The organism is Tissierella simiarum, from assembly GCF_018917865.1.
GTDB classification, from domain to species: domain Bacteria; phylum Bacillota; class Clostridia; order Tissierellales; family Tissierellaceae; genus Tissierella_C; species Tissierella_C simiarum.
In genome coordinates this window covers 57,672-115,342 of the sequence record NZ_JAHLPM010000006.1, presented here as the reverse complement: position 1 = coordinate 115,342, position 57,671 = coordinate 57,672, and the positions used below count along the sequence as shown (strand labels likewise).

Here is a 57,671-nt window from a genome sequence, read left to right as displayed (position 1 = left end):
TTATATAGGAGGACTATTATGAAATACGAGATTATAATATTTGATGCAGATGAGACTTTATTTGATTTTAAAAAGTCTGAAAAAGATGCTCTTAAAAATACTATGCTTGAATTTAATATAGAATATGATGAAAATTATCATTTGAAAATATATAAGGATATAAATACAGCTATATGGAAAGAGTTTGAGAGTGGACTCATTACTCAGAAAAAATTAAAGGTTGAAAGATTTAGAAGATTATCTGATAGGTTAAATGCTGGATTTGATGAAAATAAATTTGCGAAATCATATATGAAGCATCTATCCTATTCATCATTCTTATATGATGATAGTATACGCCTTATAGAAAGTCTTCACAAAGATCATCAACTTATTATAATTACTAATGGTCTTACGGATGTTCAGGATAATAGAATAAGAAAATCTATTATATCAAAATATTTTGAGAATATAGTGATATCCGAGGAGGTCGGAGTATCAAAACCAAATCCTAAAATATTTGAACATGCTTTAAACAATATAAAGCATAATGACAAGAGCAAAGTATTAATAGTAGGAGATAGCTTAACATCTGATATACAAGGTGGAATAAATTTTGGTATAGACACATGTTGGTTTAATTCTAATAAGATTATAAATAATACTGAAATAAAACCCACTTATGAGATCTTTAGTCTGATGGAACTTAAGGATGTACTTGAAAAATAGATATAGATTAATAAAGAGGCTTCCTTAAAATGATTTAAAAATCGTTTTGGCTACAGCCTCTTTTCTATAGAATTGATCTAATAAAATTTTTACATTATATTTATTTTAGTCCTCCATAAGTATAGTTTCCATGCCATAATAGATCTAAAAAATATATTATTTAAATAAATTAATTTATTTAAATCTATAATTTTAACTATAATATTCTCTATCCCTTTATATAGGGCTTTGCATATAAATTTTTATGTGCATTAAATTTCTTAGCTTGAGTTTTCCAACCTTTATCCGCTATTAATGTATATAACCATGTAGGTATTAAATTACTTGACATCATATTAGTAGCTTCCAGAGGAATACTTTTGTTATTAGCTATAGCATCTAGAGCTATATCTAGAGCTTTTACTATATTTCTAGTCATACCTCCTAAATCCTTAATAGGCATACCATTTATTGCAGGTCCACCTCCCATAGCAAATCCACCGAGCCACTGAAAATCAGCTTTATGTGCAAAATTCTTACATATCTTAAGGGCAGTGTCATTATGAAAAGATTCAGGAAACCCACTATTTACAATAGAAATCATACTTTGATTTTTAACATTTTCCCTTTCCTCTCTATTTTGACCTATAAGCTCAAAAGCCCTAATTAACGGTGATGGCAGACTATCTACATATAAAGGAGAAGAAATTATAAGTATATCAGTATCATTAATATTATAAAAAAGTTCTTTTACATCATTTTTTAGTGTAGAAAGTATATGAAGTTTGTTACATCGATATCCATTTTTACATAAGCCTTCTAATAAATAGTTTCCTAATGATTCAGAGGTACTTTTCTTTAATTTAGGGCTTCCTATCAATAGCAAAGCCTTTTTTTCATTTAACATGTTCTTACCTCCATAATATTTAACTTTTCTTTTAATTGATATTTAATATCCTTTCCTGAAATATTCTTTATGGTTCCTCCACTAAAAGAATTGTACCAATTTAAGCTATTTCTTTTAATAAGACTATTAAATATTTCTTCCATCTCATTATCTTCATGTGACATTATGCCTAATACAATTACATTTGGATAGCTTTTATACCGTTCTTTATGATGTACTTCTCCATTAATTTTTTTAAAAAAGGGAAGAAGTAAAGGAATGGTCCTATCTAAAGCTTTCTTTAACTCAGATGAATATCCACCATATACAACAGGAGTAAGATAAATTACTATATCTCTGTTAATAATAGTTTCTGTAAGTATCCGTCCATAATCATCTATCACACAGATTCCAGGAGATTTTACCCAACAACCAAAACAGCCTATGCATTCTCCTATTTCCTTTTCATGAAGTAATATAGATTCTACTTCATGACCTTGTTCAATGAGTATCTCCTCAGCAAGTTTATTTATTGTTGTCATGCTTTTATCTCCTTTTAATGCACCATTAAGTATCAATGCCTTCATTTCTAACTACCTCCCACTTTTATTTAAATCATCTAAAAACTTTTCGTACCAACCAACCATGAATTTTAAATGATCTATTCCAAAATAAAGTGTTGACATCTCAAAATATCCTGCTTCACACTTAATTTCAGTTTCAAGTTTTTCAAGTTCTTCTAACTTTTTATTAACATCTTCAATAAGTTGTTCTATAAGCTTTGAAGCTTTTTCTTTGGGAAGTTTTTCATAAAAAAATATTTTGACAAGAATATCTTCATAGGATCTCATAAAGTCTATAGGCTCTTCCAGCCATTTAATAAATATATCCTCTCCAGTTTCATTAATAGTATATATCTTCTTATATTTCCCATTTTCTATGACCTTCTTGGAACTTATTAATCCATCATTTTCTAATTTATTCAATGCAGGATAAATACTTCCAAAGCTTGCATTCATAAAGTTTGAAGTACTTTGAGCCATTATCTGCTTTATATCATACCCTGTTAATTCTTTATAGGTTAAAAAACCTAGGATTATAAACTTTATCACTTTTATCATTCCTCTCTAGTCTTTAGCGACTGTGTATCTATATAATATATATCGCATTGATATATATTATATAGATATGTAAAAGAAAAGCAAGAGTAATATTAGATTTCTAGAACTTTTAGATAGAATTTTATATTTAAATAAAAGAACATCCATCTTTAAAGATAGATGCCTAGTCTAAAACTTTCACTATATTTATATTTTCATCATACTTAGTACTTAATTTTTTATTTAATTAAGTAAAAAATATGAAAAAGAGCTGTGGAAACAGCTGTGGAAACAGCTCTTTGATTAATTAATATATAGAACAATTCATCAATAAAATATGTCTACTATATTAGTATAAGTGAACCTTTAAAATATTTAAGATTATATTCACTGATAATTACCATTTCGAGAGCTTAAAATAACTAAAAATTATTTTTATACATTATATTAACTGGTTTAATAATTTTAATATTTATTCAAAATATGTTAAGAAAATCTTTATGTCAGTAGTCGTTGCTTCCCTTGTCGTATAATCGAAGCTTACACTTATATTAACCTTGTCTATTTCAAAAGATATAACACCAACACTTCCATCTGGATTCTCAAATTCTTTAAAATCTTCTCCTTTCCCTTCGAACGCCTTTTTTACATCTTCTACTTGCATCCCTTTTAAGTTAACACCATCTACTAGAATATTGTCTGTATTATAGCTTGCACTACTTGATGGATCTTTATATTTTATCTCGTATTCATTAACGATACATTCTTCAAGAGGAATAATATCTTTTGTATTATTTAAAAAGCCTACCATGCCCACTATGTCATTGTCCTTACTTACATAAGCTGCTACATCATAAGTCATAGCTGGCATTGTCCCTCCTGCAATATCTTGTTTTAAGTTTCTATCTAATGTTACTTTATACCCTGCATCAATAAAGGTTTGTAATGTTGCTTCTCCAAGTAAAATCTCAGTACCATCTACACTCATATGTAATGGCTCAAATCGAGGTTTTTTTTCACCACATCCCGTAATTGAACCTACTAAAAGTATACTTAATAAAATCATTGCTATTTTTTTTGTTTTAGACATGTAATTATCTCCTTTTCTGAAATGAAGTTGTAAACTTTAATGTTTAGATATCTAGCTGCTCAAAATGTTTCCAGATATAATCATACTGGGTCATAACAGAAAAATCAAGAATATAAAAATAGACCTCTAATCTAAAGAGGTCTTCACACATTTATAGAAAAAATAAAAATTTTTACTTATTTTTTATGATAGGGTTTCCTATATTAAATTGGTTCGCAAAATAAATAGAATATATTTAATATAAGTATAAATCAGTAATTTTCTGTATATCTTATTTATTATATTAAACTTTTTTTCATCTCTAGCAAGTAGTTTTTTCTAATAATGAAGAAATATATAATTTGAACGATTAACATAATTCCTATCACCTGCAATGCTGGGACAGTTATTTCGATGCCCAAACTATATTTTAATGCACTTATAGCAAATGCAAAGTGCACTACAGCAACTATATAAGGAAGCAAAAATAGTACCCCTATTTCAATGTTTAGTATCTTTTTTATTTCTTTAAAAGTTAAGCCTATTTTATTTAACTGTTTGTATTTAGTTTTATCCTCTATAATATCCATATAGCACTTGTTATACAAGAAGCTTCCCGTTGTTACAAAGAATATAAGCCCGATAAATATTGTACTGAACAAAAGTACCCCATAAGCTATTTTTGTACTTTCTAGTATATATGCTTTCAAGAAATTATTATACAACTTATTATTTTCGTCAATACTTTCAAAGTTATTATAAAAATTTTCGCATATATCTAATGTATCCTTATAATCCTCTACATTTAATGCTCCAAAATAGTACTTAACACCATCTATCCTTTCATATACCTCATCTTTAACTACATATACATCTCTATAATTAACTACATTTACATCTCTATAAATTGCCGGAAGTATTCCTTTATCACTCTCTTTTGTAACCTCCAGTTTTATGTTGTTCAGTCTAATATTTTTTCTTTTATCTGCAGAGAAAGATGAATACTTTATAGTTTCACGCTCATTAAAGGGAATAGTATTTAAAGCCAGTGTTGATGCTAATTTTTTATAGGAAGTTTCGTTAATTATAACTACTTCATCTATGTCCCCATTAGGAATAACAAACTTTATTTCGTCATTAGCTTTAGTGTAAGATATCCCTTGAGCTCTCAGTGAATTTTCAATAAAATCAGCTTTTAAATCAACTTCATCTTTATTCTCATAAGTATTAGAAAAGAAAAACGCTTGTGGAAATTCTCTGCTTATTTGGTATTCCTTATCTCTCCAATAAGCATATACTGATCCTATTGCTGAAAGGGCAACCGTTGAAGTTATTGTTATTAGGAAAAACATTCTGGTATTATCTTTTATCCTGTATAATAAATTTGAAACCCAAAGCATTGTAGTTTTTTTCATATATAAGTTTCTATTTCTCTTTAGTAATTTGATTACAAACACGCTCAATTGAGAAAATAATAAATAAGTGGCAACAACAACCATTGTAGTTACAGGTATTATTCTATGAGTTATTGTTTTTATACTGCTTGTAACTGATAGAAAGTATCCTACAGCTAAAAGCACTATACATATGATAGCAAGAATAATAGAGGCTTTTGGTTCAGGTCTTGGTCTTTTAGTTCCCTTTATTAAATTTAAAACTTTATCTTCTTTTATAATAAATGTGCAAAAAGTTGAAATTACTATTCCAATTATTACAAAAGCACTAAAAGTAATAATCATGGCTTTAACAGGGAAATAAAACTTTAGTGCATTATATCCTAAAAGCTTTCCGCTGGCAGCTAAAAGTATCTTAGAGAAAATTAATCCCAGCAATATGCCTGCAACTGCTGCTACTGAACTAATAAGCATATTTTCAATACGTATCATCTTTTGTACTAGCTTTTTTGAAGCACCTATAATGTAAAGTATTCCAAATTCTTTATACCTACTTTTAAGAAAAACACTTATGGAATAAAATACAAAGAAACATAAAAATAGATATGCAATTACCGTTGTCACATAAAATGAATTTTTTATGTGCTGAGGAAATAAACTTACCTTAAAATCGGGGTGAAATATGAGCATAGTAAAAGAGAATAATAAGGCTGCCGATATGGTGCTGCTTAAAAAGTATGCAAAATATGCTTTTGCATTTCTCTGCACATTTTTAGTTGCAAACTCTCTAAGATTCATTAGTTACTACCTCCCAACAGTGCAAGCACATCAATAATTTCCTGATAAAACTGCTGTCTGCTGTCCCCTCTATAAATCTCATTATATATAGCTCCATCTTTTATAAATAAAATTCTGCTGCAATAGCTGGCAGATAGAGGGTCATGGGTTACCATAATTGTAGTTACTTTTTCCTTTTCATTTATTTTTTCAAACAATTCCATTACTGTTTTAGCTGCTTTAGAATCCAAGTTGCCAGTAGGTTCATCTGCTAATAATAAAGTAGGATTATGAATTAATGCTCGTGCGATTGCTGTTCTTTGAGCTTCTCCCCCAGATATTTCAAATGTTCTCTTATTTAGCAAATCCTCTATTCCAAGTATCTTGGATATTCTGTTAAGCTCATCATCCTGTTTTTTAACCGGTATACCATCTAGTGTAAGTGGAAGTACTATATTTTCTCCCACAGTTAAGGTATCAAGCAGATTGAAATCTTGAAATACAAAGCCTAGTTCTCTCCTTCTAAATAAGGCAAGTTCATCCCCCTGCAGCCTTAAAGGATTTTTATTTTTTATTGTTATTTCTCCTGAGGTTGGTTTATCTACTGTTGAAACCATATTTAACAGTGTTGTCTTACCGCTTCCTGATGGCCCCATAATCCCTACAAATTCACCATCTTCTATAGAAAAACTTATATTATTTAATGCACTGAATAATACCTTATTTCCATATACTTTACTTAAATTACTTACCTCCAAAATTCCCATTCTATTCACTCCTATTATGTTAAAGTTATAATCCTAGTTAATACTAATATTCCTAGTAAAATCCCTACTGCTATTCTATATAACGCAAACCCCTTCAGTGGTTTCTTTTTCAGAAAGTCCACAAACTTTTTCATAACTATTAAAGCTACTAAAAAAGCTACAATAAATCCAGAAATTAATGCAATCCATAGAGTTGGTGTCATTATGGAGTAGTCAAATTCAAATAAGTCCTTTCCGGAAGAACCTATCATTGCTGGAATAGCTATGAAGAATGAAAACTCTGCCGCTATGGGTGTAGATAGGCCTGCAATCCATCCACCCATGATTGTAGAAGCACTTCTTGACATTCCCGGCCATAAAGCCAAAAGCTGTAACAAACCCACCTTAATTGCTTGTCCTGGTGTCATATTATCTATGTCTTCTACCTTACGAGCCTTATTTCTATATATCTTCTCAAGTATTATTAATAATACTCCTCCAACTATAAAACCAACTATAACAGCTTCAGGTATGAACTTTGATTTTATTTTATCGTAAAACATCAATCCCACAATAGCCATAGGAATAGACGCCACAATAACATTTATTCCAAATCTAAAACCTGTTTCTCCTTTTTTTCCCTGGGTAAATATAAAGCTAAAGAATTCAACTATACTCTCCTCAATCTTTTTCCAATACAAAACAACTACTGCCATTATGGCTCCAAGCTGAATTACAACTTCAAACATCTTAGCAAATTCTCCGTCGAAGCCAATTGCCCATCCTACTAATATCATGTGACCTGTAGAAGATACCGGTATAAATTCAGTTAAACCCTCTACTATAGCAATTATAATAGCCTTTAATATAAAAATTATATCCATTAGATATCACTCTCCTTTAAAACTGATAGCAATAGTTTATAATAATAATGCATATACTGCTATCTACGAAGCTTACGGGAATGTGACATGCATGTAAGATTTTATGCTTAAAAAAGGCAAATAAATAGTTACCTATCCATTTGCCTTTTTAAATTTAATTGTAACCATTGTCCCCTCATCAACAGTAGATTGTATTTCTACTTCGTGTCCCAAATTTTTGGACACCTCCTTAGTTATATATAATCCCATACCGGTAGACTCTCCATATTTACGTCCATTTTCTCCTGTAAAGAAAGGATCAAATACCCTTTTTATATCTTTCACAGGAATTCCTATTCCTTTATCAATAATATTCAGTCTAATCTCTTTTTCATTTTCAGACGCATTTATAATTAATTCTTTTCCTTTACCCTTAGAATATTTTACTCCATTAATAATGAGCTGCCCTAACACAAACTTTAACCACTTAGCATCACTATAAACTTCAATACTCTCATCTATCTCAATTCTTGGTATTATTCTATTCCTTATAAAAATCTTCTTTTCTTCATTTACAATATCCCGAGTCAGTTGCTTTAAAGAAATTCTTTCTACTAAAAAATCCTTTTGGAAAGAATTTAGTCTAGCGAAATGTAACACCATTCTTAATCCTTCCTTTAACTTATTGACCTCATCTTGCATGTTATCATATTTCTCTTCTCCTTCAAATTCTTGAAGTATCAGCTGTATTGCTGAAAGAGGGGTCTTCATTTGATGCACCCACTGATTTATAAACCTTAAATGTTCCTTATGAAGTTTATCTCCTTTTTGAATTTGAGCTTCATATAAGCTGTGCAAATCTTTTAATACCTGTGAAATACTCTGACTTAAATCTGAAGTACCAAAATCTAAAAAAACATTATTTAAATCAGTGACCCCACCCTCTAGCAACCGGTATAATTGTCTGTTTTGATAATATCTAAAAGCTAGAAAGCACAGCAAAATAAAGGTATTAAACATAAATATATAAATAATCTCACTAAATCCTATAAATCCATTAAGATTAGAGTATATTATTGTAAGAGCTAAACTTAAAAAATATATAGTTATATACTCTTTGTTATGCTTCAAAAACAATTTCATACTTACTCCTCACTACCAAGTTTTATTTAATCTATAACCTGACCCTCTTATTGTTTCTATTCCCTTGTCTATTCCTAGAGCCTGCAGTCTTTTGCGTACTCTGCTAATATTAACACTTAAAGTATTCTCCTCTACGAACTCCAAATCATCCCATATCTTTTCTAAAAGCAAATCTCTTCCCACAACTTTAGGATATTTACTCATAAGACATTCCAGCAATATACCTTCTCTTTTAGTTATAATTAATTTCTCATTTTTAAATTCTACTTCTGATCTTTCTGGATAAAACTTAAGACCTTCAACTTCAACGATTCTTTCCTCTGATTTGGCTGCGTAGTCACCGAAGGCTCTTCTTATTTGACTCTTTATCTTAGCAATAACAACATCATAATAAAAAGGTTTAGTTATATAATCATCTGCTCCGCTTTCTAAAGCCATCACTTGATCCATTCCACTGTCCCTTGCTGATATAAATATTATAGGAATTTTTGATTGTTGTCTTATTTTTCTGCACCAATAAAACCCATCAAACTTAGGCAAATTAACATCTAGTAATACTAAGTTTGGATTGAATTCATTAAAGCCAATCATTATATCATCGAAGTTATTTGCTGTTCTAGCCTCAAAACCATACTTATCTATATGTTCTTGTAATAAAGTACTTATTAATAAATCATCTTCTACAATATATATTTTGTATTTCATTTTAATATCCTCCTAATTTATATCGTAATCAGGATACATTATTAACTTAATTATACTACTCACCTTTGAATATTTAAACTGGGTAAGCTCGATCACCTGAATATCATATTCTTTTCTATCTACATGTTGCCTTTATCTTTTATCTAATAATTGGATTAAGAACTTACATTAGGTTTAGTTTCCCTTATCCAATAAAAACGTAATCACCTGCAGATGGTCATGGATATGCATGGCGAAGATGAGCTACATTGGCCCTCTATACAAAAATCTCTATTATTTATGGTACATTCATCATACATAATCCAAACACTATATAAGATAACATATAACATATAAATAGTCCTCACCTCTATTTATGATACCATCTAACATATAATACTAACCTTAATAAAAGATATTATAATTAAATCAACTTAATTTGTACTTAAAGAACTGAATAGAATTATTCTTTCATCTTTATATTTACCTTATCACATAGAGTATAACAAATAAAAAATCTCATTTACTCTATCTTTTTATATAAACTTTATAGATTCTTTATAATTAGATGTTAGATTATGTATAGAATCTAAAAGGAGGAAGAAAAATGACTTTAGAAAGCAGTAAAAAAGGATTTACAGGATTTCAGATTAAATTTTTAGCTCTTATATTTATGTTGCTTGACCATATACATTATTTCTTTGAATTTACAGGAAAAGTACCTGTTATATTTTCATGGATCGGTAGATTAGCAGGAGGATTGTTTCTATTTACAATGATAGAAGGATATACTCATACTTCTAATAAAAAGAAATATTTTACAAGAATTTATTTAATGTCTGCATCTATGGGACTTATAAAGTATATAATTCAAATCTCACCTCAGCTTCAAAGAGGAGATGGATTTTATCCTGAAAATAGTATATTCTCAACTTTTGTAATTTTAATTATTATATTTAAGGGAATAGATTATATAAGAGAGAAAAAATTATTTAAAGGTATTGGGCTAATCTTATTACCATTTATAACAAGCTATAGCTTCAATCTTTTACCAAAGGCAATAATGCCATACGCTTATATTTTAGCATCTACTTTAATCCCTTCTCCATTTCTAGTTGAAGGTGGATTATACGTGATTATTACTGGCGTTATATTATATTCATTTCGTGAAAATAGAAAATTACAAGGTACAATCTACGGAATATTTGTATTAGCTTGGATGGTAGGTCTTCCTTTAATTTATATTAGACCTATTAGCTTAAAACTCATGTTTACAGATTATTACGAGTGGATGAGTGTATTTGCATTGATTTTTATGTTTTTATACAATGGAGAAAAGGGTAAATCTATGAAGAGATTATTCTATATATTTTATCCTGCACACATCTATATACTATACATTCTATCCTTCTTATTATATAAATTTAAATATTAGACCTTGGAGGTAAATATGGAAACAATTCTAATTATCGATGACGAGCCAGATCTTGTTATGATAATAAAAGATGTATTAGAAAATAATAATTACAATGTGTTAACTGCATATAATGGTTTTGATGGAATTGAGTTATCTAAGAAAAAGCCAGACTTAATAATCTTAGATATTATGATGCCTGATATAGATGGATTTAATGTATGTAATGCAATTCGTGATAATGTAAGTTGTCCTATATTATTTCTTTCAGCAAAAGATTCAGAAGCCGATAAGATAAAGGGTTTAGCTATTGGCGGAGATGATTATATTACAAAACCTTTTAGTTTAAAAGAGTTAGTTATGAGAGTTAAAGCTCATTTGAGACGAGAAAAAAGAATTCTAGCTAAGGATGATAAAGAGTTTTTACAGTTTAAAAATTTAAAAATAGATCTTAAGGGAATGACCGTCACAGTTAACGGTAAAGACTTAAACCTTACTAAAAAGGAGTTTGAGATAGTCGAACTCCTAGCTCTTTATCCAGGACAAGTTTTTTCAAAAGAACAAATATATGAAAAGATATGGGGATTTGATGGAATGGGATACAACTCTACTATTACGGAGCATATTAAGAAAATCAGGTCTAAGATTTCAGATATTGATGATAATAACCAATATATAGCTACAGTTTGGGGTGTTGGCTATAAATGGGATTTAAAATGATGCAAGGCAAAAGTTTAAAATATCAATTTATATTAGCTTTCATAAAGATAATTACCTTAAGTTTTATTCTATCTGTGCTAAGCTTTGTAATATGGTTTAAAACTTTTGAATATATTCAATACCCAGCTAACTATTACGAAAATCAATTGCCCAATATTATATATAAAATTAATGAAAAATATGAAGCTGTTTTGGATAAAAGTTTTGAAGATGAAATGAATAAAATTGTACCAAGTAAAGGAATCTCATATCAAGTTTTAGATAGTAATGGAAACTTAATATACGGAAATATTAAAAATTCCTTATTTAAAAATGAAAGGGAATTATATGAGAACTTAAACTCCGTTATAAACTTGAGAAATAATAATTTTGCTAGAGTCGTACCCGTTTTCAATAAAGATAATCATATTAAAGGTGCAATCATACTAAAATACCAACTTAGAACTACTCAAAAAATAAATAATTCCTTAATATTTAAATTATATAATTTAATCATCTTTATACCTTTTGTATATATCGTAATCTTTACAATATTATATTCTAGAAAACTGACTAGAAACTTAACAAATCCTATTAAATTATTAATGGAAAGTTCAGAAAAAATTAAGAATAAAGATTTAGATTTCTCTATAGATTACAAAGAAAACAATGAAATCGGAAAGCTTTGCAATGCTTTTGAGGAAATGAGAGTTAATCTTAAAGACTCTTTAATAAAGCAATGGGATTTAGAAGAAAAGAGACGAGAAAATATAGCAAGTATTGCCCATGATTTAAAGACCCCCCTTACCATTGTAAATACTTATTCTGAAGCCTTAATAGATGGTACAGTTATGGAAGACAAGTTTAAAGATTATATAGAAGTAATTAAAAGAAATAATGAGAGAGCTTTAATCTTATTAGACGATATGAATAAAATATCTACTATTGAAAATCCTAATTTTGCTTTAGATCCTATAGAAATTAACATTATAGAGTTTTTAAAATTAAAAGAAAAAGATTACAGACTTTTATGTGACGAAAAAGGAATTAATTTTAAAGTAGATATTATAGATTTAAGAGAAACATCTCTTATTGATAAATTTGATATCAAATCTCTAGAACAAGTCTTAGATAATATTATATCCAATAGTATTAGATATACAGAAAAAGGTGAATCTATAAAATTAGATATTATATGCAAAGATGATGAAATAGAATTTTCCATCATAGACACTGGTAAAGGTTTTAGTAATGAGGATTTAAAAAATCTTTTCAACAAATTTTATAAGGGAGATAAATCTCGTTCATTTACAACAGGTCATTCTGGCTTAGGTATGTATATAGCTAAAACTATTATTGAAAAACATGGAGGAAATATTAAAGCTGAAAACAATAGTCCAAAGGGAGCTATTATTAAATTTAATATAAAGCCAAAATCATAAGCATTGCGCCTTAAGGCGCTTTTTTATTTCATTAAACACATAAATTTCTTACCCACCATCCCTATACCAGAAACGTCTATTTTCATAATAAGTCTTTTTCTAATTAGCTTTTTTATGAAATGATTATATGTTGTTGTCTAAATGGAGTATAATGGTCTTTATAGAGCAGACAACCTTAAAAATTTATATTAGACTATTTAGTAATATCTATATATTCACATATGTAAATTATCTACTTTCATTTCACAGTTAAATAAGATTAACTGTGAATGATAAATACTATTTTATAAAGGATCTGATCTAATCTTTTATGGAAAAGCCATTTGAATTTAATAGAACTTAAAGCGGAAAGGTGTGTATAAAATGTCATGGGAAGAAAAAACTTTTTTTGGTGACAATATAACTACTTTTTGTCAGAGTGAAGATTGTACAATTTACCGAATGAAAGACGAATCTGGTGACGGTATTATGACAGCAATTAAGGTATTCCCAGGAATTACTTTAATATATAATGATTTTCATATACAAAATTGTTCCTCACAATTTCATACAAACGCTGATTTCCTTTGCATTGATTTCTGCCGTGAAGGAAGAATTGAATGGAAATTAGACAACGATACCTACATCTACATGAAAGCTGGAGATTTGCAAATAAACAGTCGAGAAAACCATATTCAAAACTTTGGATTTCCTCTACAACATTACCATGGAATATCATTAGTATTTCATATTGAAGAAGCAGAGATCATCACAAAACTATATGGAGGATTTTCTATTGATTTGGCTACTTTAAGTAAAAAATTTTGTATGTTAAATAGACCTTTTATTACTCAAGCAGATGAAGTAATAGCACATATCTTTTTGGAGTTCTATAATATACCCAATAAAATAAAAGATGATTATCTAAAAATAAAGATTTTAGAATTACTACTCCATTTAAGCGTTCTAGAGGTACCAAAAAATTTTGATGAAAGACCATATTATTATAAAACTCAAGTTGAAAAAGTAAAGGCAATTCAGGAATTTATTACGAAAAACTTAGAAGAACACTATACATTAAATGAACTTTCAGAAAAGTTTAGTATTCCTTTGACCTCGATGAAACTATGCTTTAAAGGCGTATACGGAACTTCAATATATTCCTATATACGAACATATCGTATGAACAAAGCTGCCATTATGCTGAAACAAACGAAAGAAAACATTTCTGAGATAGCTCATAAGGTTGGGTATAATAACTCCAGTAAATTCGCATCAGCCTTTAAAGCCGTTATAGGAAAATCGCCAAAAGAATATAGGAATTCTATTGTCTAAGTGGAGCATTATGGGCCCCTTGGAGTAGATATGTTGCTCAAGATAAAATATAATTGGGAATAGTTAGAGACGACTAACTATTCCTATTTTTATGAATTTTAATTTTAGAAAGGAGACTACTATGAATCAAGAATCTTGGTTAAAGACTGTTGTGAGATTTGCAAAACCGTGTAGGAGAAAACTGATTTTTTCTATTTTTTTAGAAGTTATCAGTGTAGGAGGAGGTATAGTTCCCTACTTTGGAGTATATCAGATAATCATTCTATTTTTTGAAGGAAAACAGACTGTACAAGATATATTATTTTGGACATCCATTTGTCTTTTAGGGTATGTAATTAAATTGTTATTCCATGCTTTCGCAACAACACTATCTCATATTTCTGCTTATACCATCTTAGAGGGGATGAGAATGGCTATGGCAGATCGGTTAATGCATGCACCCCTTGGTACCGTATTAAATCAAACAGTAGGAAGTTTAAAAAGCATTATAGTTGATAGAGTAGAAACTATAGAACTTCCCCTAGCCCACTTAATTCCAGAAGGTTTTTCAAATTTATTATTACCTATTTGCGTTTTTATTTATCTTTTCATAATAGATTGGCGTATGGCACTAGCATCAATTATAACGGTTCCCATTGCATTTATTACATATGGCTTTATGATGAAAAATTTCAATGAAAAATATCATGACTATATGGAAGCTAGTAATTATGTAAATGGAGTTATTGTAGAATACGTAGAAGGAATAGAGGTCATTAAGGCCTTTAACCAATCCACAACCTCCTATGAAAAATTTGAAAAAGCGATACACTCTTTTAAGGAATACACCTTAGATTGGTTTAGAAGTACATGGAAATTGATGAATTTTGGTGGAGCAGTCTTACCTTCTACTTTGCTTGGTACATTACCTATAGGAATGATTCTTTATAAACAAGGAAGTTTAAGCCCAGCAGAACTTACTATGTGTATGATTTTATCCTTGGGAATCATAGGACCATTAACAAGCTTTACAGTATTCATTAATGACTTAAAATCTATTGAATATGCTGTAAAAGATGCCGACGAATTGCTTAACCTAGAAGAACTGGAAAATACAAATAAATCCACCTCTATTAAAGGATACGATATTGAATTAAATAATGTTTCATTTTGCTATGATAGTACAGGAAATCATTGCAATAACAATGTATTATCAAGCTTAAGTTTAAATATTCCCCAAGGAAATTTCACAGCATTAGTTGGACCATCTGGTAGTGGTAAGTCTACCATAGCAAGACTGATTGCTCGTTTTTGGGATGTAAGTGAAGGCGAAATAAGAATAGGTGGCACAAATATAAAAGAAATTCCCCTTAGTCAATTAGGTGATATGGTAAGCTTTGTTACACAGGATAACTTCTTGTTTAACTGCTCATTACTTGAAAATATTCGCTTAGGTAATCCAAAAGCTACTGATGAGGAAGTCTTACAAGCAGCCAAATCTGCATGTTGTGATGGGTTTATCTCCAATTTTGAAAAAGGCTACCATACTAGTGCTGGTGAAGCTGGAGGAAGACTATCCGGTGGAGAAAAACAGCGAATTGCTATAGCACGTGCAATATTGAAAGATGCCCCAATTGTAATTCTTGATGAAGCAACTGCATTTACTGATCCAGAAAATGAAGATAAAATCCAGAAATCTATTGCTGCACTTACGAAAGGAAAGACATTGTTAGTTATTGCTCATAGATTGTCTACTATAAAAAATGCAGATCAAATTATTGTTCTAGAAAAAGGAAAAATTAGAAATAAAGGTACTCATGAAGAGTTATTAAGAAAAGAGGGACTTTATGAAGATATGTGGAAAGCACATATTGGAGCAAAACTATGGGCAGCCAATCAAGAATTAGGAGGAGTATAATATGTTTAAATCAATAAAAAGAATAATGGCATGGACAGCGGTACGAAAAAAAAGGTTATACATTGGGTTTATTTACTCTTTTATACACACTATGTTTACTGCAATGCCCATTATGGCAACAGCTTATGGATTAAATCTAATATTAGATGATATACATGGAAAAAAAGCATTGACCAATAAAGAAATTATTTTGCTAACTCTATATATGATATTTGCTGTGCTAGGAAGATTCTTGTTTGCCTATCTTCGTGCTAAGACACAAGAAAGTGTGGGATATGAAGTTTCTGCAGAAGAAAGAGCTAAAATCGGAAATAGACTAAAAAGAGTTTCTCTTGGATTTTTCAGTAATAATAATACAGGAGAACTAACTTCGGCTGTTACAACAGATTTATCTTTCGTTGAAATGCACGGAATGAAAATGATTGATACAGTAGTAAACGGATATATCAGCGCTTTTACCATGGTACTATGTATGGGATTTTATAATATATGGATTGCAGTAACTGCAGCAATAGGAATATTATTATCTGCAATATTCTTGAAACTGTTAGGAAATAAAAGCAACCAAAATGCCCCTATTCATCAAAAAGCACAAGATGATATGGTCAACGCCACCATTGAATATGTTAGAGGAATGCCTGTCGTAAAAGCATTTAAACAAGAAGGGGTTTCAATAGATGGGATTCGTAATGCTTATAAATCCAGCAAAGACATTAATATTAAAATTGAAAAGAATTATGTCCCATATAACACACTGCATCATTTTGTGTTAAAGGCCGCATCTGTATGTATTATAGCTATTTCTTCTATTTTTGCTATAAATGGAACTATGGATATACCAACTATGTTAATGATGATTATCTTCTCTTTTGTTATCTTTGGTAGTGTAGAGACCATTAATAATGCTGCTCATGTTCTAAAAATTATAGATGCAACTTTTGATAAATTAGAACTAATTGAAAATGCAGAATTTATTGATTATGATGGTAAGGACATTTCCTTACATAATTATGATATTGAATTTCAGAATGTAACCTTTGCCTACGATAATAAAAATGTATTAAATGATATATCATTCCAGATTCCACAAAATACAACTACTGCTATCGTTGGTCCATCTGGCAGCGGTAAAACAACTATATGCAGTCTGATTGCCAGATTTTATGATGTAAATGAAGGAAGTATTAAAATAGGGAATGTGGATATCAGAGAAATGACCTGTGATAGTTTATTAAAAAATATTAGCATGGTATTTCAAAATGTATATTTATTTCATGACACTATTCTAAATAATATTAAATTTGGAAAGCCAGAAGCTAGCTTCGATGAAATTGTAGAAGTAGCAAAGAAAGCATGCTGTCATGACTTCATTATGAATCTTCCCCAAGGTTATGATACTATCATAGGGGACGGTGGTTCTACCCTTTCTGGCGGTGAAAAACAAAGAATATCCATTGCAAGAGCCATGTTAAAAGATGCTCCAATAGTCATATTAGATGAAGCTACAGCCAGCATTGACCCAGAAAACGAGCACTTCATTCAACAAGCAATCAGTGCCTTGGTACATGGAAAAACCATTATTATCATAGCCCATCGCTTAGCTACTATTCAAAATGCAGATCAGATACTTGTTGTAGATCATGGACAAATTGTACAAAGAGGTACTCATACGGACTTAATAGAAGAAGCAGGTATTTATAGACGTTTTATTGGAATTCGTGAGAAAGCAGAAGGATGGATGATTACATAATGAATATTCCTCACTTTATTCATTTTTTTGATCCCAAAAATAATTTAAAAATATAGTTGACATGGAAACAATAATATTATATTCTTATATTGTATCCTAGGAAACAATATAAGGAGGTCCTGCCTTGAGTAATCTAGATCAATTATTATTAAATTTTAAAAGTTTAACGGAAAACATAGATTATCTAGGAGTTCCAGATCATAATCGTGGAATATTTAAAAAATATAGTCTGTCACAAGTGCACTGTATAGATTGTATTGGTAATCTAGAAGATACCAATGTTACTAAAATATCAGAAGAATTAAATATGACCAGAGGTGCCATCAGCAAAATAACTAAGAAGTTACTTTCTGAGGGGCTTATAAAGCAGTATAAAAAGCCTGACAATAAAAAAGAAATTTTTTTCGAACTTACAGATAACGGATGGGAAGTATATCATGCCCATAGAGAACTGCATGATATATCTGAGCTGGAATATATGAATATCTTCAAAAAATTTAATGATAATGAAATAGAAATAATCATAAGTTTTTTAAAAGAAATGAATAATTATTTTAAAGAACAGATAGAGGAGATAAGTAAAAATGAAAATTGATTTAAGTATAAGTATTCAAAGAGAACTTTTTAATGACCTTTTAGAGAAATCTTTTAAAACTAAAAGAGATATCATTGGACATATCGGAACACATTTTGATGTAATGGATAAAAAGTTTTCTCTAGAAAACACTAATCGAAATGGTAGATTATTTGATGTTAGAAATATTAGAGATAGAGAAATTGACACTAGAGATATAGATTTAAATAGAATAAAAGAAAATGATTTTGTGATATTCTATACTGGCTATCTTGAAGAAGAACCATATGGAACAGAAAAGTACTTTACGGATTATCCTGTCCTTTCAAAAGATTTAATAGATAATCTTATCTCTAAAAAAGTTAGTCTTATTGGAATAGATACAGCCAGTATTGTAAAACCTGATATTCATATTGAAACAGATCAGTACTGTGCTGATAATGGAATTTTTGTAATTGAAAACCTTAATAATCTAGAACTACTTTTAGATAATGCTCAAGATGAAAGTTTTAAAGTATATACATTTCCAATTAGTATAGAAAATATAAGTGGGTTGCCTTGTAGGGTAATTGCTGAAATATAGGAAGAGACTATAATTTATACATCCAACCTTCCCTTGACCGAAGGTTGGATTTTCTATAAATCATAGTCATATATTATAACTTCTATATAAACTTCTTTCAATATTCTCTATCTAACTAGACTTCATAAGGCATAATTAAAATATAGTAATAGCCTTCAATCCTACGTTTTTAAATATTATATTTTATAATTTATTTGCTAAATATTCTGCTCTCTTTTCATTTATAGTAATTTCTTCTTCAAATTACCTTGTTCTTTGTAGTAATAGAATTCACTAAATTTATCAGATTCAAAAACATTAAACATATCTAAAAAATCATGAGCAAGCTGATATTGTCCTAAATCTTCTTTTTTTATCCAAAATACATCACCTTCTTTTGAAGGTTTTAAATTCCCTTTAAACTGATTAGCTTTAAAAAGCAAAACAACATATCTCTCATCCTGCTTTGTCTGAAATTGCTTTACCCCACATAAAATAGGATTTTCAATAACAAGCCCTGTTTCTTCAAAAACTTCACGCTTAACAGACTCAACAAAGGATTCACCATATTCAACATGACCACCAGGAAATGTAATCCCTGGCCAATCAGGATTACGTCTATCTTGTACTAAAATATAGTCTTCATTATATATCATACACATATTTGTAAAAATAGCCTGTTCACTTCGACTCATTGCCATACCTCTCCCTTATGAAATTTATCCGTTCAACTTTATTTATATAGTGTTGTATTGACTTCACTATCGTCTTTTACAAGAACACTTATCTATCTATTAAATCCAATATTATTAAGGTCACCTACATCTACACTAAGTTTAAGTTCAATTTGTGCTTTATTAGATGCAACTAATTTAATCCTGTTTTCCCCTTTTTTTAAGGACATCTTGATTGTTTCCATATCCTTTTGAATGGTCTTGTCTTTATTTTCAACAAGTGTTTCTAGCTTTCCTGACGGATCAATCAAAACTAATTTTGCTTTACCTTTGCTTACTGATAATAAATATGAAAGTTCAATTTCCATATCATCTTCAGCATTATACTTCCATATAGTATCCATTCCCTCAAACTCCAGCTTACCAGTATAAGCTTGTCCATCTATTGATTGTTCGTCTTTATCTAAACTAAATGAGTTTGTATCACTTGAAATCTCATCATCTTTTGAATATAGCGAATTCATGTAATTTACTCCACATCCAGTACATAATAATGTAACAATTATACAACAAGCTGCTATTAATCTTTTCATCTAATTCCCCCTCTAACTTTAATCAACTATTTTCTAGTATACCATGAATTTCTAAAAATCGCAGTTACTCATGATACAGTTCACCTCACCTAGTTAAGAGGAAATTTTTAATTAAATAGTTATTACTACATCCTTAGTAGTACTTACATAAACTAGATAAATTAGTAAACAATTTATTTTTAATAAAAATTGATACTATATATCATATCCAGACTCTTTAATATTTCTTTTTATCTCTTCACTGATTTTCTTCAGTTCATCCTTCTTAAATTTATTTCTTGCGTAAGCTTGAGCTATGTTAAAAATCCCATTGTCCTTTAAGTCTTTCCTTAGTGTTCCTAGTTTGAAATAAATTTTCTTTTTCAGAATACCACTCTCTACTTTTTTCTATATTGCACTAATAGTGATTCTATAATAGTAGTTTGCATTTTTATCCATTTTATGGTATAATATCATTTTATTATAAGGTGGAATAAATTTTGGTATAGATACGTACTGGTTTAATCCCAATAAAATTGCAAATAAGATAGAAATAAAACCCCACCTATGAAATTTCTAATTTGATGGAGCTTAAGGATATATTTAAAAATAGATATGAATTATGAAATACCTAGATTTTAGTAACATTCATAGATTTGTTTACATAAATCTATAAATGTTACTAAAGTTACAAAAACGGGAATATAAATAATTTTCCAGGACATTACTTAACTACAGTTATAAATTTCCTTGTAGTAAATAAGTAAAACACTCCATATACTAATGCAAACATAACTATACTTATAGCTGTTGGTACAACAAAACTATACTTCATGACTTTACCTAATACTAGAATTGCAACTATACTATGAATTGATCCTATTATTAAAGGCATTATAAAAAATATACCAACCTGTTTTGAAACTGAGTTAGATATTTCTAGATCTGTAGTACCTACTTTTTTAAGTATTTGATATTTGTTTCTATCTCTAAAGGATTCACTTAAAATCTTAAAGTAAATAATACTTCCAGTAGCAAATATAAATACAAGGGCTAAAAAGGCTCCTACAAAATAGACAATTCCCACCATATCATAAAATGTTGCTCCAGCCACATAATAAGTATATAAATTAATTTCTTCAGGAGGTATTGCATTTGCTAATTCCATAGTTAAGTCTTTAGTATTCTCTTGATTATCTAATATAATCCCATTAAACTGCTTCTCCTCAAAGGAAGATTTTAGTCGTAAATAATCATTATCATCAACAACTATACAAGGATAGGGTACTCCTGCACCCAAAAGAGGAACTTTAATATCAGTTTTTATATTAAAATCCACATCTCCTATTGTAATGTTATTTAAATCTAGGATACTTATTGCTGTCCCAGGTCTGTGTACATAACCTGCCTCACCCTTTGAAAAGTTAAATCTAGGTATTATTTTTTCCTTATTTTCTACTTCCAAATCCGATAAAATCTTTTTAAAATCCGACAGTTTTACTACTACAACCTGATTGGCACTTTGAAAGTTTTCAACCACTGGTACATTCAAAAAATTAACCCTTTCTGTAAGCTGTACATTATGACTTGATGCTTCTATTATATTATCTACCTTTTCTATAATATCTTCATCAGCGGAAACATAGCTGATGGTATAAGGAACTTCTACCTTGTGATTGTGATCTGCAAAGTATCTAAGGGAACTTACTGTGGCAAAGGAAGTTATACTTGTTGTAATTAAAATCGTTACTGCTGCAAGGGTTCTATAGTTATTTTTTATTCTAAAGGATATATTGGATATGCTTATAATGTTTGTGCCCTTATATAAAAAACTTTTCTTATTTATAAGATACCTTATAACTATGGAGAAGAAAGAATTAAACATCCAATAGGTTCCCCAAATAGTAAGAAGAATTGTAATAATTGATGTATTACCAAAACCTAGTATTTCATAATTTATTGCAATATAATATCCTATACTGATTATAGCTATTGATGCTATTCCCTTAAAATAATTAATCTTAGGCAATTCCTCTTCTTTTTTTAATGAGTTTAATAAATCTATCAGATTAGTTCTAATAACCTGAAAATATCCTTTTAGAAAGGTAACACCTAAAATAATCGAATAGACAATTATAGTACTAAGAACAGCTTTTTTGGATATAAAAAACTCAATGGTAATATTTAAAAGTGCTATTTTTGCAATCATCATCATAAATAATTTGCTAAATACTATACCAATAGCTAGACCAATAATTACTGATAATGTACCAAGTAACAATCCTTCTGAAGCAAATATAAAGGCCATCTTATAATTGTCGATACCCATGAAAGCATATACACCTATTTCTTTTTTTCTTTGATTTAAAAAAAAGTTACTAGAATATATTATAAAAAATATTAAAAACATTATCATAAGCATAGAAGCACTATAAGAAGCACTTTCTACATATTTAGATACCTCCTGAGCTTCTAAAAGTTGAGGATTGTACCTCATAGATAAAAAATTATAATATGAAGCCACAGAAAATATCATTGCACATAAATATAGTAGGGAAGTCTTTATATTTTGCTTAAAATTCATAAAGATTATTTTAAATAAGTTCATCCACTCCACCTCCCATGGATGCCAATAAGTCAAGAATCCTCTTAAAGAACTCTTTTCTCGTTTCATCCTTATCTAATTTAGCATGGATTTTTCCATCCTTTATGACTAAAATCCTCTTACAATAACTTGCCGCAAAGGCATCATGAGTCACCATAATAACAGTTGTATTAAATTCTTGATTCATTCTAGAAAAACATTGCAATAACTCTGAAGAAGATTTTGAGTCTAAAGCTCCAGTAGGTTCATCAGCAAATACTACAGATGGAGAAGTTATAAGAGCCCTTGCTGCTGCTACCCTTTGTTTTTGTCCTCCTGACAATTGATAGGGATATTTTCTAAGCTGATCATCTAATCCAAAAAACTTACTCAACCTTTTTACTTTATCTTTTATTTCTTTACTATCAACTTTTGAAAGAGCAAGGGGTAGTGCTATATTGTCTTCAACCGACATGCTATCTAATAGATTGAAATCTTGAAATATAAAACCTACATTATTTCGTCTAAATATAGAAAGTTCTCTGTTTTTCATATGTCCAATATTTTTGCCCTCATAATATATCTCTCCAGAAGTAGGTCTATCAATGGTGGACAACATATTTAAAAGTGTAGTTTTACCTGCTCCTGATGGTCCCATAATACCTAAAAATTCACCTTTATAGACATTAAGGTCTATATTGTCTACAGCTGTAAAAACCATTCCTTTTGACCCATATTCTTTTTTTAAGTTTTTAGTTTCAAGTACTAAATCCATATTATAACCTCCAGTTTTTTATATGCTGTAAAAAATTAAAATTAATTCCATTGAAGAATATATTCAAGTGCCCCCTATATAAAAATAAATTAAACTAATAAAAATTCTCTCTTAAACTAAGAGAGAATAATTCTTACTATTTACTTTTATATTAATACTTTCATTACCTACGTGCCATCATTTATGGTGACAATATAAAGGTTTACATTACATATTTGTCACATTGAAATAATCCGATATATTATAAAAGACTATTATAAACTCTGTATATTGTGATTGCTTAGAAAACACTTCTATTTTGTGATTTAATTTTGAAGCTATTTTGTTACATATATAAAGACCCATACCTGTAGATTTTGTGGTTTTCCGTCCATTATCCCCTGTAAATCCTCTATCAAAAATTCTTCCTATATCTTTTTGAGGTATGCCTATTCCATTGTCCTTTATAAACAATCTTACACTTTCTTCATTTTCCTTCGCATAAATTTCAATCTTGCCTTGTAAATTCACATATTTACAAGCATTATTTATTATTTGCTCTAATATATAGGAAGTCCATTTCTTATCCGTTAATATATTAAAATCTAAATCATGAATTTTTAAATCTATATTTTTATTTATAAAAAAATTCATATTGTTTTTAATCACATTTGTTACTAAAGCCTTTAGGTTTACTTCTTCTATTATGAGATCCTCTGAATAACTTGAAACCCTACTGATATATAAGACCTGATTAGTAAGAAATTTTATCCTTTCTAGTTCCTGTCTTAGCTCTTCTGAAATATTATATAAATCTTCTTCCTCAACTTTATCGGCTATGAGATCACACACAGATATAGGTATTTTAATTTCATGGGCCCATTGTGTTATATAATCACTAATTTCTTCTAAATCTTCCTTTAACATCGTTACTTCTCTTAGTTTTTCTTTCTTTTTAAAATCTATTATTTGCCTAATAAGTTCTTGTTCTAATTTATTGCCTTGGCAAGCTAACATATCGATAGGTTCATCAGTATAAAGGGCTTTTCGTAAATCTTTATATTCCTTTATCCACTTCACATACCCTATTAATAAAAATATTGAAGAGATAAAAAATACAAGTATATTCATGTAGAAAATATCACCTATAGATTTATTTATATTTACACTACTTATCAATATTAAATTTATAATCAGAACTGTTATTAGAAAATATAGGATTATCCAAAATAAATCTTTTATATATCTAAAGAGGCTCATGGTATCATATATCCTTGAGATTTTTTAGTAATTATAAAATTCTTTAATCCTATATCTTCAAGTTTTTTTCTCAATCTATTCACATTTACCGTTAATGTGTTTTCACTTATAAAATACTCACTTTCCCACAGAACTCTCATAATTCTAGTCCTTGACATTATCTTTCCTCTATTTTTCATAAGTAAATACAATATTCTAAACTCATTTTTAGTAAGCTCTACTTTTTCATTATTATAGGTCATTGTTCCATCGTTTATATTTAAAATAGCTCCTTCACATTCTATTATTTGTCCTTCATTTTCTCCATAGGAATAGGTTCGCCTAAGTATAGCCTGAATTTTTGCTAATAAAACATCCATAGAAAATGGCTTTGTAACAAAGTCATCTCCTCCCATATTGATTGCCATTACTATATCCATATTGTTATCTCTAGATGATAGAAATATAATAGGGACTTTAGATATAGCTCTAATCTTGTTGCACCAATAAAACCCGTCAAAGTATGGTAAATTTATGTCCATAATCACTAAATGAGGATTATATTTCGCAAATTCTTCTAAAATATTTTCAAAATTTTCAATCGAAACTACATGATAACCCCATTTTAAAATTCTATCTTTTATTTTACTACAAAGGGCATCATCATCTTCCACTATAAGTATTTTGTACATAATTTCACCTCACAGTTTATAACTACTATATTTTTATATTATACTATTTAACATATAAAATATAGTAAAAATAGCAAAAGCCACTATTGCAAATGATCAACATTATTTGCAATAGTGGCTTATAATATAGCTTCATTCACTTATAATATTTCTTTTATTTTTTCTACTTCGATGTAATCAGTTCTATAGCTTTGCTTAGCGCATCTTCTGAGTAATCTACATAGATATCTGGTTCTGAAATCTATATTATAACAAAGTTTCTATTTGTGATTCACCTATAACAGTTATCCCATTCTCAATTAACAATTCTGCAGTCACTCCATTACCGTCTATCACTGTGCCAGAGAATGTTCCATCGTAAATCTCTCTGTGCCCACATGAAGGACTGCGTTCTTTTAAAATTGCAAATTTACTATTATAGAATTTAGCAAGCTTTAAGACCTCATTAGCACCTTTTTTATAATAATTAGTTACATCTTCACCAGTTTTAGTAATAACCTTATCCATTATTTTTTCTGCAGGCTGTCGTGGAGTTTCTAAGCCGCCAAATATTTCAGGACATACTGGAATCAAATGATGTTTTTCTTTTAAAATGTGTAATTGTCCAATAAATTTACCTGTTCCATCATATCTACAATTAACTCCTAATAAACAAGCACTTATTAAAATATTCATGTTTTTACCTCACATTTAATAATTTAGTATCTTATTTGATTAATATTAACAATTTAATATCATCATCACTTACTTTCCTCCTTAAATTAAAATTTCATAAGTATCATAATTTAAAATCATATTTTTGCCATATGCTTGCAATACTTATTTGCTATTTTTAATTCAGCAATGGTGTGCACTTCCCAGAATAGTATATACATAGAATATGAAGTGCTCTGGTACAGGCAGTATAAAGTAGCAACCTTTCCTCTTCACAGCAGTAATTCCCATTTCCTACATTATAAATAAGCACAACATCAAATTCTAATCCTTTAGCAAGATATGCAGGTATTACCAAGGTATCACTGACATACTCATCATCATCTTTTATTATAGCTTTAATATGAATTTTCTCTTTTAAGAAATTATATGCCTCATCTGCTTCTTTTATAGTTCTTGTTATTATTCCAATGGATTTATATCCTCTCTCCTTATATATCTTTATATCCTCAAGAAGTCTTTCTTTTATAGCTTCTTCATCTGAAAAACCAAGAAATAAAGGTTCATCTCCACTTCTTTGTATACTTTCATCAATAAATTCATCATTAAGTAGTTTTCTAGAAAACTCGGTAATTTCCTTTGTGGATCTGTAGCTTTTAGTTAAATTTATTATGCAAGTGTTGCTTTGAGAGAATATATGGGAGATATTATTATAATCTCCTACACTCATAAATGGATTGATGGACTGATTTAAATCGCCCAGTATAGTCATATTTGCATGATTAAAAAGCTGATAAAATATTTCATACTGAAGTGGTGTATAGTCCTGCGCCTCATCAATAATAACATATTTAATTTCCGAGGTTTTTGGAAGATCTCCTAGCACAATTTTTAGATATAGAAAGGGGATCTGATCTTCATAGTTGAGTTTTTGAGCTTTCAGGTTTTCTAAAGTATAACTTTTGATTTTCTCAATTTTCTCCTCACAGTATTCAGTATTTAAACTTCTATAAAAAAACTCCAATTTATCAAAAAGCTTTATATATATATCTACTAAATTAAAGTCTGTTATTCTATCTATCTCATAGTATATTTCCTTCATTTCATCCTTTACAATAGCTATACTATCCTTTAAAATCTCCATTTTATCTATATAAGAGCCTGTATGTTCTAATTCAGTGACAATTTCCTCTATCCTGTCTTTTTTATATGGCTCTAAAAGGAACAATATTCTTTCCTTTATCTTTCTAAGTCTCTTCTTCAGCGGAAGTCTTATATAATCTTTAAAAAATAGTTCTTGTAAATCTTTAGATGACACTATTAGCCTATCTCTAAAAACGATGTCTGTAAAGTTTCTATCCATCTTTTCAACATAGGTCACATAATATTTTAATATGTTTACAAATTCTACAGTAGACTTATATCTTATATTACTGATTCTGTTTTGATAGTTTGATTCATTCTTTGAAACTAGAATATATTCCATCATTTCGCAGTAACCTTCCTTTATAAGCTCGCTACCTAAAGCCATATGCATATATTCCTTAAATGTTGTCTGGTACATATTATCTTCTCCAAGCTCTGGTAATACATTAGAGATATAATCATTAAAAATTTCATTGGGTGAAAATATTACTATATTCTGAGGTGTTATTTTCTCCCGATATTTATATAAGAGATAGGCAATTCTATGAAGAGCAACAGAAGTTTTCCCGCTTCCTGCAGGACCTTGAACAATCAGAGTTTTGTACTCTTCATTACGAATCACTTTATTCTGCTCTCTTTGAATTGTCGTTACTATGGCCTTCATCTTACTATCAGTACTTTTACTCAAAATATCTTGAAGCATTTCATCGTCTATCTTAAGATTACTATCAAACATATATTCAATTTTGCCATTATTAATTTTATACTGTCTTTTTAGCATAAGTTTCCCTTCTATAACTCCTTCAGGGCATTTATAATTAGCCTCTCCCATTTCACAATCATAAAACATGCTGGAAATCGGTGCTCTCCAGTCATATATTAGGAAATCAAGGTTATCATTAATCAGGTTTGAAATCCCAATATAATATTTCTCGGCTTTGTCATCTTCATTTTCAAGAAAGTCGATTCTTCCGAAATAGGGTGACGAAAGCATTCTCTCGTATTTTTCTTGAAGTTTTCTGGTTGACTCATGGCTTATCTTTTGCATTTTCATGAGATTGACGAATTGCATAAAGTCTGCAACCTGCTCTAGCCCATTTGTTATAGAAACTGAACCTATTTCATCCCATAGCTCCTTTTGTGTTCTAATGGCATCTTCTCTAATTTTTTCTTTAAAATCTCTGTTTTTATCAAGCTGTTTTCGAGCCTCTTTAAGCACATCTTGCAGCCATTCATCTTCAAGCTTCCATTCAGAGTCATCCCTGTTCATGATATAACCTCCTTATAATAGATAATTCAATAAAATTCTTTAAAAAACATATTGACATTGTTTTTTAAAAGATGTATAATATAATTGAGGGTAAATAAGTATTTATTGAAAGTGGCAATATAAATTTATGTTATCACTTTTGTTTTGTTATGTCAATAATAAAGACATTTGTCATTGAACAAATGTCTTTTTCTTATATACTCATTGATTAATTTATTTCCTAAATTAAATCCTTTCAATATTAATTACTCTTTCAATTGTGTTAAAAAAAAGGTCTATCAAATCGTTATAAGGTAACCCTTTTTTAAATCCTTTGATGTAAAGTTCATATTAATAAAAATAAAAAATCAGAGAACCTTTCTATTAATTAAAAGACTATCATTTTCAGCCTATTTCTGTGGGAAATAAAAATATCCTTTATTCTAATAATTTGTAAGCACATAGTCCATTGGTTTACACCCAATAGCAGAAGCAACTGAACTACATTTTGCTCGCAATAGATAGAATATATTCTTATCTCTAATATCACTCAATGTTTCAAAATTCGCTTGCCCTTTACTTATAATAAGATCTGCTTTACTAAATTCACTCTTAAATGTACTTGAGCAATCTTTTAATATCGTTCCTTGCGCAGAATGCCCATTGTCAATTACTTTTACTAGGTCTACAACACCTGTGCTTATTGCATCCTGCATAGTTGCATCATTAACTATTGGACCTCCCTTCACTACATAAGTAACCTTGTTTGTTGGAAGATTCTCTAATAGAAATTTATCAAATATGATTTCACCAGAATTATCAGCAATATACATAATGTTCTTTGAGTTTTCTACTGCTTCTCGCAGAGCAGTTGTTCCCGTACCAAAAATATCATGTTTGATACTGTCTTCAACCGACTTAACAATATCTGAATACTCTAGCTTTAGTCCAACTGAAAAATCTATAATATTTCCTGCAATAGCCAGCCTACAAGCCATATCAAAGGGATCTTCTGCCTTATCCAACCATTTTTCCTCAATAATTCTCTCATAAATCTCTTTGGCAATTTCATTATACTGTTCCTTCAATCTCTTATATGGATCATTAATACCAGTAATATTCTTAGCATGTTGATGCATCCTAAAAGCTATTTCAGGTGCTGTTTCATTGAAGTTCATTTCTCCTAATTCTTTCAAAGCTCTTTTTATTATTTCTTCTTGCATTGTTATATTACTCGTGGCTTCTTCAGCTATTTCTACTGCTTGTCTAGCAAGACAATAAATACATTCACGTGATATTTTCATATAATTCTCTCCTCAATAGTAATATGTTCTTATTCTACTAAATGGCATATTCATAATTATAAAATCTAAATTTACGATTAAAACAGCACAGCTACTTTTATGATATTATATTTCGATATAAATTCTTTCACTTGCAAAAAATGTCCCACTACTTATGATATGGTTCACCCTTTATTATTCTAAATCCTCTATATATTTGTTCCAATAAAATAAGCCTCATTAATTGATGAGGAAAAGTCATTTTTGAAAAGGAAAGTTCAAAATTACTTCTTCCTATAATATTTTCAGATAATCCAAGAGAACCTCCTATTACAAAAGTTATATCGTTTGCTCCATCTATCATTAAATTTTTTATTTTTTCTGCTAATCCTTCTGAGGATAAACTTTTTCCTTCGATAGCTAAAGAAATTACAAAGGAATTTTGAGGAATCTTCGATAATATTCTTTCTCCCTCTTTACTTTTAATTATTTCTATTTCTTTTTCACTCAAATTTTCTGGAGCTTTCTCATCTTCAACTTCTATAATTTCCAAATTACAGTATCTAGAAAGCCTTTTAGAAAACTCTTTTATACCATCTTGTATATATTTTTCTTTAATTTTTCCTACGGAAACGATTCTTATATTCACTTAATTTACCCACTACCTTTCATCATAAAAATCTAAGAATGAATATTTCTCTCCTTCTTTTTCCCACCCTAATATACAATCCATATTTACATTCTGAGCCGCCCTAAATATTGACATATCTACATTCTTAAAGTTCTTTTTTAATTCCTCTATTAAATCTTTTATTTCATAGCGTTTGTTTCCTATTTTTTTAGCAGCTACCATACAGGCACAGTTTAAAGGCCATATTCCACTATTTTGAATAAATCTTTGTATATAAACTTCTTCTATATAATAAAGTGGTCTTATAAGTTCTATTCCTTCATAGTTTTGAGATTTTAACTTTGGTAACATGGTTTTAAAGTTACCAGAACATAAAAGGTTTAATAATGTAGTTTCTATAACATCATTAAAATGATGTCCAAGTGCTAGTTTATTACATCCTAGTTCTTGTGCCTTTCCATATAAGGCTCCTCTTCTCATTCTCGCACACATGTAACATGGATAGTCTTTAGCTATTCTATCTGCAACTTCAAATACATTAGCTTCATATATATGGACTGGAATATTTAAATACTCACAGTTTTCTATTAATAATTCTTTTATATCAGGATGATATCCTGGATCCATAGCTATAAATTCCAATTCAAAGTTTTGATTTCCATTTCTATGAAGCTCTTGAAATAACTTAGCCATTAATAGACTATCTTTTCCTCCAGAAATAGCTACTGCAATCCTATCTCCATCTTCTATCAGCTCATATTCTTTAATTGCTTTAATAAACTTACTCCATATATGTTTTCTGTATCTTTTTATAATGCTTCTTTCTATTTCAGCCAATGGTTTTCTATCGTTAAGTGGAACTAATATTTCACAGCCAGTTCCTGCTAACCCATTTTCTTTCTCATTCACAAATATCACTCCATTTTTAAACTTAATTGACCACTATAGTTTATCCTAAATTTTATATAAAAACAATGTTATAGAAACTTTTACATAAACTAAAGGTGTAACAAAAGTTCTCCTTCTGTCACACCTACCAATAGCTTAAAAATATTATCTATTATCTATATTCTCTGGATTCATGTCGTGATAAAATAATCTCTTTTCAGCTACATCTTTCCACTTAGTACCTTCTTTTCCATAGTTACAATATGGATCAATAGAAATTCCTCCCCTTGGAGTAAACTTTCCCCATACTTCAATATACTTTGGATCTAAAAGCTTTATTAAATCTTTCATTATTATGTTCATACAGTCTTCATGAAAATCTCCATGGTTTCTGAAGCTAAAAAGATAAAGCTTTAAAGATTTGCTCTCTACCATAAGTCTATCTGGGACATAGGATATATATATTGTTGCAAAATCAGGTTGTCCTGTTTTAGGACAAAGACTTGTAAATTCTGGACAATTAAATTTTATAAAATAGTCATTTTCTCTGTGCTTGTTTTCAAATGTTTCTAAAACAGATGGATCATAATCATAATTATATTTTGTACCTTGATTCCCTAATAGTGTTACTCCTTCTAATTCTTCTTCTTTTCTTCCAGCCATATTATTAACCTCCTATTTTATTATCTTATATTCTATTTCTTAATTGTTTAACAAGAATAACTCCCACTATTCCTGGAACAATTTGTCCAATACATAAACTTGCTGCTAACACTCTATAGGGTATTTTTAGTATAATTGAAAGCCATATAGGAACAATCAATCCTGGGCCTAAAATTATTGAAATAGCTATAAGCCAGTCATTCAATTTAAATTTTTTAACTAAATAAACGGCTGTAGTAGTAATAAGTCCTACTATTAATCCCCCTAATGTATCAAAGACTCCTAGTCCTCCCATAAGTATGTTACTTAGCATATTCCCTACTGCCATAGGAACTATTAAAAATGGATGAATAGCAGTGAGAGCATAGAATGATGTTGCTATTCTTATCTGATATTGTCCAAAAGCAAAACCTTGAGTTAAATACATTAATATGACATAAAGTCCTACTGAAACTCCTGATATAGTTATTTTCTTAGTAGTTGATATAGTTTCTTCAACAACTGTCTTTGATTTAATATTCATATCTCTCCCCCATTATTTTTTAGTGAATTCTAAACAAGAAAGGTTGTTCCTGAACTATAAACAATAGACTAAGAAATTTAAATTTACTTTATAGAAATAAAAAAAGGCGCAAAGCGCCTTATAAAAACCAGTTATTTTTATTTATGGACCCTTAGTTTTATTTATAGACAGGATGGTTTCGAACTGTCTTATTTAGTTATAATTTTCTAGTATAGTTTAATACTTAATAGAAAATAAGTCAAATAAATTAAAAATGTTTTCCTAAACTTTAACTTTTCTTGCCTATTTTTAAATAATCCATTTTACAAAAATAACATATAACTTCTAAACCGCTTAAATTCAAAATATAACCTCTTACTTGATTTTTGTAGTATCTGAGATTAAGTATTATTATAATAATTATGAAAGGAGGTCCCATATGAAAATTGATATTGAAATTCAACCAGAATCTAGTGAAACTAGGGTTGTCATATATACTCCTGAAATTACAAATGAAGTACAAGAAATAATTAATAGTCTGAAAAGAAAGAAAAGAAACGAATCATGGGCATTAAAGATGAGAGACTTTATATATTAAATCTTGAAGATATTTTTTATTTTTATAGTGAAGATAGCAGGATTTTATTTTATAACTATTTCTATGGTATTTAATATAGATAATTGGAGTCTATTAAAACAAACTATAGTTCATTTTATATTGATGAGTGTTGTTTATTTCCCAGTATCTGTTTATGCAGGATGGATTCCAGTACCTACAGTGGCTAAAATTATTTTTATAATTTTTTACGTACTAATATCTATAATAGTTTGGCTATCATTTAAAGCTTATTGGAAGAAAAAAGCAATGGAGATTAACAAACAACTAGAGTTAAGAAATAAACAAACTAAATAAATTTACTTTATCTTTCTTTACTAATAATGGGTAGTGACTTCACTACCCATTATTAAAATTTAATTTATCTACTTTTTATCTTTTTTATTTCAGTTCTAAATTCCTTATAGCCCATAATTACTATCCAAACGTAAGCAAGAGTCTTCGGTATCATCAAAATTCCAATCCACCTAATCGTAGTAGCCCACAACACAACTGGAATATATAAAGCGAAAGACAATACAATAGCTAACCACATAAATTTAAAATTTTTATCAGCATGTTTTTTAACTTCAGAATAGAAAATGCAAATAATTATAATTCCCATAATGGCAAATGGAATATTTCTATATATTCCCCAAGAAACAGGAGCATTATAGCTTAACCAATCATTTTGAGGGAAAAGACACAATATTATACGTATAACGCTTAGAGCATAAATCGAAATTGTAAGTCCGTTACGTCTTTCAATCTTATAACGTTGTCTCCATATATGATATAGAATAACGTAAAATATCGTCATGGTAATAGATGTTATAAGTTTCCCTAATCCAAGAGCAGCAGCATTAGCTTCCAGTCCTGTTGTAAGCAGTGCATATGATCTAGGTATTAGATGAAATGCATCGCCTGCACCCAATAAAACTGCCATCAAACCAAATAGCTTATACTGTTTATCTCTGTCGTTTTTTGTCATCATTATTATTCCTATTGTAATAACACCAATTAAGTAAACTGCATCAAATAAAGTTTCCATAATTGCTTGCATAAAGATCACCCTTTCATAATATATGAACTATGTTCAATTTTGCTTATATTAAAAATCATACTATAAGTATGACTTTCAATTAGACATTATCTTCTTTAAAACCATCATAAAAAAACTTATATCTTTTTCACCTTTTTTAAGCATAATTAACATGTTTTCAAATATAAACTCAGATATTTTTTGTTTTGAAAAGCTTTCAGTCCATGGATAAGATCTTAAACTATCATCCATATCTATCAATGTCATAATTCTACTTTGAATCTTTCCAAAATATTCGTTTTCTTTTTGCTTACCAATCAGCTTTTCCTGTGTTTTTAGAAGAGAAAGTTGCTCTAGCCAGTTCTCTTTGAAACTGTTAAGATAAAGATGTAAACTGTCATAAATTTTCTCTAAATTATCATAAAAATTGCTATTTGAAAGACTCTGCCAATCAATATTTACAAAAGCACCTTCCCAGAAATCTTCAATAACAGCTACCAACAAATCTCCCTTCGAAGGAAAGTAATTATATACTGTACCAATAGCGATTCCACTATTCTGTGCCACAGAACGAATATTAATTTTAGTTATACCTTGTTTTGCAGCAATATCTTTAGCTACAGATAAGATAGTGTCTTTCTGATTTTCATTATTATACATTTTATTTAGCCTCCTGAACATTGTTCATTTTTATTGTATAATAAAAATATTAGATTGTCAACAAGGTTAATAAATAGTCATCATTCCACTATGCTTGAGACTATCTGTGTTATTATAATTGTATAATCCCAAATACCCATGCTATCTTTTATTAAATTTATTCTTTCATTAAATCTATTTGAAACCAGCTCTTTTAATTCATCTATTTCCTTACTTGATAACCTATAAATATAAAGACGATATATTAAAGTCACCATCGTCAAATAAACGAAAAAGGTATGAAATTTAAGATTTCATACCTTTTATAGATTTAAAATACTTTTAAACTAGTTTAACAGGAAAACATATTTCCGTAACATATTCGTCCGAGTTATCAGTAGAATCAGGTCCTACAATGTAAATATCGAAGGGTGCTCCTGCTATTTGGTATCCATTGTCTTGAATCCATTTAATTACTTTTGCATAGGCTTCTCCAAATCTTGAATAAGGTCCTATAAATGTAGTACATGCATGTAATCCACCAGCTAGCTCCCTACTATTTTTGACTGCTAAATTCTTATTAACAGGAATACATACTTCTAAATCTGTGGATTCAGGATCGAACTCCTTATCATGATATATAGACATTACAGGTCCTGATGGTTTCAAATTCATTCTTTCTATACTTTTATATAAATTACATATTAAATCATCTATTTGTTGGACATCTGTTATAGTACGTTGGCTGATAATTGTCATTGGAGCTCTATCTTTTAATTGTACTGCTAATGTTTTATAACTTTCCATGATTTTACCTCCTATTTTCATCTTCTTTATCTTTCTCTCAATCCGACTTTGCATTTTTATTTTTTCTTCCAATTGCTTATTAATTTCTTGTAATTTTTCTTCTAAAATATTTTGCAAAAAATAAATATTCTTATCTTCAAGAACTTTTTTAATCTCATCTAAAGTTAGTCCGTATTCCTTTAACTCTATGATGAAAAGAATTTCTAGCACTTGTTCTTGTGAATAGTATCTATATTGATTTTCATTATTTACATAAGCCGGTTTTAAAATATTCATTTCATCATAGTAACGTAGAGTCTTTGTTGAAACACCTCCGATTTTAGAAAACTCACCTATTGTATACACTTTTTTCTCCCCTTTTCTATCAACGTTGATAACATAAGTATACACCTTCCAGTTAAGGGTAATGTCAATAATTATTCTTATTTAAAGTTTAATAATATATAAAAAGTCTATAAGCTTTTTCTTATAGACTCTTTATATATTCGCTATCACTCTTGATATTACGAGGTTTTGTTTTTAATCTTCTCTTTTATTTTGATTCTTTTATTCTTTATTATATCTCCCTTCACAATATGAAACTCATTCCTTCTTCCCTTAAAATCAATACTAGAAGGTTCATTAGTAATCATCTTAACTGCAAATCTTTCTTCTAAATCTTTAACATGTTCTTCACTTTCTGCTGTAACTAGTAACTTATCGTTTTCTTTTATCATCGTTAAACCTTTTGGTACAATATACTTGTCATCTCTGTGTATACTGATAACTAAAACCTCTTGTGGAATTTTAATTTCAACAATTTTCTTTTTTAACATAGGTGAATTAGGTAAAACTAGAAGTTCTGCAAATACACCATTTATTTCATCAGCATATTCGTTAAAGCTTCTAGTTAAAATTGTATCATCTACCATTTCAACTAAACCAAGCTTTCTAGCTATAATTGGAAACAGCGTACCTTGAATAACAACAGATGTTAAAACTATAAAGAAAACGATATTGAATATTTCATTTGCCACTGGAAGCCCTTCCATATATGGAATTATGGCAAATACTATTGAAGCTGCACCTCTAAATCCAACCCATGATACTAGTAACTTTTCTTTAAAACTATATTCAAAGAAACTCATTAAAATAAACATACATACTGGTCTAGCAACAAAAATAATAAAAGATGAAATAATCAGCCCTTTTCCCGCAACCGAAGGTAGTTGACTAGGAAATACCAATAATCCTAATGTAACAAAAAGTGTAATTTGCATAAGCCATGTTTGGCCATCAAAAAATTTAATTAAGCTTCTCTTATGAATGTATCTAGTGTTACCAAATACTATACCAGCAACATACATAGCAAGAAATCCATTTCCATCTAAAATACTAACTATTGCAAATATAAGATAAACTGTAGCTATGAGAAATACATAGTATAATCCATCATAATCTAACTTTATATAGTTAATAAGTAAAGTAAACAGTCTTGCTAAAACATAACCTAATATTCCACCTATGATCATTTGTCTCGTAAACATCAATATAAATGCTATTAGACTACTTTCTCCTGTAGTTATTATTGATACAAGTATAACTGTAATCATATACGCCATAGGGTCATTGCTGCCACTTTCAAATTCTAATAAAGGAACTAAATCGCCCTTTAAATTAAGACTTTTTGACTTTAAGATTGAAAAAACCGTTGCAGCATCTGTTGATGAAACTATTGCTCCAAGTAAAAGTCCTTCCCAAATAGTCATATCTGTTACAAAGTACGTAAATACTCCTACAAATATTGCTGTACCCAGAACTCCAACAGTTGCTAAAACTAATCCTGATTTGATTACTGGTTTAACAGAAGTCCATTTTGTATCCATACCACCTGTAAAGAGTATAAAAGCTAATGCTGTAGAACCTATATACTGTGCTATGGCTGGATTATCAAAATATACAAACCCAATACCATCAGATCCTACCAACATACCTATGCCCAGAAACACTATAAGTACAGGAACTCCTATTCTATAAGATAGTTTACTAGACATGACACATACTAAGAGTACTGAAGAAACCAATAAAACTGTGTAATTAAATGTCATTTACCCACTCCTTCTCTTATTAACCTTTAGTAGTTATAATAATATATTTATTAGTCTTTTTAAGGCATGGTAGCTGAAAAGTCTGAGGTAGCAAACCATGGCGAATTGCATAATGGTTATAAGCTATCCCTAAATTATCAATTATATTTTATAATTCTTGAATTTTAAATTATAGTTTTGAAATATGTCTTAAGATTTTAGATTTAGATAATGTTCTATAATCATTTTTATATTGTTCTATGATAGCAATTCCATTTACTATTTTTTTGATATATCTCATCATCTTTTAGAAGTGAACTTTTTTACTTTTATAGTGTAATTATATAGTTCATAGGCTAAATTTGCAATGGCTTTTATTCCTGTCACGTTAAATATCTATATTATTAATAATATTTAAATGCTTTTAAATCAAATGTATTTAAATATAAAAAAATCCTAACCACAGTTCCAATCTTATGTTAGGATTTTCTTTGAATTTAATAATTATAATGTTCTCATCAGATTTATAAAAATGAGAAAAGCTTACTCACCCTTAGCTAATTCTATACTAAAACAAATTCTATCATCATTTATTGTATAGTTTATTTGTGCATCATTTTTCTCAGCTAGTTCTCTGCATATAAATAAACCTAATCCAGAACTTATTTGTTTATGATTTCCATAGTTGTACTTGATAAATGAGTCAAATAAATTTTCTCTAATTTCCTGTGGAATAGGAGAACATTTATTTTCTACAGCAATGTAAATATTATCATCTTTACATTTACACCCAATATCGATCTTCCCATCCTGACTATATTTAATTCCGTTATCTATTAAATTTAAAAGAATACTTCTTATCTCTTCCTCTATAGCAAAAACTACAGCATCTTCACTCTTTAAATTTATTTCTATATTCTGCTTTTTAAAGGCAAGTTGAAACTCATGGACTATTCTAATTAATAGATGTTTAATATTAAAGCTTTGAGGTGTATATGTTTGCATTTCTTTACTTCTTGCAACTACTAGCATATTTTGAACCATCTTATGCAACCTTTTAGATTCAGCTATAATTCTGTTATACACTTTTTCCTTTACTTCTTCATCTATATCTCCCTTTTGTAATAACTGAGTATACCCTATAATAGCAGTAATAGGAGTTTTCATTTCATGAGTCGCATAATTAAAGAAATCTCTAGACGACTTTTCTAATTCCTCTATCTTTTTCTTTTCTAACTGTAAATAATCCATTTGCTCCTCTATTCGATCTTGCATCATATTAAAATGATTAATTAAACTTGCCACCTCATCCTTACTTCTAACTTCTAATCTATTGGAAAAATCACCTTTCCCTACAAAAACCATTCCATCAGCTAAATGACTTAATGAATATGTTATTTTCTTTAACCAAAGATAAATTATGAAAATCATAACTATAAATAAAAACACTTGAATGATTACAATTTTTATCATTAACTCAATAGAATGATTATATTCGTTAAAATAATCTTTTTGAAATACTAACGTTCCTAAATAATCATCCTAATCTTTAAAATAACAATTATTTATAGTTTATATATAAAATATTATATATTAGAACCTTCTCTCCATCAATGAAGTATACTACAATCTGTCGTTATTGGATTTTATACCTTATATATATATTCCCTTGTTGTTTTTCCACCACTTTTTAGTTCACTCAAATTTCTAACTAAAAAGATTTCTCTTCCGTCTTCACTGATTACTTCAATATGAGGATACATTGTTTCCCCTTCATTCTCTACTTTTTCTTCAAATAAGCTATTCAACTCATTCCCTTCTATTTCTTTAAAATATCTCTTTATAGGTGTTATACAATTATCCTTCCCTTTAAATTCTTCTAGTACTAACATATTATTTCCAATGTATTCAGCATATATATTAACTTCCTCAGGTGTCTCAAACAATATATTATATTGGTTAGTCTTAAAATTAAACTTACTAACAGAGATAGTCTCATAAAGAGGATGGGTATTGATAATATCCTAATTCATTTGCGCATCTTTCTTGCAATATTAGTATCTCATCACTATTTATCATCCTCCCCCATACTTTATCTATTTTATCTTTCTTTTTCAAATCAATATATTCTTCTAAATAAAAGTATTTTCCTTTTAATTTTACTTTATAGAATTTTAAATCTCTATCCATATATACAAGAGATTTTAAAGTATCCACATAGTAAAACCAACCATCACTCTCACCTTTCGTCTCATAGAGCTTCTTCCTTTTAATATCATATAAGTACTTCTTTCTTTTACTTAATGCCATCTCATCAATAACTATATAGTTTTCATTTTCCGGAATATCTCTAATATAGTAGTTGCTGCTATAGCTTGGTTTCTTTAACTCTTCTATTATATCTGTCAATTCAATAATTTCTCTAGGCTTATCCTCCTTTTTATAATCTACACTGAACACCTTGTCTTGTTCTCCATATTTAAAATCTAACACTTTAGCTTTTCTCGAATAAGTAAAAGCTTCTTTTGAGGTCTTTATTAAATGATTACTTTTATCTATTTTATATAAATATTGCTTAATATGCCCTGCTATTGGATGGCTATCTGTAGGTACATTCGTTATTATTCCAGAGCCTTTTTCAACATACCCATAGACTTCCCCTTCACGATAAAAAGCTGGATAAAAATAATCTCCCTCATCTAATTGTAAATTCACTTTTTCTACTGTTATCTTTGGATCACTGTCTTTTAACTTTAAATTCCGCTCTCTTACATCTTTTTCAAGTACAATTTTTTGAACATCCTTTTGCCTTTCTTTTCCGCAACCCGTTAACTGTACTGTTAAACTTAAAAGTATGACCATATATACTAGCTTTTTATACATGCTTACCCCTCCCTAGCATTATAATATCAAAAAGTCTTTACAAACTAAGTCTAAATTGTTAAATATATTAGTTTTAAATAAAAAAATCCTAAAGCACTTCTATTGGAAGAGTCTTAGGATTAAACTAATAAAAAATAATTCAAACTTGTTTGTATTTTATGTCTCTCTATATCTAATTAACTTAATCTTCATAGATGGATTCTCCCAATTAACTATAGCTTCATCAACCATCATACCTACTAAACTCAACTCTTGATCGCTCATGTCTTCTCCAGTTAATTGCCAATAGTATTCATCTACCTCTAATTGTCGCCCAGTCTCTAACAAGGTTTTAACATTTTCTACATCATCTTTATTACATTTTATATAATCTGTACTAATGAGAATTTCAAATCTATTTTCTTTATCTTCTATAGAAATATCTATTTTTTTTGCAGAATTATTCAAACAAAAATTAATCAACTCACTTACAATCTTTGAAACTTTATTAATTTCCTGTTTCATTCCTTTCCCCCCTATTTTTCAACGTTTCTGCTATGGGAACCATAATAGAGGCAACTATTCCACCTGAGAATCCATTATTATATAGATTTAAACCTCCATGAATCTTTACAACATTCATCACTACTGCTACATGTAAAAATCCGGCAATAATACCTGCTGTAAATCCATAGGTACCAGTAATAGGTGCAAGAGTTGTACCGAATAATCCAGCCATAATAACTGTAGTAGATGATATGTCCCAGATATTTAAAATAGTGGTTACATAGACTCCAATTAGTATAGGAATAGCATTCTTAGGATGTTTTCCAAATGCAGAAAATCCAACTACAGTTAATATTCCAGCTACTACTGGACCATTGAAATATCCTTTGGATACTATTACATATAGTACACATATTAGTCCCATAATCCCCATATTCATATATGTAATACCATATCCAACAAGTTTTGTAAAGTCTGTAACCAACCTACCTTTATATTTAAATATATTAATATATCCTTTAAAGCTCTTTTTATTAATAATGAATCCTAATACTATCATAGATATAAACATAATAATCAGTATATTTCTTAAAAAGTTACTATACTCATAGGAAAGAACAGATTGAGTTTCTATAATTAATCCAAAACTTCTTAATATAGAAGTTATTAATGTAGCTAAAATTCCTGCTGTAAATCCCATATTATAAAGATTATATCCATCATGAAATCTTACCATATGAGATGCTAATGGTGTTATAACAAACCCTATCATTATTCCAACTAATATACCCAATGGTATGCTTATCTTTAGATCTAAATCAAGACCAAAAGCTACTTCACTTACAACAGGAGCTAAGGCCGTAGCAAACATAAGTGCCAAAATAATACTTTTCATATGTATATTCTCATATTTTGAATATATAAATCCACCTAAATATATCGGCCAAACATTTAATATATTTTTACCAATAAAGGCAAATCCGCTAATACTAAAAATTGCGGCTATAAGTGTACCATTAATCTTCAATTTAAGGATATATAACATATATATGCCTACTAGAGTTAACAGAGCTGTATTAACAAATGCTGCACCTATACCTCCTACAGCCAAATAATCTGTTAAAAGTATGTCTGGAGATACAATTATTTTGTGCAATCCATTAATAATATTTTGGGGGGAGTCTATAAAGAAAGCTATAATTAATAGACATAAAGGAAAAATTGAGAGTATGATAAAATTAGATTTTGTTCCTAGGTGAAATGAATGATTATTATTTGTATTGTCTTTCAAGCGACCGCCTCCATTTTCAAAAATTCATATATTATATTTTTTATTTTATAATTTAGTATAAACTATTTTTTCTATTTTGGTAACAGTTTTTTTAAATAATAAAACTGTCTCATAACGACTTTTAAAAATTATTCTGAGACAGCCCCCTTATTTCTTATAATAAAATTTATTTCTTTTTTAAATTTCTTCAATCTGACTGACTAGTACTTTATTTTCTATAGATTTATCTCCATAATATACTGTTCCCCAAACTCCAATAAGTATCATAATACTACCTACTACATGAAACCAATAAAAATCTTCTTTTAATATTAATACACCTGCAACAATAGATACTATGGTAGATAGATTAGCAAATACTGCAGATTGAGAAACTGGTATCTTAGATATTGTATAATTTACCATGAAAAATGCAGCAACAGATGATAATATTCCTAGATAAAATAAAGGAATTATGGCTTGAATATTTGCTAATGGATAAAAATATTTTGCGATAGTACCTTTTAAAAGATGATTAACAGTTAATATACTATTAAATGCAATCGCTCCAACCCACATCATTACAAAGGTTATCTCAAGAGGTTTAAACTCTTCCGATGCTTTTTTTGATGCAATATTATATCCAGCAGATGAAATTATCGCTAAAAATAAAAATATAATACCTAAAAAGTTTCCCGATATACTTAACCTATCTTTCATCATATTAATAAATATAACTCCAAATACCGATAATCCAATAAAGCATAGTTGTGAAATTCTAGGCTTTTCTTTTAAAAATATTATACTAAAAATCGTTACAAATACTGGAATTATTGATATCATCAATCCTGCTTCCGATGAAGTAGTCATATTTATTCCTGTTACTTCAAATATAAAATACAATACTGGTTCACATAAGGATGCTAATAAAATCATTTTAATATTTTTCCCCTTCAGATTTACCTCTATAATTTTTAAGAACTTAAGTAACGTCATAACAATAGCTGCTAATAAAAATCTAAAAGAAATCAACTCAATAGGAGTCATGATTTCTAGACCTATTTTAGTAAACATAAAGGAAAATCCAAATATAGTTGAAGAAATAATAGCAGAAAGTATAGGTAAATATTTTTTATTCTTCAAAGTCAACATCCTTTCTCAAATATTATGTAACTTTAACAAATAGTAGTATTCTAAAACTGTATTCTCTTCTAACATAATATTACTTCTTAATATATTAAATCAAGACAAATGTTTTGATTTAAAGTTCTTATATAGAATCATAGATTAATCTTAGAATTGACAACATTCATTTAGTTAAATTATTGCTTAAAAAGTATTGACAGTACGGCTAATTTAGTGTTTATAATAAGTCAAATAATCTAATATAAAAATAACTATACTAGGAGGTCAAAGTGAAGATAAATTGGAATATTAAATACACAACAATAGCTATATACTCATTTATAGTAGTTTGTTGCAGCATTATCTTTTATCTTATAACATCAGAAATAAACTTATTTAAAATTAAAGTCAGTAAATCTATTGCAACGTTACAGCCTTTTATTATAGGTTTTGCAATTGCATATCTTTTAAATTTTGTATTAAAATTTTATGAGGAAAAGGTACTAACACTTAAGTTATTTAAAAACTTTAAACCAAAGTCAAAAAGAAGTTTAGGTCTTTTATTTACCTATACGACTTTAGTTCTATTATTATATTTATTCATGAATTTTGTGTTGCCTCAATTAACTGCTAGTGTTGTTGGATTAGCTAATGATATTCCCCATTATGTTAATAATGTGACTAAATCCTTAGATAATTTTACAACTCGTTTAGATCTTAGAGAAGAATATTTAAATCTAATCGTTGATAAATGGAATGACTTTGTAAACTATATTATTAAATTTGTAACTAATTTAATTCCTATGCTTGGAAACTTATTGAAAGCAATTGCATCTAGTATTTGGAATATAGTTTTAGGTTTAATAGTATCTATTTATCTATTAATTGATAAGGAAAAGTTTTTTGCTTTAAGTAAAAAAGTAACGTATTCTTTATTCTCTAAAACATATTCTGATAAAATTTTAGAATTAACTCATAGGAGTAACAATATCTTTGGAAGGTTTATAAGTGGTAAGATATTGGATTCCTTTATTATAGGGATACTGACTTTTATTGTTTTAACAATCTTTAAAATGCCATATACTATATTAGTGTCATTTATAGTAGGTATTACAAATATTATCCCATTTTTTGGACCTTTTATTGGAGCGGTCCCATCCTTTTTTATAATTTTATTTGTTTCACCAATAAAGGCACTATGGTTCTTGCTAATCATACTAGTAATTCAACAAATAGATGGTAATATTATAGGACCTAAGATTTTAGGAGAATCTCTAGGAATATCAGCTTTTTGGATCTTATTCTCTTTATTAGTAACGGGCAAAATATTTGGATTAATGGGAATGATTATAGGGGTTCCTTTATTCGCTATTATTTATTCTATAGTTAAAGATATTGTTGAGAGTAAATTAAAGCAAAAAGGATTACCGAGTGAAACGTCAGATTATATGTAAAATAAATAATAATTTAAAAATCATTAAACTATGTAGAAGTCAGGTGTTACCTGATCTCTACATAGTTTAATTAAAAAACTTTATAATAAAATCTTTATTAATAATGATAATATCAAAATCTAAAAACAGTTATAACTACAGTCTAATAGTCTTATTGTACTTCTATTCCAGAATTTTTTGATATATCATCAGCAATAATTGCTGTACCTTTAATAATTGTACCTGACTTTACTTTTGGCTGAACAGATGGATTACTTGGATATTTATTGCCATCAAATTTTATTTGAGAATAGAAAGGCTCTATTCCTCCTCCAGATACGTACATAATCAAATCATTCCAGCCATTTGTCTTGCTATTGCTTACAACAATAGGATTTTGTACAAGAGTAAATCGGGAAACTAACTTATAAGCATCTTTATCGTCTTCAAATATTAACGCCGTAGAACCACCTGTTCCAGATACAGAAGAGCCTGATAAATATACAAATGTTTCTGGCTTTTTATCTCCATTAAGGTCTATTTTATTATAATAATATGCTAATGGACCATCATTTTTATTATACTTTAAAACATTCTTGATAGCTTTCTCTAATTTCTCATCTCTATTTGATTCGGATTCTACATAAGAAACATCTGAAAAGTTTATATCTCCTGACTCAAATCTTACTATATTATCGTCAGTTGCATTTCCATCTTTCTTATTAAAAATATCAAGAATTCTTGTTAATTCTTCTTGGATACCTTTTTCAGCATCTTTCATGTCCTTTACAGGTATATTATCTAATGGCTTCATGCTTTCATCTAACCAAAGAACCATTTTGTCATCTTTAAATATATGGTTTGAAAAAGGAGCTTTAAAAAGTATTAATTTTTCATCTTCTAAGTAAAAAGAAGCTAATCCATCCATCTTCCCAGCATCATCTGCTTGTGTAGCTGTTACCTTCATTGGCTTTCCTTCCTTTATCCAAATAGAAAGAGTCTGTGGTTCCCAGCCTTGTTTTTCTGGTTCTAGTGTAATCTCTTTTTTCTCAGATTCCTTTAAATCTTTATCAATTGCCGATACTTTATTCATAACATCTTTTATATCAACATCTGACTGCTCTTGAACTGACTGATTTGTAGAAACTTTATTATTTTGTATATCTTGTACTTTTTTCTCTTGTGCACATCCTACATTAAGTGTCAAGCCTAAAACAATCGCACTACACAATACTAATTTCTTCATAACTACATCTCCTCTTTTGATTTATATTAAAAATCTTTATATTACAATTATATTTATTTTTCATGTTTATGTAGTTACAAACTAGTTTCAAAGAGTTTTCAAAAGAGTTACAAAAATAACAAGAAACTTAATTAAATTACTTTAGCTAAATATTTTTATTTAAAAATTTATTATATAACATCTTTATATTATCACTACATAAAAATGGGATATTCTCTTGGATTTTTTTAATAGACCAATTCCACCATTTCATTTCTAACAACATTTTAATCTCCTCTTGTGAGAATCTTTTTTTAATAGGCGCGGCTGGATTTCCTCCAACAATAGTATATGGCTCTACATCTTTAGTAACCAATGCCCTTGTTCCTATTACAGCACCATCCCCTATTTCCACTCCAGGCATTATAACTGCTTCAGTTCCTATCCAAACATCATTTCCTACCACTATCTTACACAATAATCCTCAAAACGCTTAGCATGATAATAACCCGAATAATAAGTAAAATCACCAACCTCAATATTTTTATTTGTAATATAATCCTTTATAATATAACTATGCATCCAGCTTTCAAAAACATTATTTTTCATATCAAATGCCTTCTATATTCTCTTTAATCATAATGACCTTATCTATTTCTACTAAGTATAGAAGGCTTACTCATGTGTTCTTTTTGTTGCGGACACTAACCATCACCTCTTCTTTTTAATCTTTTATTATATGATAATATAACAAAATCCTGGTGTCTATTGTTGATAACTTTCATTTCTTCTTTATAGTTATCAACAATCTACTCACATAACCTTTATTCAATAGAAAATAATGTTAATAACTTAACCTATTATATTTTCCAAAATAATTTAGCTATACATCTATTTATGCCTAAACTACACATAATAATAAGAGGACAAATGACTTGTCCCCTTATCTAATATTTTAATATTGGAAGAATACTTTTTCCATTCTCTGGAGGTTCGACCTTTAAAAATTCTGCTATAGTTGCTGCGATATCAGAAAGAGTTTGTCTTTCTCCAATATTATTCTTACTTTCATATAATTTAGAGTAGATAAGTAAAGGTGTCTTTTCTCTAGTATGCTGACTATGTCCTATAGTTGGATCGTTACCATGGTCTGCAGTTATTATTAACATATCTTCATCTGTCATTTTCTTAATGATCTCATCAAGATACTTATCTACTATCATTAATTTGCTAGCATACTTTTCTACATCTTGGCTATGTCCTGCTAAATCTGTTTCTTGTACTGTCCCAGCAATTAATCCCTCTTCAATTTCAGACATACTTTGAAGTATAACCTTCATTACTTTCTCTGTTTCTACTGCAGGATATTTAATAGAATGTTTACAGCTTATGACATCTTGCATTTTTCCTATTAGAACCGTACTTTTACCTGCTTTTGTTAATATAGAACTAACTTGAGTATTAGGATCGACTCCATAGCCTATATGTCTAACATTATATCCTTTTTTATAAACACCTGAAGCTGGGCTGTTTACTCCAACAAGACCATCACTTCTTTGCTCTATGCTATCTATTATATTTTCAATTGTTATTCCGTTTCCACCAAGGGCAATAACCCTATTAACTTTTACTTCTTTTCTAACAATAGTTGCTATTTCTAGCACCTTCTCAAAATCTATATAATCTAGAGGAGCGGTTACATTATATATTTGTCCAAAATCTGTCTCTATATTATCTGCTATCACTACAAGGTCATTTACCAATAGATATGGCTTAGTTTTATCAGGAGTCTCAACTTTATATCCCATTGAAACAAGTATCTGTTGTACTTTGAGTAGATAATCTCTAAATGGAGATATGTTGGGGATTCTAGGAAATGTTCCCATGATTTCTTGATGTCCAGCATAGCTATCTGCACCTTGGTGCATTAAATTTAATGTTCCATAGCTAGCTATTGGTTTAACCTTATTTAGCTTTTCATGATTTAAGATACTATTGACTCCTAACCTTTCTAATGTGGGTATCCTTAGTATATTGCTTTGATCTAGTATATGCTTAAAAGTATTAGCACCTATATCTCGAGGTCTTACAAGTTTAACATCATCCATGTATCCAACACCTAAACTATCTATTACCACTAGGATTACTCTTTTTTTACTCATGCTAATCACAACCTTAATTAATTTTTCTTCCTAAACTATCGTATATGCCTAATAGCTTAGGCCTTCCTCTACTGATTCCTTCAACTACTGCAACTTTACTACGTGTAACAAAAATTTGAGTTCTAAAACAATAAATTGCAGTATCTCCTACCTTAACTCGGTTTTTACCTAGTTCTAGAGTGCCATAATAATCAATAGATTCAGAACAGTTATCTTCTGCCAATAAAAAATTATTTATTAAATTATCGTATGTGTTTCCTACAACAGCTCCTTTTAAATGAGATCTGTTATAAAAACCACCACCATATACATAAGCTTTATCTTCATATAAATGAGATATCTCACTTACATATGCCATAGCAATTTTCTCCTTCTGTTCTGTATATCCATGTAAAGGAGTTGTTCCAGTTAGTGCATGACCTGGCTCACCATGAGTCGCGCCTAATTTTTTCAAGAGTGGAATAGTTTCTATGCATGTAACACTTGGCATATTAATTTGATTAATTTGTAACTGTAACTCTTTTCTTATCTTTTCAATCGTACGTTGTAAAGTAATTGCATTTTCGGTTTTTTCTACTTTTCCAGTTTCATAATTAAATAATAAACATGGAAATGCCGTAATACCTTCTATCTCTACATTTGGCAGTTTTTGAATTTCCTTTATAGATTTGATTATATTTTCTTCCCTAAAGCCCCCAACTTGTCCATTATAAATCATGTCATCAGGCCCTATTACTCGTAACATTAATTTTGAAGTTATCCCCATTCTCTTAGATATATTAGATATTTCCCTCGCTTTATCTAAAGAGAATACAGTAATAACTTCTGGGGAAAATCTGATAATTTCCTCTAACATATTACTAGGGATTTGAACTAAATGACCAACATTTCCAATTTTTATTCCTTCCTTTGCTAAAGTAATAGCTTCCCAAGGATCTACTACTACAGCCTTATTTATACCTACTTTTGAAATAGCTTTAGCAACTTTAGGATTTCGTCCAATCTGTTTTGTCATCATATATAAACTAATAGAATTGTCATTTGCAGTTTCTATTAAAGCTTTAGCATTCTCTAATATGGAATCTAGATCTAGAACATAAGTGTCAGGATTGATTATCCCACTTCTATGAAACTCAAATGCTGTTTTCAATAATTGGGGATTTGTTTTAATAAGTCTATTGAGAAACATATTTTTATTCCCCTTTCTGTGTCCTATTAATTGCCTCTTTTAAGATACGCATTATGGTATCTGCTCCTGAACGCATGGGATTTATTCTAATCATAAAGTTTTCTAAATCGGGATTTGATTCCAGGAATGTTCCAGATACTCTATAAAACATAGATGTAATTTCATAACGTGATTCTGCTCCTACTGGATATGGCGCTGCACCTAATATATTGCAATAAGATAAGACCTCTTTCGCAATAGGTTCATTAAATTCTACTAGTATTACCCTTGATTGAGCATTAGCTATAAATGCATTTTTAACTTCTTTGATTGTTCCATTATTTAGTCCTTCTACTACTTTATTGCTTTCTTCACCTTGAATTGCTAAAGAAACTGGTGCATAAACCAAAGATCTTAAAGCTTCCATTGCTTCGTGTCCTTGTACCTGGCTCCCACCAGAATAATTAATTTTCTTTATTTTATCTATGATTTCTTTTGTACCAACTACACAGCCTATACCTTCAGGTCCAAGTAGTTTAAATAATGAAAATGCACTGGCATCTGCACCTAATTGAACTCCTATTTTTTTTACTTTCATGGCTACATAATTATCATCAACTAGTATAGTCATGTTAGGATTTATCTCTTTTAATCTACTTATAACTTCCTCAAGATTGTACTTATCCTTTAGTTGCTGTCTAGAATGTTGAATTAGTGCAAAATCCACACCTTGTACAATATCAATATTAATTTCATTTAAATCATTAAAATCTATATAAACTTCTTTAAGACCCATAGATTCAATTATTACTTTTGTAGTAGGGTATATTGGGGCTTGGTGCAATATTATTTTTTCATTAGGTTTTAACTTTGTATTCATAACATTTCTCATTGCACCTGTTCCAGCACCTCTCACAAGCACTGCCGATTCACAATTAAAAAATTCTGCTAATACTTTTTCAACTTTTTCTGTGCATCTAGGTTGTCCAAATCCAGAAACTACACCATAATCTCCTGATTGCAAAAATTCATTTCCTTGAAAATTTTGATGTATAATATCAACTAATTTAAATTGCAATAACTTTGCGTCTTCTATATTTATAGTCTTTATTGGATATGCTTTCACTATGCTGCCTCCTTTATGATATATTAAGTAATCTATTTGGATTATCTATTAAAAATTTATCTATTAACTCTTCTTTAACATCTGAATCTATTAATGTAGGTAAAAAGATATCAATTAAATATGAATATCCTATACCTCCTAAATTTTTCAAATGTGATTTTCGCGTTAAGTCTAAGGACATTACAATTTGATTTTCATATCCTCTCTTTACTAGTTCTTTAATTAATCTAATTCTGTTTTCATCAGGCTGATAGTTTAACTTTCCTATTGTATCAAAGCCTAAATAGCAACCTTTATCTGCTACTCTTAAATGGTATTCTATATCATAGTTTAAATCCATATGTCCGATTAATACCTTCTGTAGATTTACATTTCTACTACTAAAGATTTCTATTTGTTCCAATGCCATTGTTCCTAATGTGGTATGAGTAAAAATCGGCCTACCAGTTTCTAAATGTACATCACTAACTATCTTTAAAGCTCGCTCTTCCATATCCTTAATCACATTATGGCTTGTTCCTACTTCGCCAAGTATATGAGCTTTTGCATCTGTACCATCCATTCCCTCTTCAATATCTTTAAATAGCATATTTGACAATTGCTTTTCATTTAGCTCATAAAAATATTTAGGTAAAAACGGTTCTTTATAGAATCCAGTGCTCCCTATTATATTTAAGCCCGTTTCTTCTGCCACTTTTAGCATTGCAGAAATATCTCTGCCCATACCACGATTCGTAACCTCTACTATTGAGTCTATACCTTTTTTCTTAAGCTCTTGAAGTTCCGATATAATCGCAGTAGTGTTGTTATAATTTGTATCAGGATCTTTCTTATATCCCGATAGATCTAATTTTATATGCTCATGTATATAAGTTTTACCAAGGGTCTCTATATTGCCATTTATGGTTCTAATCATTATCCTACCCCTTTACTTTTATTAGTATTGAAACCTATGTCTATTAAAAATTAATAAATTTAATTATCTACTATAAGTTATCGTTAGCTAAACCTGTCAATACTCTAATTACATTTAAAGTACTTACAACTTTATCCAACTAAGTACATTCAATTATTTTGAATGAAGTTAAGGGAGGAATTTCTCCCTTAACTTTTATTTTTCCTCTAGACTATTTCCGATATCTAAACAATAGGGAATAAGCCAATTAAATGTAGAATATTAACAATTAATCCCATTGTTATAGCACCAATTGGTCCAATAGCCATTGATGCGAGAGGTTTCTTTGAAACTTGATTTAAGAAAAATAGACCAATTACCCAGATATAGCCTATTGTAGGAGCTATTGCATTAGCAGCTAACATTCCACCTACAAGTAATGCAATATCTAATACTTTAGACATGGCAGTACGTGCATTATCACCAAGATCTTTCATTCCTGGGAATTTGTCCATTCCTGCAGCTATAAAGCCTAATAGCAGCACTTCAATTATCATTATTAAAGCTCCAACAAAGAAAGAACCAACCATGCCTAAAATTCCCATATTGATAAATAAAATTGCTGGAACATGAACAGCTTTTGTACCAGCTGGTGAATATACTCCAGAAATTATAGCAGTTGTCATAACTAAAGGTATAAATCCTAATGTTCTTCCTAAGGAAACCATGGCTGCCTCGAAGTATTGGCCTTCTGCTGTTAGTGTTAGAGAAGCTGGTCCTTCAGCTATCAATAATAATGTTGTAGCTAAAGCAACAATACCACCACTAATAGCTAAAACAAGCATATTCTTTTTAATTCTTTCAATATTCTTACCAAATACAGCAAATGCATCTACTGCACCTACATCTGACTTTTTATTATATCGTGTAGCAACAAAAACCATTGAAATGATAGCAAACAATAAAGCCATACCATCTGCATTTATCTGAACATTTACTGAATTTATAGTAAAACTACCAAATAGAACAGTCAACTGTTTTACAACCATAGTTAATACTAGTACGATTCCGCCTTTAACTACTCCTGCTTGATATGCAACTGCAATTGCAGGAAATACTGAAAAAGAAACAATTATTAAACTGCCTACCAAGCCTAAATCACCTGTAAAGTCTATTGGTAGTATAGTAAATATATTCATTAATACTTGCATACCAAATAATAAAGCAACTCCAAACAACGCACCTACTCCTGTTGATATCCATTTGCCGTTTCTATCATCTGAGAAAAGTGTACCTATAATGTCACAAGCTAGCATAATAGTATGAGTAATTATAATCTTACCTGCTATTGAAGTTGGAATACCAAAACCAATTACCAATCCAAAGGATAACGCGAAACTTGTTGCAAATAATGTTTTTCTATCCATTACTCCATCAAGATATTGGGGATATAAAGGACGTAAACCATCATGAAACACTGCAATATTTTGGTTAGCAAGGTAAGCACAAATTCCTCCAAGTGCTGCCATTACAATAATGGTAAGGATATTGATTTCAAATAACATTAAATACTCCCCCTTATTTGTTTAATATTTCTTTCATTAAGATTGGGATAACTTTTTCAGCATCAGTATTTACAAAACCAAATGCTATTTTTCCATCATTTACTGCTTGTTTAATCTGATCTTCAGAAAGTATTTGTCCTGGAATACTTACAGAAATACATTGCTGAGCTCCTATAATTCCAATTGCCATGGCTAAAGCACCTCCAGCTCCCGTTGCACAAGAACCAAAGTAATAATGGGCTTGTCCACTTTTTACGGCAAGAGCAGCGTCAATATCACTCTTAACACTAATATTTACCTTTCCTTCGCCATATTTTTCGATAAGCTTTGAAACCTGTTGCTTATCCATTTGACCACCAACAACAATATTAATCATATAAATCCCTCCCTAATATATTTTTCTAATGTCTTATTAACATTAACTAGTCTAGTTCAATTACATTATTGTTTCTTTCGTTTATAACTAGATATTCCCTTCTAAACCTTATCAATATTCCCTAAGTTGCATAAGTGAAGTGCTATATATCCAAATTCTGATTGAGGTATGCCTATTTGAAGTTCCTCATCTATTTTTACTATCAATGATTGTACTCTTTTATAAATAGCTAAGGACTTTAACTCTTCTAGTGATGAGTCATCTAATGGGGCGATTTCTTCTCCTTTTCGGATTCGAGATAAAGTCATTGCCATATGAGTTACAAGCATTGAAGCATTTTCTTCATTAAGCTTAATATTTAATTCATTTTCCACCATTTTCATAAATTCTGTTACAATATCTATTATTTTATTATCTATCTGCCCAGCCTGACGTAAAATTATTAATCTCTCTTTTAATGTATTATCCATTTATTAATCTCCTTATCTTCAAAATACAGTTTTTTGTATATTGTATGTAAATAAAATTAATTCTATCACTAATACATTGGAATCATCTTATCGTTCATTACCTCTTCTTGTATGTTTGAAATTTGTTTTATGTCTATAAACTTTGATAGAATTTCATGTACCATACTATTATCCTTGTTTATCACAATAACTGCAATGGTATCCTCTTTACTTAAATTAATAGATTTTTTATTTCTTAATGGTACGATGCCATAATGTTCGGTATACTCTTTTAGTTCATCTCCATTCCAAATAGCAGCATCTATTACATTGCTTTTTATATTATTAAAAATTTGAGAATATGATATGTCTACGAATTCTACATCAATTCCCTCACATTCATAGTTCGTAAGTATAATTTGATCGACTGAATCAGGGTCAATTCCTATTCTCATCTTTGGGGTTATTTGAGTTTGCTCCTTGTCTGCAAAAATTATGACATGTCTTCCTACATAGCTATTCTCAGAGAATTCATAAGCTATTTCTATATTATCGGATTTTTGCATTTCTAATCGTGCTGCTAATTTAGATACTACAGCAAAGTTATATCTACCTGAGTTTAACGCTTCAATCCTTCTTGAAGCCCCTCTCATAAATGCTAAACTAAATGGTAAATCAACAGCTTCAAAGGTTTTATATAATCCAGTAGCAAGACCTTCATATCTTTTAGAATATGGTAAAGGCATTACCCCCATAATTGTTCCAATATCCCCTATGGTCCATAATTTTTTATAGTCTATAAAGTTTATATATGTTCCTAAATGTCCCTTTGATTCTAAAGTAATGGCTTTTTCTTTTTGTAAGAATTTTAATGCTGTATGTATTGTTCCTCTACCTAAACATAATGTTTCTGAATATTGTTCTACAGTCTTAATTCTATCACCAACATCTAAAGTAAACATTTCTCTAGCTAAGGAAATAATGGCTATTCCGTTTTTTGACATTAGTTTGTTTTTGTATCTATCCATGACTACCTCCATTATCAATATACATTTTATTGTATATTGCAACTTCAATATATCATAATTATAAAATAAATACAATAAATATTTTATTCACTCATACTAACTTCACTTGAAAAATAATAGATTATTATAGCCACTCACCAAACTGCAACCATAAGTAAGTGGCTATCCTTAAGTGATTATTTTAGATAAATTATAGCATCTTTTATTCTACGAACAGACCTGAAGTTTTGTTAACATCCATAACAAACATTATACCTTTACCTGGCTCATCAATCTGTAGAGTTTCTTTTATTGATTTTATTATCTTATCCGATTTTTCTTTCTCAATTATTATCATAACTATTTCTTTTTCTGGTTCAATATTCATTGAAAAGAACATAGTATTTTCATGAATACCTGAACCTCTTGCATTTATAATAGTTGCTCCTCTTGAACCTGCAGAAGTAGCAATATCTACAACTTCCTGCCCTACGCCTCTTTCAACTATAGTAAAAATCACTTCATATTCCATATCGTCTTTACCTCCTACTATCGAATCACTAGATGGGATATAGCTTTTTGTACCTATTACCCTTTTTACAGATGAAGAAAAGATTATTCCATGATTAGGTTTATCTAAATGAAATTTTTCAGTTAAAACTTCATGAATTTGATTTTCAAGCTTGCTATCTGAAATCATTAATACTACTTCTTTTTTTACCTCATCAAGCCCTAGTAACTCCAGAATAGGTTCTTTAACCGTACCCCTTCCTAAGAAAATAGTTCCTCCCAAAACACCAATTTTCTTTGCTTCTTTTAAAACTTTACTTCCTGTTCCACAATTCACTATTGCAACAGATAGGATTTGAGCCTTGTTAATCATATCTATTTTCACTCTACCTCAACTCCTTTTCCCCAGTCTTGCGTTCATATATTAACCCTAAAACCTGTATAGCAATTAAAGGTGTCAATGCTACCATAGCAATTATACCAAAGGCATCCATCAATACATCGGCTCCTTCTATAGCTTCTGCTACTCCTTGAGCAAAAGCCAAGATAAAAGTAGCAGTCATCGGTCCCGAAGCTACTCCTCCTGAATCAAAAGCGATGCCAACAAACAACTTAGGTGTAAAATAAGATAAAATTATTGCCAGTAAATAACCTGGTACTAGAAAATGCCATAATTTAATACTAGGTATCAATATCCTTATCATAGAAAGAGATACAGCAATTGCAACTCCTATTGATAATGTATATAAAATGACTTTCTTTCTAATATGCCCACTTGTAACGTTTTCTATTTGTTCATTCAATACATATACTGCTGGTTCAGCAAATATTACTGTAAATCCAAGAATAAAGCCTATTATTATAATAATCCAGTTGTTATCAAGAGTTGCAGCAGCATGTCCTATAGCACTTCCTGCTTCCATAAAACCGGCATTTACTCCAGTAAGAAATAATACAAATCCTATAAATGTATATACTAGACCTTTTATGATTTTCATAAGTTGTTTTTTTGATAATTTAAAGAATAATATTTGAAAGATAAGAAATAATGTTATCAATGGTATCATAGACTTGGTTACTTCAATCAATATTAATGGTATTTCTTTTAAGAAAGTAATTAATACACCTTTTGTATTAATAGAATGATATGGAAGGCTTCCCGTTAGAGATTCTATACCGGAAAACAAGCTCATTATAAGAACTGCCATCATAGGACCAGTAGATGCTATTCCAACTAATCCAAAACTGTCTTCCTCAGAAGTCACCCCGCCTTGAGTTGAAGACACACCTAAACCTAATGCAAGAATGAAAGGTACTGTCATGGATCCTGTTGTTGCTCCGCCCGAATCAAAAGCTATCCCTAAGAATGCTCCAGGTGACAATAGTACTAACAAAAATATTACTCCATATAAAAAAGTTAAAAGTTTGTTCAACGGTATATTCAGGACAATTCTCATCAATCCCACTGCAACTAATATCCCTACACCGATTGAAACTACAATTAGAATACTATTCTGTGACAATGCTCCAGAAGTTACTTCAGACACTTGTCTTGCTAACACCAATAAATCTGGTTCAGCAATATTTATTAAGAACCCAAGTATAAATCCAAATGCTATTATGATCCATAAATTTTTTCTTTTTGTAAGAGCCGCCCCCATAAGATTACCTATCGGTTGTATTGCTAAATCAGCTCCAAACAAAAATATAGCAAGCCCAAATACTATAAATATTGCTCCTACTAGAAATCTCCACATTAGGTTTGCACCTATAGGAGCTACAGTGAAATTGAGTATTAATACTATAATAGTAATTGGAAGTACAGACAATACTACCTCTTTCATTTTTTGTATCAGAACATTCAAATAGTATCACAATCCCTTCTAATTTTATTTTTCTATAATTAAGTAGATTATAGACATTAATTTAATGTAATCCGATTCTCTCACCTTAACAGGGTTATTTTATGTAAATTATATCATTCTACTTGCTTTCTTTCAAATAATTAGTTAATTTATCCAATTTTTTTCAACCTTTAATTATTCTTTATTATAAGCTGATACAGTAAAATTCTAATGTCTACTGTTGATGATTTTCCTTTTTCTTTGCTATCATCAACAATTATTCAATCATATTATCCCTGAAAAATACTATGAGCCCATAGTTAGCTAATATATCCATGAATTGATTGTGGGGAGAACCTTCTAAACATTTCATTAATGCATTATCTTTATATCGCTTTTCATTTTTTTCAATCTCTTCATCAAAAATTTGTAAAGCTTCTTCTTTACTATCAGCGTTTTTTAATAA

The 57,671-nt window shown here is 29.4% G+C and carries 56 protein-coding genes and 1 pseudogene (1 of these 57 only partly in view); 12 read left to right on the top strand and 45 right to left on the bottom strand.

What is annotated here, in order from left to right; translation table 11 throughout:
* Positions 1-18 precede the first annotated feature (18 nt).
* A complete protein-coding gene (locus tag KQI42_RS08625; RefSeq protein WP_216518847.1) occupies positions 19-708 on the top strand; it encodes a YjjG family noncanonical pyrimidine nucleotidase in 690 nt (229 codons plus the stop codon).
* A gap of 208 nt (positions 709-916) precedes the next feature.
* Here the strand turns inward: KQI42_RS08625 and KQI42_RS08620 are convergent, their stop codons facing one another.
* The 9 genes from KQI42_RS08620 to KQI42_RS08580 form a co-directional block, all read right to left on the bottom strand.
* On the bottom strand, positions 917-1,594 hold the full coding sequence (locus tag KQI42_RS08620; protein ID WP_216518845.1) for an NAD(P)H-dependent oxidoreductase: 678 nt from the start codon (positions 1,592-1,594) through the stop codon (positions 917-919).
* The gene (locus KQI42_RS08615) at positions 1,588-2,160 is read right to left on the bottom strand and encodes a flavodoxin family protein (RefSeq protein ID WP_216518843.1); all 573 of its coding nucleotides are present in this window, start codon (positions 2,158-2,160) and stop codon (positions 1,588-1,590) included. The genes KQI42_RS08620 and KQI42_RS08615 overlap by 7 nt, the downstream gene beginning before the upstream one ends.
* A 6-nt stretch (positions 2,161-2,166) precedes the next feature.
* The gene (locus KQI42_RS08610; RefSeq protein WP_216518841.1) at positions 2,167-2,694 is read right to left on the bottom strand and encodes a PadR family transcriptional regulator; all 528 of its coding nucleotides are present in this window, start codon (positions 2,692-2,694) and stop codon (positions 2,167-2,169) included.
* Positions 2,695-3,145: 451 nt separating this feature from the next.
* On the bottom strand, positions 3,146-3,763 hold the full coding sequence (locus KQI42_RS08605) for a hypothetical protein (protein WP_216518839.1): 618 nt from the start codon (positions 3,761-3,763) through the stop codon (positions 3,146-3,148).
* 278 nt (positions 3,764-4,041) lie between these two features.
* Complete coding sequence (locus KQI42_RS08600) at positions 4,042-5,934, bottom strand: FtsX-like permease family protein (protein ID WP_216518837.1); 1,893 nt, start codon at positions 5,932-5,934, stop codon at positions 4,042-4,044.
* Positions 5,934-6,680, bottom strand: coding sequence for an ABC transporter ATP-binding protein (locus KQI42_RS08595; protein ID WP_216518835.1), 747 nt, complete (start codon positions 6,678-6,680; stop codon positions 5,934-5,936). The genes KQI42_RS08600 and KQI42_RS08595 overlap by 1 nt, the downstream gene beginning before the upstream one ends.
* Before the next feature lie 14 nt (positions 6,681-6,694).
* Positions 6,695-7,543: an undecaprenyl-diphosphate phosphatase gene (locus tag KQI42_RS08590; protein ID WP_216518833.1), complete on the bottom strand. Its 849-nt coding sequence runs from the start codon at positions 7,541-7,543 to the stop codon at positions 6,695-6,697.
* 132 nt (positions 7,544-7,675) lie between these two features.
* Positions 7,676-8,665 (bottom strand): sensor histidine kinase, encoded by a 990-nt coding sequence (locus KQI42_RS08585; RefSeq protein WP_216518831.1) that lies wholly within the window; start codon positions 8,663-8,665, stop codon positions 7,676-7,678.
* 12 nt (positions 8,666-8,677) lie between these two features.
* Entirely contained in the window at positions 8,678-9,370 is a 693-nt protein-coding gene (locus KQI42_RS08580; protein WP_216518829.1) for a response regulator transcription factor, read from the bottom strand.
* A 586-nt stretch (positions 9,371-9,956) separates the two neighbouring features.
* Here KQI42_RS08580 and KQI42_RS08575 point away from each other — a divergent pair.
* The 8 genes from KQI42_RS08575 (at position 9,957) to KQI42_RS08540 (ending at position 19,022) form a co-directional block, all read left to right on the top strand.
* Positions 9,957-10,784 (top strand): TraX family protein, encoded by an 828-nt coding sequence (locus KQI42_RS08575; protein WP_216518827.1) that lies wholly within the window; start codon positions 9,957-9,959, stop codon positions 10,782-10,784.
* Between the two features lie 15 nt (positions 10,785-10,799).
* Entirely contained in the window at positions 10,800-11,483 is a 684-nt protein-coding gene (locus KQI42_RS08570) for a response regulator transcription factor (protein ID WP_216518825.1), read from the top strand.
* A complete protein-coding gene (locus KQI42_RS08565; RefSeq protein WP_216518823.1) occupies positions 11,468-12,904 on the top strand; it encodes a sensor histidine kinase in 1,437 nt (478 codons plus the stop codon). The genes KQI42_RS08570 and KQI42_RS08565 overlap by 16 nt, the downstream gene beginning before the upstream one ends.
* 363 nt (positions 12,905-13,267) lie before the next feature.
* Complete coding sequence (locus tag KQI42_RS08560; RefSeq protein WP_246566273.1) at positions 13,268-14,218, top strand: helix-turn-helix domain-containing protein; 951 nt, start codon at positions 13,268-13,270, stop codon at positions 14,216-14,218.
* 91 nt (positions 14,219-14,309) lie between these two features.
* Positions 14,310-16,115, top strand: a complete 1,806-nt coding sequence (locus KQI42_RS08555) for an ABC transporter ATP-binding protein (protein WP_246566270.1) — start codon at positions 14,310-14,312, stop codon at positions 16,113-16,115.
* A 1-nt stretch (position 16,116) separates the two neighbouring features.
* Entirely contained in the window at positions 16,117-17,865 is a 1,749-nt protein-coding gene (locus tag KQI42_RS08550) for an ABC transporter ATP-binding protein (protein ID WP_216518822.1), read from the top strand.
* Between the two features lie 124 nt (positions 17,866-17,989).
* Positions 17,990-18,460, top strand: coding sequence for a MarR family transcriptional regulator (locus KQI42_RS08545; RefSeq protein WP_216518820.1), 471 nt, complete (start codon positions 17,990-17,992; stop codon positions 18,458-18,460).
* Positions 18,450-19,022, top strand: a complete 573-nt coding sequence (locus KQI42_RS08540; RefSeq protein ID WP_216518818.1) for a cyclase family protein — start codon at positions 18,450-18,452, stop codon at positions 19,020-19,022. The genes KQI42_RS08545 and KQI42_RS08540 overlap by 11 nt, the downstream gene beginning before the upstream one ends.
* Before the next feature lie 221 nt (positions 19,023-19,243).
* On the opposite strand, the gene KQI42_RS08535 is transcribed toward KQI42_RS08540, so the two are convergent.
* The 13 genes from KQI42_RS08535 to KQI42_RS08475 all read right to left on the bottom strand — a co-directional run bounded on the left by KQI42_RS08535 (position 19,244) and on the right by KQI42_RS08475 (position 32,553).
* Positions 19,244-19,696 (bottom strand): 8-oxo-dGTP diphosphatase, encoded by a 453-nt coding sequence (locus KQI42_RS08535; RefSeq protein WP_216518817.1) that lies wholly within the window; start codon positions 19,694-19,696, stop codon positions 19,244-19,246.
* A gap of 92 nt (positions 19,697-19,788) precedes the next feature.
* Positions 19,789-20,268: a hypothetical protein gene (locus KQI42_RS08530; RefSeq protein WP_216518815.1), complete on the bottom strand. Its 480-nt coding sequence runs from the start codon at positions 20,266-20,268 to the stop codon at positions 19,789-19,791.
* Between the two features lie 703 nt (positions 20,269-20,971).
* Positions 20,972-22,855 (bottom strand): FtsX-like permease family protein, encoded by a 1,884-nt coding sequence (locus KQI42_RS08525; protein WP_216518813.1) that lies wholly within the window; start codon positions 22,853-22,855, stop codon positions 20,972-20,974.
* Positions 22,842-23,606, bottom strand: coding sequence for an ABC transporter ATP-binding protein (locus KQI42_RS08520; protein WP_216518811.1), 765 nt, complete (start codon positions 23,604-23,606; stop codon positions 22,842-22,844). The genes KQI42_RS08525 and KQI42_RS08520 overlap by 14 nt, the downstream gene beginning before the upstream one ends.
* A 207-nt stretch (positions 23,607-23,813) precedes the next feature.
* On the bottom strand, positions 23,814-24,665 hold the full coding sequence (locus KQI42_RS08515) for a sensor histidine kinase (RefSeq protein ID WP_343231674.1): 852 nt from the start codon (positions 24,663-24,665) through the stop codon (positions 23,814-23,816).
* Positions 24,666-24,841: 176 nt separating this feature from the next.
* A complete protein-coding gene (locus KQI42_RS08510) occupies positions 24,842-25,516 on the bottom strand; it encodes a response regulator transcription factor (protein WP_216518808.1) in 675 nt (224 codons plus the stop codon).
* 246 nt (positions 25,517-25,762) lie between these two features.
* The gene (locus KQI42_RS08505) at positions 25,763-26,191 is read right to left on the bottom strand and encodes a 2-thiouracil desulfurase family protein (RefSeq protein WP_216518806.1); all 429 of its coding nucleotides are present in this window, start codon (positions 26,189-26,191) and stop codon (positions 25,763-25,765) included.
* A 157-nt stretch (positions 26,192-26,348) separates the two neighbouring features.
* On the bottom strand, positions 26,349-28,586 hold the full coding sequence (gene helD / locus KQI42_RS08500) for an RNA polymerase recycling motor HelD (RefSeq protein WP_216518804.1): 2,238 nt from the start codon (positions 28,584-28,586) through the stop codon (positions 26,349-26,351).
* Between the two features lie 422 nt (positions 28,587-29,008).
* Positions 29,009-29,869: a damage-control phosphatase ARMT1 family protein gene (locus tag KQI42_RS08495; RefSeq protein WP_216518802.1), complete on the bottom strand. Its 861-nt coding sequence runs from the start codon at positions 29,867-29,869 to the stop codon at positions 29,009-29,011.
* A 148-nt stretch (positions 29,870-30,017) separates the two neighbouring features.
* Positions 30,018-30,497 carry a 23S rRNA (pseudouridine(1915)-N(3))-methyltransferase RlmH gene (rlmH, locus tag KQI42_RS08490; protein ID WP_216518800.1) on the bottom strand — a complete coding sequence of 160 codons (480 nt, stop codon included), beginning with the start codon at positions 30,495-30,497 and terminating at the stop codon, positions 30,018-30,020.
* A gap of 12 nt (positions 30,498-30,509) precedes the next feature.
* The gene (locus tag KQI42_RS08485) at positions 30,510-31,388 is read right to left on the bottom strand and encodes a tRNA 2-thiocytidine biosynthesis TtcA family protein (protein ID WP_216518797.1); all 879 of its coding nucleotides are present in this window, start codon (positions 31,386-31,388) and stop codon (positions 30,510-30,512) included.
* Between the two features lie 144 nt (positions 31,389-31,532).
* Complete coding sequence (gene queF / locus KQI42_RS08480) at positions 31,533-32,030, bottom strand: preQ(1) synthase (protein ID WP_216518795.1); 498 nt, start codon at positions 32,028-32,030, stop codon at positions 31,533-31,535.
* Positions 32,031-32,055: 25 nt separating this feature from the next.
* Complete coding sequence (locus tag KQI42_RS08475; RefSeq protein ID WP_216518793.1) at positions 32,056-32,553, bottom strand: QueT transporter family protein; 498 nt, start codon at positions 32,551-32,553, stop codon at positions 32,056-32,058.
* Between the two features lie 418 nt (positions 32,554-32,971).
* Between KQI42_RS08475 and KQI42_RS08470 the strand changes: the two genes are divergently transcribed.
* Complete coding sequence (locus KQI42_RS08470; protein ID WP_216518791.1) at positions 32,972-33,130, top strand: hypothetical protein; 159 nt, start codon at positions 32,972-32,974, stop codon at positions 33,128-33,130.
* 3 nt (positions 33,131-33,133) lie between these two features.
* Positions 33,134-33,445: a DUF3021 domain-containing protein gene (locus KQI42_RS08465; protein WP_216518789.1), complete on the top strand. Its 312-nt coding sequence runs from the start codon at positions 33,134-33,136 to the stop codon at positions 33,443-33,445.
* 64 nt (positions 33,446-33,509) lie between these two features.
* Here the strand turns inward: KQI42_RS08465 and KQI42_RS08460 are convergent, their stop codons facing one another.
* The 10 genes from KQI42_RS08460 to KQI42_RS08415 form a co-directional block, all read right to left on the bottom strand.
* On the bottom strand, positions 33,510-34,190 hold the full coding sequence (locus KQI42_RS08460) for a hypothetical protein (protein WP_216518980.1): 681 nt from the start codon (positions 34,188-34,190) through the stop codon (positions 33,510-33,512).
* Positions 34,191-34,265: 75 nt separating this feature from the next.
* Positions 34,266-34,829 (bottom strand): TetR/AcrR family transcriptional regulator, encoded by a 564-nt coding sequence (locus KQI42_RS08455; protein WP_216518787.1) that lies wholly within the window; start codon positions 34,827-34,829, stop codon positions 34,266-34,268.
* Positions 34,830-35,150: 321 nt separating this feature from the next.
* On the bottom strand, positions 35,151-35,960 hold the full coding sequence (locus KQI42_RS21665) for a MerR family transcriptional regulator (RefSeq protein WP_216518785.1): 810 nt from the start codon (positions 35,958-35,960) through the stop codon (positions 35,151-35,153).
* Between the two features lie 158 nt (positions 35,961-36,118).
* A complete protein-coding gene (locus tag KQI42_RS08445; RefSeq protein WP_216518783.1) occupies positions 36,119-37,702 on the bottom strand; it encodes a potassium/proton antiporter in 1,584 nt (527 codons plus the stop codon).
* A gap of 522 nt (positions 37,703-38,224) precedes the next feature.
* Positions 38,225-39,112, bottom strand: coding sequence for a HAMP domain-containing sensor histidine kinase (locus KQI42_RS08440; RefSeq protein WP_216518781.1), 888 nt, complete (start codon positions 39,110-39,112; stop codon positions 38,225-38,227).
* Between the two features lie 215 nt (positions 39,113-39,327).
* Positions 39,328-39,627: a hypothetical protein gene (locus KQI42_RS08435; protein WP_216518779.1), complete on the bottom strand. Its 300-nt coding sequence runs from the start codon at positions 39,625-39,627 to the stop codon at positions 39,328-39,330.
* 49 nt (positions 39,628-39,676) lie between these two features.
* Complete coding sequence (locus tag KQI42_RS08430) at positions 39,677-40,564, bottom strand: hypothetical protein (protein WP_216518777.1); 888 nt, start codon at positions 40,562-40,564, stop codon at positions 39,677-39,679.
* Between the two features lie 156 nt (positions 40,565-40,720).
* Positions 40,721-41,068, bottom strand: coding sequence for a hypothetical protein (locus KQI42_RS08425; RefSeq protein ID WP_216518775.1), 348 nt, complete (start codon positions 41,066-41,068; stop codon positions 40,721-40,723).
* On the bottom strand, positions 41,052-42,341 hold the full coding sequence (locus KQI42_RS08420; protein ID WP_216518773.1) for a DUF1576 domain-containing protein: 1,290 nt from the start codon (positions 42,339-42,341) through the stop codon (positions 41,052-41,054). The genes KQI42_RS08425 and KQI42_RS08420 overlap by 17 nt, the downstream gene beginning before the upstream one ends.
* Positions 42,342-42,518: 177 nt before the next feature.
* Positions 42,519-43,463, bottom strand: a complete 945-nt coding sequence (locus KQI42_RS08415; RefSeq protein WP_216518771.1) for a DMT family transporter — start codon at positions 43,461-43,463, stop codon at positions 42,519-42,521.
* 272 nt (positions 43,464-43,735) lie between these two features.
* Here KQI42_RS08415 and KQI42_RS08410 point away from each other — a divergent pair, with 272 nt between their 5' ends.
* A complete protein-coding gene (locus tag KQI42_RS08410) occupies positions 43,736-44,899 on the top strand; it encodes an AI-2E family transporter (protein WP_216518768.1) in 1,164 nt (387 codons plus the stop codon).
* A 151-nt stretch (positions 44,900-45,050) separates the two neighbouring features.
* Here KQI42_RS08410 and KQI42_RS08405 read toward each other — a convergent pair whose 3' ends face one another.
* The 13 genes and pseudogenes from KQI42_RS08405 to KQI42_RS08345 form a co-directional block, all read right to left on the bottom strand.
* Positions 45,051-46,124: a hypothetical protein gene (locus tag KQI42_RS08405; RefSeq protein WP_216518766.1), complete on the bottom strand. Its 1,074-nt coding sequence runs from the start codon at positions 46,122-46,124 to the stop codon at positions 45,051-45,053.
* Positions 46,125-46,269: 145 nt separating this feature from the next.
* A pseudogene (locus KQI42_RS08400) lies at positions 46,270-46,569 on the bottom strand (CatB-related O-acetyltransferase); the annotation flags it as partial.
* Between the two features lie 481 nt (positions 46,570-47,050).
* Positions 47,051-48,265: a phosphopentomutase gene (locus KQI42_RS08395; RefSeq protein ID WP_216518764.1), complete on the bottom strand. Its 1,215-nt coding sequence runs from the start codon at positions 48,263-48,265 to the stop codon at positions 47,051-47,053.
* 13 nt (positions 48,266-48,278) lie between these two features.
* The gene (locus KQI42_RS08390) at positions 48,279-49,454 is read right to left on the bottom strand and encodes a YhfX family PLP-dependent enzyme (RefSeq protein WP_216518762.1); all 1,176 of its coding nucleotides are present in this window, start codon (positions 49,452-49,454) and stop codon (positions 48,279-48,281) included.
* Between the two features lie 4 nt (positions 49,455-49,458).
* Positions 49,459-50,559, bottom strand: a complete 1,101-nt coding sequence (locus KQI42_RS08385; protein WP_216518760.1) for an aminotransferase class V-fold PLP-dependent enzyme — start codon at positions 50,557-50,559, stop codon at positions 49,459-49,461.
* 13 nt (positions 50,560-50,572) lie between these two features.
* On the bottom strand, positions 50,573-51,475 hold the full coding sequence (locus tag KQI42_RS08380; protein ID WP_216518758.1) for a phosphotriesterase family protein: 903 nt from the start codon (positions 51,473-51,475) through the stop codon (positions 50,573-50,575).
* A gap of 224 nt (positions 51,476-51,699) precedes the next feature.
* Positions 51,700-53,019 (bottom strand): YhfT family protein, encoded by a 1,320-nt coding sequence (locus KQI42_RS08375; RefSeq protein ID WP_216518756.1) that lies wholly within the window; start codon positions 53,017-53,019, stop codon positions 51,700-51,702.
* Between the two features lie 13 nt (positions 53,020-53,032).
* Positions 53,033-53,395: a DUF2620 domain-containing protein gene (locus tag KQI42_RS08370; RefSeq protein WP_216518754.1), complete on the bottom strand. Its 363-nt coding sequence runs from the start codon at positions 53,393-53,395 to the stop codon at positions 53,033-53,035.
* 101 nt (positions 53,396-53,496) lie between these two features.
* Positions 53,497-53,865: a PRD domain-containing protein gene (locus KQI42_RS08365; protein ID WP_216518752.1), complete on the bottom strand. Its 369-nt coding sequence runs from the start codon at positions 53,863-53,865 to the stop codon at positions 53,497-53,499.
* Between the two features lie 68 nt (positions 53,866-53,933).
* Complete coding sequence (gene yhfZ, locus KQI42_RS08360; RefSeq protein ID WP_216518750.1) at positions 53,934-54,872, bottom strand: GntR family transcriptional regulator YhfZ; 939 nt, start codon at positions 54,870-54,872, stop codon at positions 53,934-53,936.
* Positions 54,873-55,074: 202 nt separating this feature from the next.
* Complete coding sequence (locus tag KQI42_RS21660) at positions 55,075-55,746, bottom strand: P-II family nitrogen regulator (RefSeq protein ID WP_216518748.1); 672 nt, start codon at positions 55,744-55,746, stop codon at positions 55,075-55,077.
* Position 55,747: 1 nt separating this feature from the next.
* A complete protein-coding gene (locus KQI42_RS08350; protein WP_216518745.1) occupies positions 55,748-57,205 on the bottom strand; it encodes a DUF1538 domain-containing protein in 1,458 nt (485 codons plus the stop codon).
* A gap of 277 nt (positions 57,206-57,482) precedes the next feature.
* On the bottom strand, positions 57,483-57,671 hold the 3' portion of the coding sequence (locus tag KQI42_RS08345; RefSeq protein WP_216518741.1) for a hypothetical protein. Its footprint extends 114 nt past the window's final position; only the last 189 of its 303 coding nucleotides appear in the window; its start codon lies beyond the right edge, outside the window; its stop codon occupies positions 57,483-57,485.

Bases quoted from the DNA above. Each gene is read 5' to 3' on its own strand.
- KQI42_RS08380 (WP_216518758.1), bottom strand. From the start codon at position 51,475: ATGATTAGAACCATAAATGGCAATATAGAGACCCTTGGTAAAACTTAT.
- KQI42_RS08390 (WP_216518762.1), bottom strand. From the start codon at position 49,454: ATGTTTCTCAATAGACTTATTAAAACAAATCCCCAATTATTGAAAACA.
- KQI42_RS08405 (WP_216518766.1), bottom strand. From the start codon at position 46,124: ATGAAGAAATTAGTATTGTGTAGTGCGATTGTTTTAGGCTTGACACTT.
- KQI42_RS08350 (WP_216518745.1), bottom strand. From the start codon at position 57,205: ATGAAAGAGGTAGTATTGTCTGTACTTCCAATTACTATTATAGTATTA.
- KQI42_RS08445 (WP_216518783.1), bottom strand. From the start codon at position 37,702: ATGACATTTAATTACACAGTTTTATTGGTTTCTTCAGTACTCTTAGTA.
- KQI42_RS08605 (WP_216518839.1), bottom strand. From the start codon at position 3,763: ATGTCTAAAACAAAAAAAATAGCAATGATTTTATTAAGTATACTTTTA.
- KQI42_RS08615 (WP_216518843.1), bottom strand. From the start codon at position 2,160: ATGAAGGCATTGATACTTAATGGTGCATTAAAAGGAGATAAAAGCATG.
- KQI42_RS08610 (WP_216518841.1), bottom strand. From the start codon at position 2,694: ATGATAAAAGTGATAAAGTTTATAATCCTAGGTTTTTTAACCTATAAA.
- KQI42_RS08425 (WP_216518775.1), bottom strand. From the start codon at position 41,068: ATGAAACAGGAAATTAATAAAGTTTCAAAGATTGTAAGTGAGTTGATT.
- KQI42_RS08560 (WP_246566273.1), top strand. From the start codon at position 13,268: ATGTCATGGGAAGAAAAAACTTTTTTTGGTGACAATATAACTACTTTT.
- KQI42_RS08525 (WP_216518813.1), bottom strand. From the start codon at position 22,855: ATGAACTTATTTAAAATAATCTTTATGAATTTTAAGCAAAATATAAAG.
- KQI42_RS08535 (WP_216518817.1), bottom strand. From the start codon at position 19,696: ATGAGTCGAAGTGAACAGGCTATTTTTACAAATATGTGTATGATATAT.
- KQI42_RS08505 (WP_216518806.1), bottom strand. From the start codon at position 26,191: ATGAATATTTTAATAAGTGCTTGTTTATTAGGAGTTAATTGTAGATAT.
- yhfZ (WP_216518750.1), bottom strand. From the start codon at position 54,872: ATGGATAGATACAAAAACAAACTAATGTCAAAAAACGGAATAGCCATT.
- KQI42_RS08430 (WP_216518777.1), bottom strand. From the start codon at position 40,564: ATGTATAAAAAGCTAGTATATATGGTCATACTTTTAAGTTTAACAGTA.
- KQI42_RS08455 (WP_216518787.1), bottom strand. From the start codon at position 34,829: ATGTATAATAATGAAAATCAGAAAGACACTATCTTATCTGTAGCTAAA.
- KQI42_RS08510 (WP_216518808.1), bottom strand. From the start codon at position 25,516: ATGTACAAAATACTTATAGTGGAAGATGATGATGCCCTTTGTAGTAAA.
- KQI42_RS08475 (WP_216518793.1), bottom strand. From the start codon at position 32,553: ATGAATATTAAATCAAAGACAGTTGTTGAAGAAACTATATCAACTACT.
- KQI42_RS08495 (WP_216518802.1), bottom strand. From the start codon at position 29,869: ATGAAAATATCACGTGAATGTATTTATTGTCTTGCTAGACAAGCAGTA.
- KQI42_RS08460 (WP_216518980.1), bottom strand. From the start codon at position 34,190: ATGCAAGCAATTATGGAAACTTTATTTGATGCAGTTTACTTAATTGGT.
- KQI42_RS08370 (WP_216518754.1), bottom strand. From the start codon at position 53,395: ATGATTAATATTGTTGTTGGTGGTCAAATGGATAAGCAACAGGTTTCA.
- queF (WP_216518795.1), bottom strand. From the start codon at position 32,030: ATGGCTGGAAGAAAAGAAGAAGAATTAGAAGGAGTAACACTATTAGGG.
- KQI42_RS08395 (WP_216518764.1), bottom strand. From the start codon at position 48,265: ATGAGTAAAAAAAGAGTAATCCTAGTGGTAATAGATAGTTTAGGTGTT.
- KQI42_RS08530 (WP_216518815.1), bottom strand. From the start codon at position 20,268: ATGAAAAGATTAATAGCAGCTTGTTGTATAATTGTTACATTATTATGT.
- KQI42_RS08590 (WP_216518833.1), bottom strand. From the start codon at position 7,543: ATGGATATAATTTTTATATTAAAGGCTATTATAATTGCTATAGTAGAG.
- KQI42_RS08620 (WP_216518845.1), bottom strand. From the start codon at position 1,594: ATGTTAAATGAAAAAAAGGCTTTGCTATTGATAGGAAGCCCTAAATTA.
- KQI42_RS08470 (WP_216518791.1), top strand. From the start codon at position 32,972: ATGAAAATTGATATTGAAATTCAACCAGAATCTAGTGAAACTAGGGTT.
- KQI42_RS08570 (WP_216518825.1), top strand. From the start codon at position 10,800: ATGGAAACAATTCTAATTATCGATGACGAGCCAGATCTTGTTATGATA.
- KQI42_RS08585 (WP_216518831.1), bottom strand. From the start codon at position 8,665: ATGAAATTGTTTTTGAAGCATAACAAAGAGTATATAACTATATATTTT.
- KQI42_RS08520 (WP_216518811.1), bottom strand. From the start codon at position 23,606: ATGGATTTAGTACTTGAAACTAAAAACTTAAAAAAAGAATATGGGTCA.
- helD (WP_216518804.1), bottom strand. From the start codon at position 28,586: ATGAACAGGGATGACTCTGAATGGAAGCTTGAAGATGAATGGCTGCAA.
- KQI42_RS08575 (WP_216518827.1), top strand. From the start codon at position 9,957: ATGACTTTAGAAAGCAGTAAAAAAGGATTTACAGGATTTCAGATTAAA.
- KQI42_RS08440 (WP_216518781.1), bottom strand. From the start codon at position 39,112: ATGATTTTCATAATTTATCTTTGGTTAAAGAAAATAACATATTCATTA.
- KQI42_RS08595 (WP_216518835.1), bottom strand. From the start codon at position 6,680: ATGGGAATTTTGGAGGTAAGTAATTTAAGTAAAGTATATGGAAATAAG.
- KQI42_RS08565 (WP_216518823.1), top strand. From the start codon at position 11,468: ATGGGATTTAAAATGATGCAAGGCAAAAGTTTAAAATATCAATTTATA.
- KQI42_RS08540 (WP_216518818.1), top strand. From the start codon at position 18,450: ATGAAAATTGATTTAAGTATAAGTATTCAAAGAGAACTTTTTAATGAC.
- KQI42_RS08550 (WP_216518822.1), top strand. From the start codon at position 16,117: ATGTTTAAATCAATAAAAAGAATAATGGCATGGACAGCGGTACGAAAA.
- KQI42_RS08600 (WP_216518837.1), bottom strand. From the start codon at position 5,934: ATGAATCTTAGAGAGTTTGCAACTAAAAATGTGCAGAGAAATGCAAAA.
- KQI42_RS08375 (WP_216518756.1), bottom strand. From the start codon at position 53,019: ATGTTATTTGAAATCAATATCCTTACCATTATTGTAATGGCAGCACTT.
- KQI42_RS08365 (WP_216518752.1), bottom strand. From the start codon at position 53,865: ATGGATAATACATTAAAAGAGAGATTAATAATTTTACGTCAGGCTGGG.
- KQI42_RS08625 (WP_216518847.1), top strand. From the start codon at position 19: ATGAAATACGAGATTATAATATTTGATGCAGATGAGACTTTATTTGAT.
- KQI42_RS08555 (WP_246566270.1), top strand. From the start codon at position 14,310: ATGAATTTTAATTTTAGAAAGGAGACTACTATGAATCAAGAATCTTGG.
- KQI42_RS08580 (WP_216518829.1), bottom strand. From the start codon at position 9,370: ATGAAATACAAAATATATATTGTAGAAGATGATTTATTAATAAGTACT.